The following is a 57,671-nucleotide window of genomic DNA, read 5'->3' as shown; positions in this document are numbered from 1 at the left end:
AATAGATACAGGAATGCCTGGATATATGGAAGACATAAATTTAGTTATGGCTAAAGCAAATAAATCATTGGAAGATTTAACAGACATCTTGTTAACACACCAGGATATTGATCATATTGGAAGCTTACCAGAAATATTAACAGCATGCACACAGCATTTAACCATATATGCACATAAAGAGGATATCCCTTATATAGAAGGAAATCAACCTTTATTAAAAGCAAATCCTGCTAAATTTAATGAAGAGCAATGGGAAGCATTACCAGACTCATTAAAGTTTATTTATCTACACCCACCAAAGGCCCAAGTTACCAATTCACTAGAAGATGGTCAATTACTACCTATTAATGAAGGACTTGAGATAATTCACACACCTGGCCATACACCGGGGCATATAAGCTTATTCCATAAAAAATCAGGGACCTTGGTTGCTGGTGATGCATTAACTGCTGTAAACGGAAAGCTTCACCTACCTAATCCAGTACATACGCCGGATATGAACCTTGCCATTCAATCGATTGAAAAGTTTCTAACCTATCCAATTACAAAAATTGTGTGTTATCACGGTGGAATTGTATCTGATAATGTGATGGAACAATTACATGGTCTAGTAAAGTTAAAAACAATCTAAAAAAAGATGCCTTATCTAAAATATCTCTAAAACCATAAATAATAGAGAATGGTTCAGATAGGCATCTATTTCAAATGAAAATTTTTATAAAAAGAATTGAATCCCCCGAATTCCAAAATAGCCGCCGAATAAAAGCAATATTAGACCTGAGATCTTGCTGATAAAGGTAATTAGCTGTTCGGAGACAACCGTTCGAAAGAAACTCGATAAAACCGAAACAGTGAGATCCCAGATGGCAACACCAAATAACATACAACCTGTATACAATAATAAGGTGCTTGTACTTAAATTATGTATAGTAGTGGCTAATATAGATCCATATATTCCTAGCCAGAAGATAATCGACAGCGGATTCATTATACTCATAAGCAACCCAGTTATAAACGATCGAAACATAGAGTTAGTATCCTTACTGCTTCTTGAGATTGTACTTGTTTTTGTCATGACTCCTTCTATACCTGTGTAAATGAGGACAAATGCACCAAATAGCCACAGAAAGGTTTGTACAATAGGGATATTAGCTAATTTTGCTACTCCAAAATATACGAGAATGATGAAGAAAACGTCACCCAATAGAGAACCTAGTGATAGAACCCAAGCATGACGAAAACCATATCTAAGACCTCTGTTTATAACTGCAGCATTCACAGGCCCAATCGGTGCTGCCAATGATAAACCTAAGGCAATATAATATAAAATACTATCCATTAACGATCCTCCTAATATAAACGTCTATATTAAACGTATTCAAAAAAGGAAGCCTGTACCACTTATTCAGGAAATTTTTTTACATGAGCAATTAAGGTTTCCATCGGTTTGAATCAACAATATTAAATTGTGGGGTTAATCTCTTGATTTCAAAGTATTCTTTAAAAAATAGACGAATAATGATATAATAGTTAAATAATAGAAAATACTGAAAACACCCATTTGCCTATAATTATTCTTTAGTAGGAGACTTAACGATGAATAGTATGAAAGATAACGATACACCATCTAATGATTTTTTTCGTTTGCTGGTGGAGCATGTAAACGACTGGATTTGGCAAATTAATGAACAATGGGAATTTACATATTCCAATTCCATCGTAGAAGAGACATTGGGATATTCCGCTAATGAATTACTTGGAAAATCGATGTTTTCTTTCATTAAAATAAATGAAGTAGAATCAGTTCAAGCAATTGTCTTGAGCGCTATGGAGAATAATAGTTCCTTACAAAATCTAGATTTCACGATGATTCACCGCAATGGGCATGAAGTATTTATCGAGACAAATGCGAATCCCATAATAGATAATCAAAATAATACTATCGGATATAGAGGCATAAATCGAGATATCACCTTATGGAAGAAAAATCAAGATCGTCAACAACAATTGCTAGATATTATCGAAGCTTCTCCAGACTTAATTGCAACAGCGGATAGCTTTGGAAATACCACCTATTTAAATCCTTCTGCTAGAGCTTTTCTTGGCATTCCTGAGGGAATAGAAGAATTACATTCCGTTAACGCACAGTTATGGACAAATAAAATTGTTGACATAAACGAAAACGAGCTTTCTGCTGAGAAAAGTATTTGGAGGGGAGAAAACACTCTTTCTAACTCTATGGGGAAAGAAATTCCTGTTTCGCAAATAATTGTGACCCACAAGGCTAACAATCAAAATATTCATTTCCTTTCAACGATTGCAAGAGATATTTCGGAAAGAAAGGCATATGAAAAGATTATAAAAAGACAAGCTTTATATGATACACTGACAGAACTACCGAATCGACGGCATCTATATAAAACCATTTCAAGATTAATGGATAGTAAGGATAAGGAGAAAACTTTTGCTTTGCTATTCATAGATATTGACGATTTTAAACAAATTAACGATACACTAGGTCATAAATATGGTGATCGAGCACTAAAGCTTATTGCTGCAAGGATGAAAGGTTCTGTAAGGGAGAATGATTTTCTATGCCGTTTAGGTGGAGATGAATTTATTCTCCTAGTAGAAGGTATGAACACAAAACAAGAAGTCGAGGATTATGCAAAAAGATTGATTTCGATTTTTAACCATCCACTCAGAATGGATAATAAGCTACATTCTATTACTTGTAGTATCGGCATAAGCATCTATCCTGATCATGGGAAAGATATAGAAACATTAATGCAAAACGCTGACAAAATTATGTATCATATGAAAAAACAAGGGAAAAATGGCTTTCAAATAACACAAACTAATGGAGGATGATTCAATAGCACATGCTAATGAATCGTTTTTTATGTTTAGGTATATATTACTAACTGCTCAGCAGCTCCACTTAATAATTTTCTGATTCCCTGTGCTAAACCTATTATTTTAAAGGATACTTGCTACTATTTTCATATAATAAAAGTTGCAAAATTGTCCCAACTTGTCTAACTATTGAAGGATTTTGTAGAATATGATCGAAAAATAATCAAAAAGAATGTATAATAGGTACTTAGGAAAGTAGATTCTGAAAGAGGGAGGATCATTAAAATGGAATGGACCCTAGCCATTTTGTTTATTGCAGCAGCCATTTTGCTCATTACTTCCGTTATTAAAGCAAAACAAACGTCAAAATCAGAGCAACGTGAAATAGATGTAATTCACCTTTCTGTGATGGAAGAAATAGCACAGTTGCAAAAACAAATTCGTCATCTTGAGCTGGACATAGAAATAATGGAAAAAGAATCTGGCGTTCAACTTGCTTCTAAGGACCGTACGGTTTTAAGAGAAGTACTTGACTTGCATAGACGTAAGTATTCAGTTGAAAGTATTGCAGCTCAAAAGAAGCTTACTCAAACTGAAGTAGAAGAGATGTTAGCTCCTTACTTACTTGGAAAAGAAGAAAGGAGAAGTGTTTTACAATGAAACCAACGATAATCACAAGTTTCGCAGCAGGACTACTTTTAGCAACATCTGTTAGTGGAATTGTCTATTTCTCTACAAAAGATGATTCTGTAAAGGCAGAAGAAAACAAAGTGGAAAAGGTAGACAAAGTGACGGAAGATGTAGCAAATACACCGACTGTAGAAGAAATGAAAGAAATTTTAACAAGCAGCGGATATGTTGTTCAAACTTCAGAAGAAGCGAAACAAAAGGAAGAAGAGCAAAAACAAGCATCTGAATCCAATACTTCTGAAGAAAAGAAAGAGGACAAAGAAGAAGAGCAAGAAGAGGAAGTGAAGACAGTCACTGTTACTGTTTCAAGCGGTATGACTAGCTATGATGTAGGAAGCATTTTACATGATGAAAAAATCATTAAAGAAACTGCCTTGGAATTCTCACAAAAAGTAGATAAAAAAGGCGTTGCAGAATACTTAAAGCTTGGTTCATTCAAAATAAAAAGCGATATGTCAACAGATGAAATCATTTCCAAAATTTTCAAGAAACAAAGCTAATATATAAAGGGTTGTTCAAAAAGGGTACTCTCTTTTGGACAATCCTTTTTTATGTAATAAATGGTTCAAATTATTCTGTTTCTATAGATTGATTCCCCAAACCTTGTTTTTTATGCCTCATAGACTAAAGAGAAGGGAGAATCAAAAAAATGCAAAAGAAAAAAAGGAATAAAAATCCGATAAGAATCTGTCTGCCAGGTGGTTATCGCTATTGTGGACCGGGTTGCAGCGGTCCTGGTGCGCCAATTAATTATGTAGATTCCTGTTGCCAAAGACATGATCAATGTGTTGACACATACGGTTCCTGTCGATATTGTGATGAAAGATTACTGCACTGTGTCCAATCAAGATTAAGAGAACATAGTCAAGAAGGCAAAACAGCCAGATTAATTTCTGATTTTATGCGATTTCGACTAGAAATTAACGGGGGCTGGAGAAGGAATCGATAATATCTTCTTATTTACGATAATATACTGAAAATAAACGATCACAGTATAAAGGAGTAAGGAAATAAACTAATCCCATCTTCTAGAAGAAAAAATGAATGGAAAGACAATCGGATATAAATAAATTCCATCATTATTGTCTTTTTGGTGGTTTACTTGTCGTTTCCAGTTTGTATGAAACAAGAAAAAAAATCCTGTTCTACAAAAACAATATCTCTACATGATCCCTGCATGAAACAAACAAAAAAAAGTCATCTTACTTTCCGAAGGCTCGTTAGTAAGATGAGTCTTTTTTAATGTTTCCATAATACATCTGTTATTTTACTATCAAATAGATTTGTATCTATATTACATGTTTCATCATCAATGCCATATTGCCAGCCATATGCAAGAGAACCTTCTGGAGCATCCACTTTAAATTCTGGTGCATCTTGTTCAGTAGTAATTCCAATGTTTGGAGAAGCAGACCATAGATACGTATTTTCCTTTATTTCTCCCTTATTTTCAACAGCCTCATTAAAAGCATTTGTAAGTGCCTCTCCTGAATCAAAGATACCATAGATTGCAGGTTCGTAAGAGGAATTGCTTACTTCGTCATACCACCCCTCAATAAAGGCGGCATCGACTGGATAGTTTGGCTCTATGTCAGCAAAAATCGCAACACCATCAGGAGTACTTAGGTCATTAGCTAATGCAATCGCTTTTTTCGCTTCACTAACACCATTATCATAGCCAGTTGCATCAGTGAATCCGTTATAGATTAGAAGGATATCTGCCTCATTGGAGTGAATTAAATCAATTTGTTCCCCTGTTAGACCGTGTGAAACCCCATCATTTGTACCTAAATAGCGTGCAACAATTTTTGGGGTTCCAAAGTTATCTCTCACACAAGCATAGAAATCCTCCGTTGTTTCACTAGCGGAATCAATTCCCCATAAATAGGAAGTCTCCTCATTATTATCCGTATCTCCGTTATTATCGTTGCTATTTTCCTCATTATTGCTATCGTCACTATCATTTGAATTTTCATTATCATTATTTGTGTTTTCTTGTTTTCCATTTGTATTAAGCTCATTTGTGACATTTACATCAACTGTTAAATCTAAGTCATTTAATATTTTATTTGCTAATTCCGCTTTATTATTAGAAAGAATATTGTTTGTAATCGAGTTAGTTGTTGTACCATTTACCTGCCCTTTTAACAGATTCTCTATGGCATTATTAATGGTAACAGATGCGTCATCTTCTGTTTTATTATCAATTGTATTTTCAATCGATGCATTTGTATCCTCTATATCATTCGTTACTTTATTATCAATCGTTGCTTTCGCTTCACTGCTTACAATATTTTGAATATTATTTGTTACTGATATATTAACATTTCCTTGGCCGCTTTCCGTTGTAGCAGTGCCTTGTGAATCAACCGAATTACTTGGTTCTTTGTCTGCTTCCACACTCTTTGTATGAAAAAGCAATACAGTTACAATGCCGGAAAATAGAATCAAGAAAGTAGCAGCTGCTATGAGAAGGTATTTCTTCCAATCCATTCTGTCACACCTTTCCTAATTTACTTACCATATAAAGTATGTAAACTAGGCTGTTTGGGTGTGGGCTATTTAGAAGTTATGCAATACCATCCATAGCAGATCAAGAGAGAATGGTTTATTTATTAAAATGAGGTTTTAGAATATCTTTTAATATAGTCGCACTATGATGAAATTTTTCTTGCTCATCTTCAGCTAGTTCCAATTCAACGACTTCACGTATTCCTTCTCTATTTATTACTGCAGGTACACCTATATAGACATCCTTTTCTCCATATTGGCCATCTAAATAGGCAGATACGGTTAATACACTATTTTCATTACTTAAGATTGCCTTTGTAATTCGCACAAGTCCCATAGCAATCCCATAATAAGTAGCACCTTTCCCTTCAATAATTTTGTAGGCTGCGTCACGCACATTCACAAAAATTTCGTCTAAATCCTCCATTTTATATTCAGCCGCTCTTTTCATTAGCTTATAAACAGGAATACCGGCAACATCTGCTGAACTATAGGCTGGCAGTTCACTGTCGCCATGCTCTCCAATAATATAGGCATGGACACTAGTTGGAGCAACTTTAAAGTAATCTCCAAGTAGAAAACGGAACCGAGCAGTATCCAAAATTGTCCCAGAGCCAACAACTTGATTTTTCGGAAGTCCACTATATCGCCAAGTTGCATAGGTTAAAATGTCTACTGGATTTGTTGCAACTAAGAATATTCCATGAAAGCCACTTGCCATCACTTGATCGACAATCGATTTAAATATTTTTAAATTCTTTTCCACTAAATCAAGACGTGTTTCACCAGGTTTTTGATTAGCTCCAGCACATATAACAACTAGATCCATCTCCGTGCAATCCTTATACTCTCCATATTTAATACTTATTGGGTTAGGAGCAAAGACTTTGCCATGATTCAAATCCATTACATCTCCAATTGCTTTATCTTTATTAAGATCAATTAACAATAATTCATCCACAATCCCTTGATTCATTAACGCAAATGCGTAACTAGATCCTACAAAACCTGTGCCAATTAAGGCTACACGGCTAACTTTATTACTAAGCATCCTTCATTCTCCTTTTGAACATATTTTAACTATATCATTTGTTATTTTAACGGGAATTATGTATCCACATTAATGAGAGAGGAGGAAGGCAAATATTATCTGAACGAAAAAAAAGAAGCCACTTTAAAGTAAGCTTCTCTGAAATGCCTTAGCGTTTTCTTTTTTTAGAGTCTGCTGCAACGGCTGCTTTTTTTACAATCTTTTCAAATTCTACATTTGCTTGAAATACATCCTCTTTCAATTGAATAACCGATAGTATTTTTCCTTTGCGTCCTTTAATTTTTATTTCTTGTTCAACATTTGGGATTTCTTGCCGGAGTTGAGTTAATACATTTGTGCTATTATCAAAAAAGTGAACAGTTACCAAGTTATTTCACTCCTTTATTCGAATTTTTCTCATAATAAAATAAATATGATTTATGAAATAAATTAGAACAAAAACAATATTGTCTTATGGGACAAATTTGCTCCTAGAGGAAAAAGATTACGGACCAACTTCACTTGTTTTCGCTTATAATGAAAGAAGACTATATAAAGGTGAGGGACCCACACATGAAAATTTCCTTTCAAAAAACAGGAGATCCAACAGACCAACTGATTACCAGTTTAAACAAATGGGAGAATGATCCAAAGCTAATCCCATTAATCCATCCTTGTCGGAATAAAGAGGATGTAGAAAGCTATGTACGGATAACAAAAGAAGAAATCAATAAACGGTTAACAACATACCATATGTATGAAATATATCTAGACAATATACTGGTAGGGGAAATGAATTATACAGTTGACCCAGTCCATTTGTATAAAAAAGAAAGAGGGACTGCATGGATTGCTATTACAATAGGGGAAGAAATCGCTAGAGGGAGAGGGATAGGCTCCACTTCGCTTAGATATTTAGAAGAACAGATTAAAAAGCAGGGTCTAAAAAGAATAGAATTAGGGGTATTCGAATTTAATAAAAGTGCTCAAAAATTATACAGCAAACTTGGCTACCAAGAAATCGGGAAAAACAAACAATTTACCTACTATCAAGATAGAATGTGGGACGATATCCGCATGGAAAAATACGTATAAAAAAAATAGGGAATGTAATGCAAAAAGCTAACATTCCCTATTTTTTAATATTGACGATACACGTAAGGATCATCGGGCTCATTTATTGTTTTCCAATCTGTAACTTTAAGAATCGGAATGGTTTTCTTAAATGGTTGATAGTAAATGGTTTCAAGCTTTCCAGTTACCTGTAGCCACTGGTCATTGTCTTTTTTCATATCATCTGGAATATCTAGAAGCATGCCAAATACGCCAGCATCTGCAATGCAATGTATGATGCCAAATCGCAGCAAGAACAGCTGATTATTCATTAAATCTTCTTCCTTATACGAAAAACCAGTGATGGTAATTTCCCGATCCATAAATTGTCCTGGATAATTATAAATCGTTTCTAAATCATTTAAAAAATTATCTTCTCCTAAAGTAATTTCTTTTAGATTCTTTAATTTATCCAAACCCTTATCCATTACTTCTGCATAACCTTCTTTTCCATAATAACTGCTTGTATTTGGCTGCAAAAATTGATGCTGGCTATACTCATCTCCTTCATCATATGCAGGGAAATACAAACCTTTTTTTTCTACAATATTGGAGTCAAGGGTTGCTACTGGAAGCATTAACCCCGTTAGTATTGGCAGCATTAATGCTACAATCGTTAATCCACGTTTCCAAAAGCTATTTTCTTCATGGGAATGATCGTGCCCACAATGTTCACAAGAATCATGATCATGGTTATTTTTATCCTTTTTCATATAGTTATAGACACATATAATTGTAAAGAGTACAAATATATAAATGGCTGATTCTGATATATATGAATATTTCATATTAATATATTTCGAGATATCGCCAGTAGCATGTAAATGCAAAAATAAATAAGTAAAGCCGATTAACACAAATATACGAAGCATTTTTTTTCACCTCTTTATAGAAAAATGGTTACGAGAAACACGATGATGGTAATAAGACTTGTTAGTAAGATAACAAACTTAGCTTTAAACGTACTTAAGAGCATCAATGTATTCTTAATATCTAACATTGGACCAAATACTAGGAATGCAAGAATTGATCCTTCTGAGAAGCTGTTTCTAAAGCTCGCTGCCACAAATGCATCTGCTTGGGAACAAAGACTTAGGATATAGCCGAGTCCCATCATAACAAGATGAGAGGATGCCTGCCCATGTCCTATTGATACAAGGGTAGATGTTTTCACAAATGTTTGTACAGCGGCAGCAATGAACGAACCAATCACTAAATATTTTCCTACAGAGAAAAATTCGTCTATAGAATGTTTAAACATTGCTTCGATTCGTCCTTTAAACGAATGATAGTGCATATGTTCTGGCACATGATTTTTTAATGGCGACTGTTTCACTGTTTTTTGCAAAGCAAGTCCAACTAGAATCGAACAAATAAGCGCAGCAACCGACCGAAGAATCACCATTCTCCAGCTGTTTCCAAATGCAACATAGGTGGAAAAAATAACTACCGGGTTAATAATCGGGCCAGTGAGCATAAAAGCAATACTTGCTGGCAGTGGTACACCTTTTAAGATTAGCCTTCTTGTAATTGGTATTATTCCACATTCACATGCGGGAATAATGCTTCCAACTAATGAAGCAAATAAAATCGCAAGAATTGGATTCTTCGGCATGATTTTCGCAATAAATTCTTCTGAAACAAAGATTTGTATGATTCCAGAAATAAGAACACCAATTAATATAAAGGGCAGTGCCTCAATAATGATACTTATAAAGATCGTATTTAATTGTAATAATGTTTCCACATTCATTTTTAAAAGAACACCTACTTTTTCGTTAGATTACATGAATTCATTATTATAAGGAACAATGATTAAAATCAGATGAAAACAAAAAATACCCATATCGCCGATTTTTAATTAGTTATTGCAAACGAATTCATAAACCCTTACATTAATAGTGATAGGATGAACGCCACAGAAGAGAAGGTGAACAAAACTGAAGACAAAGTATTTGCTCTATTTCCTTGTAATATTCCAGATGTTAATCATGGCTGCATGTAGTGCTCAGAAACCAAAAGAAGCAGGTGATCTTAACCAGAGTGAAACAAATCAAGAACAAAAAAATATCGATTTTCCTTCTGACTATTTAACGGATATAGTGGAAACAGCAAAAAAAGGAATGACAGATACAAGTCCCTTTAACGTATTTTCCAATACGATAGAACAGGTAGAAATGCAATGGGAAGAGCCAGTTAGAACAGACCATGTAGGGAATGGCTTTTACGCTACCTATGATAAAAAGAATACCGTGTTTGGTTTTACTGCAAAAGGAGAGATTTATGATATTCGTTCCTATAAAAAGCAATTACAGGTATTCTCCTTGTCTGATTTAAAAGAAGTAATAGGAGAACCAGCAGAAATAAGAACAGGTGAAGGGGAAAAAATAATTGTTTATAACCTTTCAAAGGAGATTCAGCTTAAATTTATCATCCTGAATGAAACAGATAAAGTGGACCATCTATCTGTTTATAATGAAGAGAGAGGGGAGCAAGCTGGCTATGTATTAGATTTAAAGGGAAACTCTGATCAGCTAACAAACAAGCAATGGCAAGCGATGCAAACTTGGAGGAGTGATATCGTGAACTTTAAAGAAAATCAGCCTAATTTATACATAAATGGACGAAATGAAAAGAAGATTTCTTTAACCTTTGATGATGGTCCTGACGAAATCGTGACACCAAAAATAATTGAAATATTACAAAACCATCATGTGAAAGGGAATTTTTTCTTTATTGGCAGTGAAGCAGAAAAGTACCCACAAGTTGTTAAAAATGCCTATGAAAACGGTAATTTAGTATTAAGTCATAGCTATCATCATGTTGATTTGACTACTTTAAGCAATGCTGAACAAGCAAATGAAATAAACAATGCAGGGCTTGCTATTCAAACAATTATTGGGAAAGAGCCCGCGATGATTAGACCACCATATGGGGAAACAAATGAAACCTTAATAGAAAATGCCAAAGATAAAGGCTACTCTGTGATAATTTGGTCAATCGATACACTTGATTGGTCACAAAAGGATGCTGAAAATATTATCAAAAATGTCACAGATAATTTGCGAAACGGCGATATTATTTTAATGCATTCAGATTCAGAAAAAACAGAAACAGCAAAGGCATTACCTACAATCATTAAAGCCGTTCAAAAAAAAGGATTTGAAATTGTTGGCTTGGATGAATTGTTGGGGGTAGAGGCATATCAGTAATTAGAAATTATGTTAGTGGTAAAGGAAAGACGGCACTCTAAACGAATGATTAATATAGTTTCTATTAATCATTCGTTTTAATAAAAGCAAACTCTGACACTTTCAATCATATAGAAGGGGACAGTATGATTACTGAAATCCTAAATGTAATAACAGAAGAGAGGCTAACGAAATGAAAGAAAAAGAAAGGCTTGCATTTATAAAAAGATATTTTCCCCATTTCGTGATTAAAGAAGTAAAAGTAAATAATAGGGGGTGGGACAACGATCTAGTTATTATTAATAATAACTTAGTCTTTAGATTTCCTAAATCGGAAGAAGTGGCAGCAAAAGTAAAAACAGAAGGCGAAATTTTAACAGCAGTAAAAGCGAGAAATCCACTGTTGGTAATACCTGAATTTGAGTATATGCATGAAGATGACAAAGTTAAAGGTGTAAAATATCCTCTGATTGAAGGGAAATCTTTATCTGAATATGCTCCTAATACCATTACTTGTCATTTTGAGAACGCCAGATTGGTTGGCGACTTTCTCACAAAATTACATAGTGTCGAAGTAGCACAATTAAACAGTAGTATGTTAACAAGCCTTCATAACCATTCTTATTGGGAGTCTTTCTACAAGAAAGTAGAACGACAAGTATTTCCATTTTTAAAGTACAAACAGCAAGAACAGATTGCCCATTTATTTGAGCGCTTTCTAGAAAGCTATGAAGACATACCCGCTAAGAAAGTTATCATTCATGGAGACTTAACGACCTCAAACATTATTTATAATGAACAGAAGGGGAGGATTAGTGGCATTATTGATTTTACAGATGCACAAATTGGAGACCCTGCTTTTGACTTTGCGGGTATCTATTGGGCATACGGTCCAGACTTCACGAAGAATGTATTATCCTGCTATCAATCTTCCGAAAAAACAGAAGCCATATTTAAAAGAGTAAGTAATTTTTACGGGCTACAGCCAGTATTTCATGAATTACTTTATGCACTGGAGAATCAGTATAATATAAATTGGGAAACTGCATTAGAGCGGTTTAATTGTCTCTATGAGTTTATTAATGCTAGATGAACTCCCTAAATTAGTAAAAATAAGATATAATAATGAAAAATGAAGAATATATGAATAACAAAAATGTTATTAACCATAGCATTTGATAGGAGGTTTACAAAAAATTGTGGAGATTAGTAAACGGTAAATTAATTCAAGAAACGGATCAATCTAGAGTCAAATTTAGAACAAACATTAGTAAAGAAATCATCGATACATTAAGCAAAATGGCTGAAGAAAATGATACGCACATAAATTATTTATTTGAAAACGGTCTAAGAAATTTACTAGCAAATAATATGATTCAATTCTCAAAAGAATCCAGACCAAAGGATCGAGTTCAATATAAAACAACTTACGATAAACAATTATTGGAGAATGCGAAACAATTTGCAAAATCAAATCATTTGTATTTGAACGATATTTTAGAATACAGCACGAAATTTATCGATTTAAATGATATTAAAGATAAACAGTATAAGAATAGAGTAGAGAGAATGTAGTCTTACTATATTCTTATACTTATTGAAACGCCCCGAACATAATATATATTATACACAGCAATTCAAATATTAATAAATCTCATCTCAAAATAAAGTATACTTTAGATAGTGAGACAAAATAAAAAAATTATCGTTTATTTCGAACATTTAATCATTCAATATGCATCCAATACAACTCAGCTATTTTATTGTAGATAATAATATTATTATACATTTACTAAAACCATTTATCTATTAGTTGTTTAAATATTTAATATAAACAATTCTTAGCTTGCTATTTAAAATCAGCAATCATTCCATTTTCGCAATACTATATATAAATTTGGCTTATAGATGCTCAGCGGAACCATTTCTATACATCTCTTCTCTCGTCAAGTTTACATAATATTAGCATTTAACCTTTGCATATAAAAAAACAGAGAACAGATTTAGTTTCTGTTCTCTGGGTATCTCCATCAACAATCGCTTAGTTAAAGCGTCTTTTTTTCTGCGATTAATTTATGATAAAAAGTTGCATTAGACGTATAGATATACGGAGTTAACCATAAGAAACCGATTCCTAGAGACAATAGACATAAGAAGCCCCATCCAATAAAGCTTAAGTTTAACAGGAAGAACTTCCATTTGTAACCAACCATTCTTCTTCTGCTTTCTGTAATTGCTTCAAAAACGGATAGCTCTGGATGATCTTTTAAAATCATAAATGTCTGTGAATATGCTAGCCCTTTGATAATTCCCGGAATTAATAATAATAAAGACCATAAGAATGTAAATATACCTATCATGATAGTCGTACCAATGGATTTTAGAGCTAACCTTGCATCCGTATATATCGTAAAAACCTGCGGAATTTCAGGACTTTTCTCTCTAACGATATCGAGATAAAACCAACTAATTGCTATAGTTAATGGGATTAAAATAATACTAATAATGGCATTTAATATGGATGCTAATGGTGGTGTATAATCTTGATTAAACCAATTTAAAATGCCTCCACTAGCATAAACTTCAACAGAGAAATTTATTACCGTACTTAAAATGAAATATAGGAATGTAAGACCTACTACTTTTCCCCATTCCCCTTTTAATGATTGTCTTGCCTCATACTTAATTGCTGAAATTTTCAATGCATATCCCCCTTTATATATATGTAAAAAGACAGATGTACTTATTTGCTGTCTATTTTATTATAGTAATTATATTGGAATACGAAAATGTTTTTTTGACAAAATACCCCAATAATTAATTTTATATCTATTGATGCGCTGGCTTCTTCCCTCCTCTTTTTCTTTTGCACACACTTTTTCCATAAACTTCTATGTATGGTCCTGCCACCTCTCCTCCTTCTTATATACTTCCTCTATTTAATACGAACATTATAGAGAAAGGTTTCATTATTTTTACACCGTATTCAAGCAACTTGTTTTTAGCTAACTAACTAATTAGATGTATCGCTATTGTTCATACCGTAATTTGTCACCATAAATGAACTATTCCTTTGGGATATAAGATTGCTTTAAGCTTTTTTCTTGTATATATACTGAAATAAAAAGATAATTAAAGAGAAAAATTATATATATTTTTTAGGAGGATCGTACGATGAACATACATATTAGCAAAGCTGCTTTAACTTGGTTTAAAGAAGAAGTAGGGTTAGATACGGGAAGTTATGTGCGCTTTTATCCAATGATTTACGGAAATAGTCCCGTTCAAGAAAACTTTTCACTTGGCTTTTCCATCGAGGCACCTGTTGATGCAATAGCAAGTAGTGAAGCAGAAGGAATTCATTTTTACGTAGAGGAAACAGATGTTTGGTACTTTAATGGGCACGACTTATATGTAGAATTTAATGAAGCAATGGATGAAGTGGAATATCAATATAAATTACCAAAAATAAAAGGTTGAAATATATATAACCGCCGATAAACTGGCGGTTATATGGAATTACATATTAGATGATACAATTTCGTTTTACTAGTTAATTTTTTTAAATTCTTCTATCAATCTATCATTTGTAATCTCGTCAGAATGATGTAAAGTGATATTTGCTCCTAGACTATTAAAAGCTGCTACTGCATTGTCGTATCCTCGTTCAATATGTTCAATCCCAGTAATCGTTGTTGTTCCTTCTGCGATAACACCTGCAAGAATAAGGCATATTCCTGCGCGGACATCGGAAGCATTAACTAATGCTCCATGTAAATTTGATTTCCCTTTAATATGTGCAACACCATTTGTTACCTCTATACTAGCTCCCATTTTGTTCAACTGATATACATGATTAAAGCGGTTCGGATATATAGTTTCCCGAAGTATACTTTTTCCAGTCGCTTGTGTTAGCAATACGGATAAAGGCTGCTGCAAATCCGTAGGAAATCCTGGAAACATAGCGGTTCTTACTCTTGTCGCTCTAATTCGACCATCTAAAAAGGATGTAATATTATTTTCTTTTATTTCAATGCCTACACCAATCTCTTTTAATTTCGTTATACAGGAAGTAAGATGTTCTGGAATAATATCTTTTACTGTAATCGTGCCTCCCGTAATCCCAGAAGAAATCAGAAATGCTCCTGCAATAAGGCGGTCAGGAATAACGCTGTAGGTACAGCCATTTAATTGCTTAACACCTTTAATTTTGATTGTATCTGTACCTGCACCGATGATTTTTGCACCCATTTGATTTAAAAATAACGCTGTATCTGTTACTTCAGGATCTCTTGCGGCATTTAATAGAATAGTTTCCCCTTCTGCTAATACGGCTGCTAGCATACTATTAATTGTCGCCCCTGATGTAATTGTATCAAAATAGATTGTTGCACCTTTTAACTTAGAAGCTTCTACTTCATAATAATCTTTATAAAAAGTGAATGATGCTCCTAGTTTTTCTAATGACTTTATATGCTGATCAATAGGTCTGCTTACAAAATCATCTCCGCCTGGATATCCTAGTGATACTTTTTTAAATTTAGCGAGTAATGCTCCAATAAAATAATAGGCTGTTCTGAATTTACCAGATTTTTCAGGTTCAATTATTGTATTATTTATTTTAGTCGGGTCAATATGGACGTCTCCTAAACTATCTCGATTCATTACACATCCAATTTCATCTCCAATTTGACGAAGCACTCCAAAATCTGCGATGTTTGGGATGTTTTTTAAAATTACGGGTTCACTAGCTAAGCATGCTGCCGCAAGAATTGCGAGTGAGCTATTTTTCGAACCAGGTACTGTTAAGGAACCTTCTAGCTTAGAAGGTCCTTCTATGTTTATCCATCTCATTATAAATCTCCTATTCCACTCATTCTAATCAATGTAAATCCGCAAAAGTGATTTGCGCTTTTTTCTTTTTTATCTCTTGAATTGTTTTTTCTGGAGCACCTAGATCTGTGATAAGAATATCTATATCCTCCATTGGTATGGATTGCATAAACATTTCAAGCCCTATTTTTTCATGGGGTGCAAGGCATACTACTTTTTGGGCAACACTTGATACTGTTTGGGCAAATGCTGCGGCTTCAGGAGTCGACGTACTAATTCCTTTCGCATTAACTCCTCCTCCTGTTAAAAAACAAATATCTAAAGAGAATTTACGCATCATTTCCATAGCAAGACAATCTATCATACTACCAGAAGAAACCTCCCTTAATTTTCCTCCGATTAGATAAGCACTTATATTTTCTTGTGTTCTAATATGTTCTGCAATCTTTAAGGAATTTGTGACGATTGTATAAGGGATATCCTTTGGCAAATACTTTAGCATTCCATAATGAATACCTGCTCCTCCAAGAAAAACAGTATCATTTTTTTTAATAAAAGAAGCTGCTAATTTTGAAATAGCATTTTCATGTGGAGCCCCTACTCCATATCTGATTGATTCTTTCTGTGGCATTGTTCGTACTTTAGGGGTTGGTCCATGAAGAATAGCACCACCATATGTTTTTTGAAGCAAGCCTTGTTCTTCCATAATAGTTAAGTCTCTTCTTATCGAATCAAGAGACATCTCAAATTGAATTGCTAAATCTTTGGCTATTACTTTGCCATCTCTTTCTATAAGTTCTAAAATTCTTTTTCTTCTTTCCTCCGCTAACATATTCTTCCCTTTCCCAATAAGATATAAATTTATATTATTCCGTTTTATTAAGCATTGTCAATTTTATTATTCATTTTTCTTCTTTTTTATTACGTATTGTTCATTTTTCCCGCACCAAGAACATATGTTCCTAACTTTATTTAACAATCATGTTTATGTATTGCTATATAAAAAAATTGCTGCATAAAAGCAGCAATTTCAATCTGTAATGTTTCCCTGAATTAAAGCTCTATATCATATTCCATTCGCTTCGCAGTTTCTGTCATCAATTTAGTACCTACCAAACGCTTTCCAAGATGAAAAGACATATTAATCCCTGCGGAAATCCCTCCTGAAGTAATAATATTCCCTTCATCTACAAATTTAACGTTTTTTACTACATTTACTTCGGGATACTCGTTTTCCAACCTGTCTAGACTTGCCCAGTGTGTTGTTGCTTTTTTTCCATCTAACAAACCTGCTTTTGCTAACAATAATGCACCAGTACAAACAGACGTCATAAATTGTACCTCTTCCATTTGCTGTGATATCCAATGAATAACACTTTCCTTCTTTATTTCGCTCTCTCTTGCCCCAAGCCCTCCTGGAATAATTAAAATATTAAAGGTTGGCATCGTTTCGAAGCTAAAATCAGGGTGCACCTTCAAGCCATTTCTCGCATGTATCATTTGTCCGTTCTCTGAAATGGTATGCACAGAAAATGGTTTCGTCCCATCTTCACTTGTCGTGACAGAGAATACTTCAAATGGACCTGCAAAGTCTAGAACCTCCACATCATTAAATAGAAAAATGCCTACTTTCCACTGTTTATTTTCCATTTTACCCTCCCTAAATCTTTTCTTTCATCATTATAGCTAATAATCCCATTAAGAGGAGTAAATTCTAATAATAAACTTGATAACCTTCTTAATTTTTGAAAAAATAAAACTATCTAAAAGGAAGGCAGGCTATAGAATGAAACAACAAAAAAGAGTGAGAGATTACGGGTTGACAGTTGGTAGACTAGAAACGGGCAGTAATAATGCCATTACAGATGTTGAGGGTGTTACTGTTGGTCATGTTACATTAAGCAATGGTGATATTCAAACAGGTGTTACAGCCATTTTGCCACATCAAGGAAATGTTTTTAAAGAAAAAGTAATCGCTGCAAGCCATGTGATTAATGGTTTCGGCAAAACGATGGGCACCATTCAAATCAATGAATTAGGGACAATTGAAACACCTATCCTCTTAACAAACACATTAAGCATTGGTACTACTGCTGATGCACTCATTGAATATATGCTAAATCAAAACGAGGAAATTGGCAGATCGACTGGAACCGTCAATCCGATTGTCTGTGAATGTAATGATATGTTCCTAAATGACGTAAGAGCACGAAACATTACAAAAGAACATGTTTTCGAGGCTATCGCTAATGCATCTATTGAATTTGAAGAAGGTTCTGTTGGTGCTGGGAGAGGAATGCTTTGTTATTCATTAAAAGGTGGAATTGGTACATCCTCTCGGTTAATGACAATGGAGCATGGGACATATACAATTGGTGTGTTCGCTCTAACTAATTTCGGGATATTAAGTGATTTAACAATAGCGGGGAATCCAATTGGGCAAGAACTAAAAGAATATCTTCTCCAGGCAAAGAATGACAAAGATCAAGGTTCTGTCATTATTATTGTTGCGACAGACCTTCCAGTGTCAGAGAGACAATTAAGCCGCATCATTAAGCGGGCTGTTTCTGGTCTTTCCCGTACTGGCTCCATCATAACAACAGGTAGTGGTGAAATCGTCATTGGTTTTTCAACAGCAACAAAAATACCTCACGAAAAGCCAGCTTCAAGCGTTCCTGTTTCGACAATCCATGAAGAAGATATTGATTTAGCTTTCAGAGCCGTTGGTGAGGCAACAGAAGAAGCAGTGCTCAACTCCTTAATCACTGCAACCCATGTAACTGGTCGAGAAGGAAATGAGCGTCCTGCCCTTAAAGATTTAATCGATAAATATGCAATTAGTCTTAACTAGTAAAAAACCAGACGCCTGTTTTCATACACCGCGTCTGGTTTTTCTTATTTATATTTTCCTTCAAAGATTGTTTCGACTAACGGACGACGATTGGAAGGTAGCTCACGTGCTTGAAAATCTTCTGGCAATGCATCCTTCTCTCCTTGATATCCAATGGCAATTGCTACTTGAACATTATACTCTTCTGGAATATTTAATACTTCTCGTGCTTTGTCCTTATCAAAGCCACCAATTGCATGTGTTTTTAATCCTTCTTTGATTGCCTGTAAGGATAAGAATCCCCATGCAGTTCCACTATCAAATGCATCCATCCGATTTTGGTTATCTGATATAAGCACCGCTAACACAGGCGCATTTTTGCACCACTCTAAGTTTCTTTCAAAAATAAATGAATGAAATAGTTCACGTTCTGCTTGGGTACGAGCAAGGATAAACCGCCATGGCTGCGAATTATTAGCAGATGGAGCCCAACGAGCAGCCTCGAAAACACGCATTAACACTTCTTCTGGCACTTCTTTTTTTAAAAAAGAACGGGGAGACCAACGATTGATAAAAATGGGATCAATCTCATGGTCTGGTTGACGTAATTGTTGTATTTCTTTTTCGTTCATTAATAATCATCCTCAAAAATTTTTTCAGTTCCCTTCCATTTTAATTTTTTCAAAATTACAAATCAACTAATTGATTTCCCTATTTAATAATTACATGCTCATTTTAAGAGGGGTTAGTCTAAATAAGCAGGTTCCTCTGGATGATGTAAATGTTTAAAAGCTAAAAAAATTTGTGATTCTGTATTTCTTGGTATGGATAGACGCGGAAGTTCATTTTCCGCAAAAAAAGCCACGGAACTTGTTTCCATTCCTTCTTTCGCCTCTCCACCTATAATCTCACATTGAATAAACATCTTATATACATGGTATGGAGAAGGTGGATGAGGATGGCACTTCTTGTCTATTACCCCAATTAACTTAACAGCTTTCACATCGAAACCTGATTCTTCCTGAACCTCTTTTACCGCAACTTCTGCCGGAGTTAACCCAATATCTCCCCATCCTCCTGGTAGCGCCCAGGACTGATCTGTTTTTTCTTTTACCATTAAAATTTTCTCGTCTTTAAAAACCACTGCTCGGATATCCACTTTTGGAGTAGCATAACCTGTTTCATTTGCAAAAAGTTCACGAATGATTGACGTATCAACTTTTGTATATTCCGACATCATTTCTATACTCATTTTTCTAATCTCTTCAAATCGTTCTAAATCATATATATCTTTTGAATACGTCAAGCCTGCTTGAGCAATCGCTTGAAGTTGCTTTGCCCACTGTAACCATTTTTGTTCCATACTATGCCTCCCTTTTTATATTTTAGACAATACCAATCATTTCCTTTAACAACCAAACAATTGTATAAAATAAGATGATGACTAATAAAGCTAGAACGAGCATAATCCATACGCCTCTTTTCCTTGCTGAAAAATAAAAATCACGATCCATATATTTATTCATTAATGGATTATACTGACAGACTTTATCCCATAGAGAAAAAAGCCATCCATACATCATAAAGCAAAAAGCGGTAAAAATTGTTAATTTTAGCCACAAGGGTGGGACGAGAATAATAGCCCATGTTGTACTATTGATTAACATAAAATAGCCATAAAAATAACTTGAATTTCGAACCACAATTTTAATAAACAATTCGATCAAGCCATTAATTGGAGTACGCTTTTTAAAAATTCGTTTGGAGTTCCGGAAAAGTAATGGTTTTTTTCTTCTTATCACCACTGGCTTTTCTATTTGCGGCGAAGCCATAAAGATAAATTGAGTAATACTCGATTTTCTTTCTTGCTCCATTTCAATATGTATGTCGAGTGAACCTTTTTTCCCTATCGCTTTCAGACTTAATAGAATCGACAAAATAAGTACTGAAATAGAAATAACATAAACTGGAAGATGATAACCACTATCTATAATACGATACATCCATTGACTGCACCAATTAAAAACCAGAAACAAACAAAGTGTGATGATACTTTTTCGAAAAGTAGAGACAACTTTTCTGATTGGATATTTCAGAAATAGGAGGCACGCTTGTAAAGAACGAAAATAAACAAATAAGACGATAATCTCCTGCCAGCTTAACAAATAATAATTAAGCAAAAAAGGTAGAAGACAACTAAACCCTGCACATATGACAAGCAATTGTTGAAGAAAAGAATAAAGATAAGCCCTTCTTTTTAAGCCACTTAGTAATTCAGGCTTTTTCACCAAAAATACTTTGTCCGCTTCCACAATAAAGGTCCGTATATTTCCGCTCCATGAAAGAAGGTAAAGGAAGAAAAACGGGATGATAAAAGGAATGTTATCAAGCCATTCAGGTAATTCCTTCCACCATGAAAGATATACTGCTGTACAAAAAATAACTGCAGGAATAAGAATATATAAGACTACCGTCCAATCAGCCACAGAACGAAAAACCTGACTTTGAAACTTCCAATTTCTTATTACACGATCATAAAATAGCTGCCTACTTTTCATTCTTAGTACCTTCAGCTAGCATATGAAAACAATCATACAAGGAGCCATCTGGCAATTGGCACTGTCTTCGTATATCCTCTAGCGTGCCTTTGGCAACGAGGTGTCCATCATGAATCATAAGAAATCGATCGCATATCTTTTCTGCTGTATCTAATACATGTGTAGACATCAGGATTCCAGCGCCACGCTTTCGTTCCGCTTCAATCGATCCTAGGAAATGCTTCATCGCATTTGGATCAAGTCCCATAAATGGTTCATCAATAATATATAATAAAGGATTCGTTATCATCGCAAGAACGAGCATTGCTTTTTGCTGCATACCTTTTGAATATTTCGTTGGGTTTTCATGTGCATGTTTAGATAGCTTGTACTTATCCAATAACGTATTTGCCTTTTCCTTATAAGCTAGTTCTTCTAAACCTTCCATTGCCGCAACAAAATCAAGATGTTCCCATAAAGTTAATTCATCATAAAAAATCGGCCTTTCTGGTAAATAAGAATAAGTGATACCATCTTTGGATGAAATCTCTCCATCTAATTGGTCCATTAAACCAAGCAGACTTTTAATCGTTGTGCTTTTGCCAGCCCCGTTTGGTCCTATTAAGCCAACCAACTCCCCTTTTTCAATTGCGAAATGAATGTCTTTGATGATGTCTTTCTTTTTTTCATAGCCAGCTGATTCTATCGCTACACGTAAAAGAGACATGTCCACACCCTCCCTCTCTTGTTACAAGTACATACGAGTGAAAAGAGGAAAAAGTTTCTATATTGAATAAGAAAGATGTATTTTTTCCCATATAGATACAACTTGCCAATAGTAATAAAGTGGAATGGTTATACAATAATATTATGCAATAGTTCGTGTTTGGAAAGAATTATATAAAAAAGTCCGTTGTTATTACCCGCGGTCTGAATACACTCATTTTCCATGGGCTATGGGCTTTGCCTGTGGGGTCTCACCTTTCTCGCTGATCCTACAGGAGTTTTTGTGTATTCAGACTGCTCAGTTCTTCCATAGAAATGAAGTTTTTCTATTTCCATAATCGTTTATAGAAAAACAATCTAAAGTTCTATTACTTCTTTTTCTGCAATATGATTCTCATAGAAAGTAGCGTTAGCAGTATATACGTAAGGAACTAACCAAAGAAAGCCAATTCCGATGGAAAGGATACAAAGTAGTCCCCAGCCAATAAAGCTTAGACCTAACAAAAAGTACTTCCACTTGTATCCATCCATTCTTCTTCTACTTTCAGTAATTGCTTCAAAGATTCCAAACTCTGGATTATCCTTTAACAGCAACATCGTTTGGGAATAAGCTAACCCTTTAATAATTCCAGGAATAAGGAACAATAAGGACCATAAAAAGGTAAAAATGCCAATCATGATATTTGTGCCAATCAGCTTCACAGATAGTGCAACATTTGTATAAATGCTAAAAATTTGAGAAACTTGTGGATTTTCAGTACGTACTAAGCCAAGATAAAACCAAATAATGCCTACAGTTAAAGGAATATACAAAAGAGAGATGATAAAATTTCCAAATTCAGAGCCGACAGGAGAGTATTCCTGATAAAGCCAATTATGTATCCCACCACTAAATAAAATATCAACGATTGTTGTGAGAACCATACTAACAAAGAAATAAATGAAAGATATGAAGACACCTTTTCCCCAATATCCTCTCAGAGCTTGCCTTGCTTCTGTTTTAATTTGTTTTATTTTCATTTCTATTCCTCCTTATTCCAAATTAATGAAACCATCCTCCTGTCATTCCTAAATATAAATATGCGTAATATTCCCATTTATGAAAAGGAAAAAGGCTATGCTTAGCAAGAGAATAAAAAAGATAGATGCAGTTAGGTACATTACCTTTCTGCATCTATCTTTTTTTCTTTCATTTATACAGCTTGACTATCCATTTTCACAATCATTTTGCTTCCGACAAGCTTGACTAAATCTACCACTCGATTTGAATAGCCCCATTCATTGTCATACCATGCTAGTATTTTCACTTTATTGTGGCCGATAACCATTGTCGATAAAGCATCAATAGTTGCAGATTCGGTCGTTGTATTAAAATCAATAGAAACTAAAGGCTCCTCCGTAATAGCAAGAATACCTTTCAAATTCCCCGTTGATTCCTTCTCAAAGGCTCGATTAACTGATTCTCTCGTCACATTTTTTTCTAAATCAACGACTAAATCTACTAAAGAGACATTCTGTGTTGGCACTCTTAATGCCATTCCATGGAGTTTCCCTTCTAAGTGTGGAAGAATCTCTTTCAAAGCCTTTGCAGCACCTGTCGAAGTTGGAATAATATTTTGCCCACAAGATCTTGCACGCCGTAAATCATTATGTGGATTATCTATATTGTTTTGATCATTTGTAAAGGAATGAATCGTTGTCATTAATCCATTCTTTATCGTAAAATGTTTATCTATAACCTTAGCAATTGGCCCTAAACAATTGGTTGTACAGGAGGCATTCGAAATAATATGGTGTTTATCCATATTTAATACCTCTTCATTCACTCCCATTACGATGGTTGCATCAGCATTTACCCCAGGAGCTGTAAGCACTACTTTTTTCGCGCCGGCATGTAAATGCATTGCTGCTTTATCTCTATTGTTAAATTTCCCCGTAGCTTCTACAACGATATCAATATCCAGTTCACTCCAAGGTAATCTTTCTGGATTGCGATTATTTACTATTAGAATCTCTTGACCATCTATTAGAATCGAATGATCCTTAGTTACTACTTTTCCAGGGAATTTCCCATGAATTGTGTCATACTTTATTAAATGTGCTATCGTTTCAGAAGGATAACTGGCATTAATAGCAGTAATATGTATATTTTCATCATTAATAGCATTCCTAAGCACCATTCTTCCGATTCTCCCAAAGCCATTAATTGCTACTGATATTGTCATATCATCCGCTCCTTTTTAAATATGTTATACTAATAATAATTAATCTTCAATAAGTATAACACATATAAAGTAAAATACATCTTATTTATTGAAATAAGATGTATCATTCTTTCTTATTTGGTTTTAAGAGTAGATAAACATTACTATCTCTTTAGTCAACAACCCACGATTGAAGTCACGAGGATTCTCGGCTAAAGCCTAAATCACTCGGTGTTGTAGCTTCTTTGGTATTTCGAACAAACCAAGATATAATAGTAGTGCTATCACGAATATTTTTATTTTTGATGTCTTTTAACAAATAATAGACACTCTCTTGATTAGAAAATGTTTCAAATCCTTTAAAAATAGATCCTATCTTATGATAATCCGTATTGGGGCATTCAATTAGTCCATCAGTTGTAAGGAAGATATGTGTTATTCCTTTTCTCAATTCTTTCACACCTAGATTATAAGTGGGCACATCTTGATGAAAGGTACTATTTTGTCCAATCCATTCATAGAAGCTTCGATGATTTTGCTGGTATTCTCCCAATTTTGAAAACTCTGGATGATTTAATGCGAGTATGCAGTCGCCAATTGATAACCACCATAAATAGTTTTTTTTTCGCACAACGATTAAACATGCAGTTTCTCCTTGAATCATTTTGCATTGCGCTAGAAATTCCTTGCTGGCGAAATGGTTTAAGAAAAAAGAAGTAATTTGTGGGAATACTTTATTTAGTGGCAATTGTAGAATTGTTTTTATCTCCTCTTTTTTTTCATCCATACTTTTTATCACTAAATCTGCGCTTTGTGCTGTATCATGTGCATCTAAAAGGGTCGCTAATTCCCAATCATCTTGTTCATTTATCCAGATTAAGCAGCCATCTTCATTTTTGTATTGACCTACAGAAGAATTTCCTCCAAATCTGCCTAATACTAGATTATTTTTCAGCTGAAGAATGTTAATTTCATCGATATAATCCTTGTCACTGCCTACCCATTTATATTCCATAATTTTCTGCCTCAAATATTAAACAGCATTTAGCCATTTTCCATTCCCCCTATGATAAAAATGGATAAAAACCAATTAATTCGCTAACAAAGTCAATAAGTCTTATGAAAAAATTTCTGATGAACAACTTTTATATCTTTAACCATGTAGAATTTCTCCTGATACTCTTGATATTTTTCTAAAAAAAGAGCCTTGCTTACCTCTTCAAACTGTTTATTCCATTGAAACATTTTAAAGAAAATCTTTAAGGTAGGCTGATAATGTGCAGTTTCAAAACCAAGCTTCTGTTTAATAAATCTTTTTATAATGCGAAAGATTCGAATAAAATAGTTCGTATCCAAGAAAATAATAATTTCGGCTTGTCGGAAGCTACTATTCACCCAATCTTCATTATGTACTCCTTCGATAATCCATTTATCTGTTTGGACAATCTCATGTAATAATTTCTCTCGTTCCTCTTCGGTTCTTCTGCTATCTCCATTTTCCTTTCGCATCCAAACGACATTATCGAGTTCATAATATGGAATTTCTAGTTTCGTTGATAATTCCTTCGCTAATGTTGTTTTTCCACTACCAACAGAACCAATGATATGAACTTTAGCTGGAGCAGTTTTCACCATTCAACACCTCCCTATGATAGCCGATTATTATGCATGAGAGGTAAGTGGAAAAAGGATTGGTTCAAGGTTTTCAATCTTTCTCGCATGTCGAATAAATAAAACATCTGAACTCTCTGCAACTATATAATTTCCTTTGCTTTTTAAATCATCTGGTATAAAATGAAATATCACTTTATTCATCGTTTCCGTAAAAAGAGAGGAGAGAAGAGCTTCCATATTTACAATAGATGCACTAATCACATCATATATATGTAATTCATCCTCTATTTTTTCATAAATAACAATAACATCTTCTTTTTCAAAATAATAAGTGATTTCATGAAAAACTTCGATTAAATAAAAGAATAGCAAATGAGTATTCTGTTGTACTCCACAAATGGTAGAAACAGGAGCCCGCTTATCAGCAAGTCTTTTCATGAGACAAAAGTCCTGGCTATTATTTACATCTAACTTTCGAATAATGGAGGGATTCTCTTCTTTCATATGGCAACCAACAGTCAAGTCCATATGAAAGCTCCTTTCCTGCAACCTACCAAATCCAAATTTCGGATAAAAATCAAGAACAGATGAATTAGCAAATAAATAGATAAAATCATACTGGTGTTCATATTTCGAAATAATATGATTGATTAATTTAGCCGATAATCCTCTATTCCGGTAGTCTGGATGTGTCATGACAGTACCAAGCTGAAGTGCCTTATACGCTTTTTTATGAAGGATGATATCCATTTTATTAATCGAAACATTGGCTATCACTTTTTCACCATCTAAAAAGGAATAACAAATATAGTCATCATTCCAGCAACCAAGCTGATCCCATCTGGAAAAGTCGATTTGAAAAACTTGTTTAGCTAATTCTATAAAACTCTTTTTATATTGTATGTTTTCTTTATAATTCGATATTATTGAATAGGGGCTCATTTACTTTCTCTCTTTTATTATTTTTCTATGCTTAAAGATACCTTTCCACTATCTCGGAAAGACGCATCTGCTACTTTTTCTACTATCATTTGTCCATCTTTCACAAGGATAACCGATACACAGCAATTGTCATGATGGGGGAATCCTTCACTATTTAAGAGGGACTTCATCAAAAAGCCAATAGTGACACCATGTGAGAAGACTGCTATATTTCCACCAGTATCTTTATGTGCAGATATGATATCCTCAACTGCAGCTTTTGTTCGATTTATTAAATCAGTAAAAGATTCTCCATCTTGCACTTTACTTTCCACATCTTTAAAGGAAAAAAGTCTATCCAGAATATCACCATGCTCCGCAATAATGTCTGCCTGTAGCATTGCTTCAAACATACCAAAATTCATTTCCTTTAATCGTACATCTTTTGTTAATTGAATTTTTCTCGTACCTAATGCATATTTAGCAGTATCTAAAACTCGCTGACTATCACTTGCATAAGCAGCTACAAAGGGAATATCTACTAAACCAGCTCCTACAGATTTCGCTTGCAGTATCCCATTTTCCGTTAAGGGAGAATCACAAAATCCTTGCATCCTTTTCTCAATATTATATTGGGTCTCTCCATGTCTTATAAAATATAATCTCAATTCGTTATCCATTCCAAACATCCTTTCTTTTTATTTTTCACAGGATAAAATCAAGAAAAGCGGAATTCTCTTCCGTCTTTCAAAATCTTTTTTTTGCTCAAAGTTCTCTTGCTTTGGCATACCTTCCCGTAAATCTGTTACTTTATAGCCTGCTTCCTTTAACAGCCGAAAATATTCTTCGATTGTCCGATGATACTTAACTACATCTTCGCCTATCCATTGCTCTGTTCTTTCTCCCATTGAAAAATAATCATCCACAATCCAATTCGTTCTTTTCTCCGAGGAAGCGGCGCTCTCAATTGTAGAAAGCAATAGTGGGTGTTGAACACTGAAGACAAATTTCCCATCTTCCTTTAACTGATTATATATACCGTGAAAAATCGTATGTAAATCTTTTATATAATGAAATACTAAACGGGATACAACTATATCGACCTTGCTATTCATAAAATCCCAATCTTCCAGCTTAGAAAGATAAACCGAAGCAGTTGTTCCATTTACATGCCGGGAAGCTTCGTCAAACATTCGCTTGGAGCCTTCCACTCCAATATAGCTTTCTGCACCTTTCCCTAAAAGCTCGAGTCCAAACTTTGCATCTCCACATCCTAAATCTAGAATAGACTTTCCTTTCATTTCTCCCAATAGCTCATAGAAAATCGGCCTTTCTATACTGTTATTGGGACTCGAATCTCGATTTCTTCTAGCTCGGTAATTTTCAAAAAATTGCACATTATCGTATACAGAAGAACCTTTATATGCCATATATCCACCTACCAAATTTCCCGAATTTTTTTACAATCAAATCTACTAAAATATCATATCCTTCTTCACCGAAATGAAGACCATCATTATGTATACCTTTTAATTTATCCTGATAATCTTTGAAAGATCTACATGTTTCTATTCTATTTTATACCATTGGAAAGGATTCGTCTTATTCTTATAAAAATAAAATAGGTCTTGTTCGGTTTGAAATAATGATAAATAAAGGGAAATATATGCTATGATTTTATAATAATAACAATAAGTCGGATAACTTATTGATGCTAGGATATTTTGAACTTTCTTGGAGGTTTGGTTTTGAAAGAATTAAGATGGGCTGTATCCCAAGATTTGCAGCACTATCCAAGTTTTTTTCATAATCATCGATGAATACTGTTTCTTTTGCAGGTAGATTCATTCCTTGAAGTGCATGCTCAAATATCAATGAACTTGGTTTGTTTACGCCAAGTTCGAAATTAAATGTCAGCTGATCAAAATATTCATATAAACCTGCGTTTTTTAAGACTCTCACAATAGATGGATCTGTATCTGATATAACGCCAATTTTATACTTTTTTTTCAATCCTTGAATTGTCTTTTTTGCATCGTCATAAAAAACATAATTGGAATCGTTATATACTAATCACAAGCAATTATTTCTGCTTGTTGTTCAGATAATTTAATTTCAGGCAGCATTTTACCAAATGTTTTATAAAAATTTATATATCTTTCAAGTTCCTCCACTTCCTTTTTGTATATTTCAGGTTTTAAACATTCATTTGCTTTTAAAAATGCTATATGAAGCTTTTCCTTTGGTATGGAATGAAGTAATTCTATATTTATAAATTCTAAAGCTTTTGCAGTTATTTTCCAATCACCAGTATAAGGACGAAAAATTGTCCAGCCAAGATCAAAAAATATCCCGCGTAACGGTTTATTTATTATCATAGACAAACTCCTTGATAAAATAATAGGATACTAACTTCCCGCAACAATTACTAGTATTCCGTTTACTTCAAACGCAAATATTCTTATCTAATTTTAGAAAAACAACAAATTTAAATATTACAATTTTAAACCTGGTGAGAACTTTCACAAAGGTTTCGAAAATCCTGTGCTCTCAGCTTTATATCCCATTTTTCTATAAAATTGGTGTGCATTTGCTCTTTCTTTACGATTTCCGCTATTTAAAACGATTCCAACTGCGCCGATTTTTTTCGCAAAACTTTCCACTTCATTTAATAATAGCTTTCCAATCCCTTTGTTTCGATAATTAGCGCCTACTACGAAGGCAATGACTCTAGCATAAATACCATCTTTATTGTATAGAATATCTGTATGAAATCCGATCATCCCAACCACTTTCATTTCATAGCAAGCTACTAAAGTATAATGATTGGGACTAGCTTCAATAGCATGTAATCGAATCCTCATTTGCTTAACGGTAGTCGGATAGCCAAGTTGATCCATCAATACAGCTAATTCCTTTATATCATTTAAAGTTGCTTCTCTTATCTCCATTTCCCTTTCCTCCTCATGATACATTTGACAGATAAAAGCATTTTCAATCCATGAAATAAATTATTTGCTATACAAAAAGAAATACCGATAATTCACTTATCCTTTTCGCTCCTCTAAACGCTTTTCTGCATGTTGAAAACCCCATTTCATAATAATAGGCACACAAAATAAGATAAATAATAAGCGAAATAACTGATAGGTTGTGATAATCGGCAAGTTAGCATGAACAGATTGTCCTAGCACTGCCATTTCCGCCATTCCACCAGGTGCTAACCCAATAAATGCAGTTAATAAGGAGATATCACTGTCTAGGCTAATTAAAATATAACCAAGTAATAATGAAAAAAGAACGAGTAAAGTGGAAGTTATCGTTACAACACTTAAAAACTTCGCCTTATTTTCGATATTTCCAAATTTAATTTGCAGTCCAAGATGAATACCTATTAATGTTTGCGCAACACAGGTTAAAGTAATAGGAATTGCTGGCACATCCATCCCAGCAATTGATATTGTCGCAATAAGGAGCATCGGACCAATCATAAACGGTGCTGGAAACTTCCACTTTTTCACTAAGCTTGCGATAAGATAGCAACAGAAGAGGAGCAGAAAAATCATCCAATGATAGCTTACACTGCCTGTTGTAGTAGCTACTGATGAAGTTGCTTGATTTCCATATAAAATCGGGCTATAAACAAGGAGTGGAACGAGAATGATAACGGATAAGATACGGCTTATTTGAATAACTGTTACAACAGTTAAATCAATTCCTTTAATTTCAGAACTGATGGCAATCATTTGGGATAAACCACCAGGAATACTACCTGCAACAGTTGATTTTAAATTGCTGTGTGTTAACTTCGAAGTGATAAACGCAAGGATTAAACTAAAAGCAATCATGATAACAGTCATTAAAAGCATCGATGGTAAATGACTACCCATTTCTACTAATGTCTGTTTCGTGAATTGCTTTCCAATGAGGTATCCAATGACAAGGAGCCCGATATCTCGAAAAGAGAAAGGTAATTTAGGAGAATTTTTGGCAAGTCGAACATAAAGAATCGTACTGAACATGGGGCCAAGTAGCCAAGCAAGGGGAAGTTGGCATACTTGAAACACCCATCCTCCAAGTACAGCACTTAAACATAATAAAAGTAATGACATGATTTCGATCCCTTCTATAAAAATAAGTACTCTCATTATACTACTTATTTTCCCTTAAAATGAAGGACTACTTTCATTTTTTGATAATCATTAGTTGCCTTTATAGCTTATTTCCTTTACTTTTACTTTTTGCAGCACCCATTCTTGCTTATTCCAAGTCCACCAAGTTTCCAAGTAGCCAATGGTATCAACAGCAGCTAATCCACTTATCCGTTGTTTTCCCTTGATAGCAGTTTGATTATTTAGTCTAGTTACCTTTAACTCAGAAAATGGAGATAAGATTAACTCGGTCGGTTCATTTAATCTTCCTTTATGGTAAAGGCCAAGCTTTTCATAATGATGTCTGCGATCATATAAATCAAAAATATACATTTTTTCTTTATTTATCTTTAATTCTGCTTTATATGCATCCTTAAACTGGCTTTCTACTGATGCTAACTCTGGTTTTTGCAATTCTACTAATTTATTTCCTTGCAACTGAAAGAAATAAAAACTCTTCTCTGTTCCTCTTTCATTCGCAGATACAGATAGCAATAATTCTTTATGGTGATCATCATTTATATCCATTATATGTAATTTAGGATCAAAGCCACCTTCAACGGCTAACGTTGCAGTCTTATCTTTTTGAATAGAAACATCAAGAAATAATTCCTTAAAAAAATTACTATTTTCAGGTTGATCTGAAGCATCTCCCTTTAATTGAATCATTTCTTCTTGCCCATCACTTGTAATATCCGTTTTTTCTTCTAGGATAAGTTTATTGGTCTTCTCATCCTTCTCCATTGCATAAACACCAGTAATAGCAGTTAAAGTCATTAAAAAGAAAGCACTCAAAGCAACAAGTAATTCCCTTCTCATGCTAAAACCTCCTAACATCATAATAATTTTAGCATGTCCTTTTTTGGAAAAATCATGTAAGTAAGGAAAAGAATTTTTAAAAAATAACGGATAGTTGATTTTTTGATGCTGGATATGTGTATTGGTTTTGGATGGAGAGGCAGGAACGCTATTTTTCGCTTAACCCTAGTTAAAAGTGGTTTTCATTCCTTTGATGAACACCATTTTTCCCTTAGCTCTTACCGAAAGTGGTTTTGATTTCCCTGTTGAACATCATTCTTACCGTATCCATCCCAACAAATTCTAGCTTTCATCACTTACTATATATCTCATAATCGCTCCCGCTCTATAATACAAGTATTTCAACAAATGAATGCCAATACACCAAACAAAAAAAGACTCCCAATCGCAAAGACACTTTGCAAATTGGGAATCTCTTTTATTAGTTATGCTTCCTCTTGACTAGCTTTTTCTTCCCACAATTCGATAATCTTTCCTGCCTCTGTTTCATCGATAACAAAGGAGCCATTCGAATAGCGATCATTAAAGCGGAGCTCTGCAATTTTCACAGATTCTATCTCCCCTTTTTCTGTTTGTATGTAAACTGTATCTTGTGCTTTGACAACAGCCATACCAACAATTCGATGTGGGTTTGCTTTTAATTCACGAAGCATAATTAACCCACGTTTTGCTCTTCCAGAGAATTCAAATTCAGAAAGCTTCATTTTCTTGATAGAACCACGCTGTGTAATAATCACGATACTTTCTGCTTGCGGATTTGTAATTACTTTTCCAGCTACCACATAATCGTTGTCTTTTAGATTAATACCTTTGACACCTGCTGCTCTTGCTCCAACTATATTGATTTCTTCTTCATGGAATCGTAAAGAATAACCTATATGTGTGGCAATTAACACTTCTTGTTTGCCATTAGTAAGGTGAACATCAACTACTTTATCATCACCTTTAAGATTAATGGCTACTAGCGGTTTTGAATAGCGTTGTGCTCTATAATTAATCAATTCTGATTTCTTAGCCATTCCATTTTTCGTAAAGAAAAGCAGATATTGAGATTGTTCAAAATCCTTAATTGGCATAGCATTTATAATTGATTCGTCTCGGTCAATTGGAATAATATTAGAAATATGCTGTCCTAGATCCTTCCAGCGTATATCCGGTAATTCATGAACAGGTAAATATAAATAGTTTCCTTTATCTGTGAATAATAATACTACTTCTGTTGTGTTCACATCAATTTTAGAAAGAATTCTATCCGTATCCTTCATTCCGAAATCCTGGCCATTGCTTGCTGCGTAAGAACGTTGACTTGTTCGTTTAATATACCCATCCTTTGTGACAGTTACAATCACATCTTCACTCGCCACTAATACTTCAAGATTAATTTTGATTTCCTCAATTTCATCTTGAATCAATGTGCGTCTTTCACTAATAAAGCGTTTTTTTACTTCTTTTAGTTCCTTTTTAATAACAGAAAGCAATTTCTTTTCACTTGCTAGAATTGCGGTCCACTCTTCAATTTTTTCTGCTAATTCTGCAGCCTCTGCTTCTAATGCAGTTATATCTGTATTCGTTAAACGATATAGCTGTAATGAAACGATTGCTTCTGCTTGTGGCTCCGTAAATTGATAAGCAGCGATTAAGTTATTTTTCGCATCTCGTTTATCTTTAGATGCACGAATCGTTGCGATTACTTCATCCAATATCGATAGCGCCTTAATTAAACCATCAACAATATGTTGACGATCCTTGGCTTTTTGTAAGTCAAATTCTGTACGTCGTTTAATTGTTTCCTTTTGATGTTCAATATAGGCATCTAATAAAGCAATGATGCCCATTAGTTTCGGACGTTTGTTATGAATGGCAACCATATTAAAGCTATAAGTGATCTGCAAATCGGTGTTTTTAAATAAGAAATTTAAAATCCCGTTTGCATCGACTTCTTTCTTCAGCTCAATGACAATACGCAAGCCTGTTCGATCGGTTTCATCTCTAACCTCTGCAATTCCTTCTACTTTTCGATCTAATCGCAATTCATCAATTTTTTTAACGAGATTGCTCTTATTTAACTCATAAGGAACCTCCGTAATAACGATTTGCTGTTTGCCGCCTCGTAATGTTTCAATTTCCGTTTTCCCGCGGACAATAATTTTCCCTTTTCCAGTTTCATAGGCTTTTTTAATGCCTTCTACTCCTTGGATAATACCGCCTGTTGGAAAATCCGGTCCTTTAATGTGCTTCATGATGTCTTCAACCGTACAATTTGGCGAATCCATTCGCTCAATCACACCATCAATTACTTCCCCTAAGTGATGGGGTGGTATATCTGTTGCATATCCAGCCGAGATACCTGTTGAACCATTCACTAATAGGTTTGGGAATTTTGCAGGCAGAACGGTCGGTTCGTTGGATGTATCATCAAAGTTTGGGATGAAATCAACGGTTCTTTTTTCAATATCACGCAGTAATTCAGCTGAAATAGCAGATAGCCTTGCCTCTGTATAACGCATTGCTGCTGGCGGATCACCGTCAATGCTTCCGTTATTTCCATGCATTTCAATTAAGACATTTCGAACCTTCCATTCTTGACTCATCCGCACCATGGCGTCATAGACAGAAGAATCTCCATGTGGATGATAGTTACCAATTACATTACCGACTGTTTTGGCTGATTTCCGAAAATGTTTATCATGTGTATTACCTTCTACATGCATGGCATAAAGGATACGGCGCTGTACAGGCTTCAACCCATCCCTCGCATCAGGAAGTGCCCTCTCTTGAATGATGTATTTACTATACCGTCCAAAACGGTCACCGATAACATCTTCTAAGGGTAGATCACGATATTGTTCTAATGAACTCATGATGGACTTCCCTCCTCTGCAACCGTAATATTTTCATTTTCTAAAATGTTCCCTTCATCTTCTAATCCGAAGGCAACATTTGATTCAATCCATTTTCTACGTGGCTCTACTTTATCTCCCATTAATGTTGTTACACGACGCTCAGCCCGTGCAAGATCATCAATTTTCACCCGGATTAACGTTCTTGTTTCTGGATTCATTGTTGTTTCCCACAGTTGATCTGCATTCATCTCGCCTAGACCTTTATAACGTTGCAGGATATATCCTTTACCAATCTTCTTAATCGCATCTTGCAGGTCATCATCACTCCATGAATATTCGATGACTTCTTTTTTTCCAGAACCTTTGCTTACCTTGTATAAAGGTGGTAAAGCGATATATACTTTCCCAGCTTCAACTAGTGGTTTCATATAGCGATAGAAAAACGTTAACAGAAGTACTTGAATATGAGCTCCATCGGTATCTGCATCCGTCATGATAATGACTTTATCATAGTTAGCATCCTCTACCTTAAAGTCCGCTCCAACCCCTGCACCGATAGCATGGATGATTGTATTAATCTCTTCATTTTTAAAAATATCTGCTAGCTTTGCTTTTTCTGTATTGATAACTTTCCCACGAAGAGGCAGTACCGCTTGGAAACGACGGTCTCTTCCTTGCTTCGCAGATCCACCAGCTGAATCCCCTTCCACTAAATAAAGTTCATTTTTCTGTGGATTTTTTGATTGCGCAGGTGTGAGCTTACCAGAAAGAACCGCTTCGCCACGCTTACGCTTTTTGCCGCTTCTTGCTTCTTCTCGCGCTTTTCGAGCTGCTTCTCTTGCTTGTGCTGCTTTAATAGACTTTTTAATCAAAAGAGAACTTACTTCAGGATTTTCTTCAAAGAAATAGGCTAGGTGTTCAGATACGACCGCATCTACAGCTGATCTTGCTTCACTTGTGCCTAATTTACCCTTTGTTTGTCCCTCGAATTGTAGTAAATCTTCTGGTACACGAACAGACACAATCGCAGACAGCCCTTCCCGAATATCAGAACCATCTAAGTTTTTGTCTTTTTCTTTTAGGAGGCTGACTTTTCGAGCATATTCATTAAACATACGTGTCATCGCTGTTTTCGCGCCAGCTTCATGGGTACCGCCGTCTTTTGTACGAACATTATTCACAAATGACAGAACATTTTCGGAATAACCATCGTTGAATTGAAAGGCATATTCTACTTCAATTCCATTGCTCTCTCCCTCTAGGCTAACAACTGGATGAAGAGAATCTTTCTCTTCATTTAAATATTCTACAAATGCTTCAATCCCATTTTCATAATGGAAAACACTTTGCTTATTGTTTCTTTCATCAATAATTTCAATTCGCAGTCCTTTTAACAAAAAGGCAGATTCTCTTAATCGCTCACAAAGTGTTTCATAATTGTACGTTGTTGTGGAAAAAATCGCTGGATCTGGCTTAAAGTGAATCGTTGTTCCAGTTTGGTTTGTTTTCCCGATTCTTTCAAGTGTCGAAACAGGTTTACCACCATTTTCAAAACGCTGTTCATAAACAAAACCATCACGCTTAATATTTACAACAACCCATTCTGATAACGCGTTAACTACAGATGCGCCTACACCATGCAGGCCACCACTTGTTTTATAACCACCTTGTCCAAATTTTCCTCCAGCATGAAGAATGGTAAAGATAACTTCAGGTGTTGGCTTTCCAATCTTATGCATTCCAGTTGGCATTCCACGTCCTTTATCCTTCACACTTATGGAATTGTCACGATGGATTTTTACAATAATCGTATCTCCAAATCCAGCCAGTGCTTCATCGACTGCGTTATCTACAATTTCATATACAAGATGATGCAAACCTCTAGAATCTGTACTCCCTATATACATCCCAGGACGCTTCCTTACAGCTTCTAATCCTTCTAACACTTGAATGGCATCATCATTATATTCGAATGCTTGCTGATTCTTTGCCACTGACATACCCCTTTCACTTCTACAAATCCGACATATTATCTTTCTATGTATCATGTCGAACAATTGTTTATGTATTCGTCTAAAAAATGAATTATCCTCTTAAATATTAAAATTTAATGGAATAACTACTTTTCTTTATTAGACGACCTTAAAAGAAGGCTTCTCTTTCCACCTTCTTTTTCGCTTTCAAATTTATTGAATTTTTAATAAACAGTTGTTGATACCAATTCCAAAACAGAACAATTGTTCTTACATCGTATTGTAGCACATAATCTCATTTTTCACGTTCATTTTTTTCATTTTATCTTTCGATTTTTTCCCGGCAAAACCAATATTATACCAATCATCAAAAAAGCAAAAGTATTTTTTTAAAAGGTTTCCCTCTATTTATCTATATTATGTTAACACAGATTCTTAGGAAAAACGAATAAGTTTATTAAATCAGTTTCCATTTTTAGCATATGATAACGTTTTATTTAATCAAATTACAGGAATGTTTTATGTATTCTTTGCATGTTGGAACAAAAAAAACAGAATGATTTTTTATAACCATTCTGCTTTTCACCCATATCTATTTTAATATAATATCCTATTTCGTCATTGCATGTTCCACTTTAATACAGCGATCCATGATCACTGTATAGCCTTTTTCTTTTAATTGATTAAATGTTTCTTCATGTACGAGACCTAATTGTGCCCAAAAAACATCTGCGTCAATTTTTTCAAACTCTTCTGCAACCTCTGGCAAATATTCAGATCTTCTAAATACATTGACAATATCAACATGTCCTTCAATGTCTGTTAATTTTTTTACAGCTTTAACGCCGAGCACTTCATCTACTGTAGGATTAACAGGGATGATTTCATAACCTGCATTCTTCATTGCTTCAGATACCATATAAGAGGTTCGTGAAGGATTATCACTTAAACCGACTACCGCAATTCTCTTTGCCTTTTTTAGAATAGCACCAATTTCTTCTCGACTCGGATTATTAATTGCCATTATATTCGCTCCTTTTCCAATCATTTTTTATACGTTTCCCCAAAAGCAGGAAGAAAAAACAATAGAATGCCATTAAAGCTTTCTTCCTTATACAATAGCAAATATTGCTATTTTCTGAAAGATTGATCCATGAATTAAATATTGGATTATCATCACCAACATGCAACTTTGGTAGCTCTTGTTGAACTGTCTAACTGTTTCTTTACTCCTTCTTTAAATAGATTAGAAGTTCCTAAAAGAATAATCATTTCACTATCATCCAACTTTTAACAATCAATTATTCTCCTGTTCAAGTCGCAGAAGAGTCTACTTCTTCAACAGAAAATATTGCAAAGCTTATCCAAATCATTCAAAATGACACGGAAACGACCATCGATACGATGAAGAAAACTTCTGAAGAAGTTCAATTCCTCTTTAGCGCTTGCTCAATTAGCAGATGAACTACAAAATATAGTGAAGTTATTTAAAATATAAAAAGACATGAAAAAAACCACTTTCCAATTTAAGAAAAAGGTTTTTTTCTGTTATTGCTCCTACTTCTCTAACGTTAATGCTGTCCAAGCTGTTTCATTGGCAAAAGTCCGCGACCAGCTTCCAAGACCAGCTAAATTATACTTTTCTACTAATTCAGCTCTTTTCGCCAAGGATAATTCATCCTCTAGCCAAATTTTGTACGTTGATTTTGTTTCTTTATCAACATATTCCCCGTAGTTTTGACCACTAACTTCGTCATATGTTGGAGTAACATTATGCTCTTTTAACCATTCCTCCACACTTGCCATGGAAAGGGATTTAGAAGAAACTTCTCCATTTTCTTTCTCCTCCCACAATCGTGCATATAACGGTACTCCTAAAACGAGCTTATCACTTGGTACAACATCAAGTAAGGTTTCTAAATTTGCTTCCACCCAAGGGAAACTCGCAACACTTCCAGAAATCGGACTTGTTGCCCAATGTTCATCATATGCCATCACAATAAGATAATCGACTATTTCTGCCAAATGGTCTCTTTGCAGGAATGCAGAATAATTTCCGTCTGCAATAAAGGTAATATCCATCGAAACCGTAATGCCTGCCTCATGTAAATAGGGCGTTGCTTCTCGAACAAACTGTGTTACATATTTCCCATCTTCTTCGCGAACATTCTCAATATCGATATTAAGACCATCTAATTTATACATTTCACTGTAGACCAAAAGCTGCCTAATAACGGTCTGTCTTTTTTGATAATCCTTTAAAACTTCATGTGTTTTATCCGGATCAAAATCATTGGAGAATAACCCCCATACTTGATAACCCTGTTTATGTGCCCAATCTACATAGGCTGTTGACCCTAAATTTGATACATTCCCATCATTTCCAGAAAGCTTAAACCATGTTGGAGACACAACATTTACTCCGCTCATTTTTGGAATGCTTGAAGTGTCTGGATTTCTTGAATATACTGCTTCCCAGGTCAATTGAATTGGTCCATCGATTTTGTTCAGCTTTGGTTCCAGCTGTTCTAATTCGACCTGAACTACTTCTGATTTTCCTTTTTTCACGTATTTCTTTTTTACGAAACCTGCGATTCCATTCTCTTTTCTGACAAAATAGAAATCTTCTACTTCATTTTCAATCGTTACCTGTTCACCAGGAACTAACTCATCCGTATAAGGAGCAGATAATGTTGCACCAGAACGCAATTTGGTGAAATCCTGCCTGACTTTTTTAGAAGTAAATGTTCCATCCGCTCTTTCTTGTCCATTCTCTTCCAAGAGTACTACTTGTTCTTTTTCTAAAATCGTATATTTAATCGGATAAAACGTAGCTAATGGATCTAATGCCACATAAATTGTCCCGTCCTCATCTTTTAAAGGCTGAAAGGAAAGCTCTGTATTCTTATCATTAACATAATAAGAAACAGAATCAGTTGGAAACTGAATAACTTTATCTTTTGTCGTCACAATAACAGAATTACTATTTTCATCATATGTGATACTTCCATCTATTTTTTCCTGCCAAATACTTAATGGTAAATATACTGTATCTTTATCAAAAATAGCATTCCCAATTTGTTCACCATTCAATAAAACTGGATTTTCTCCTTGAAAGTAATCCACTTTCTCCTTATTACCAAACGGATAGAGAAAAAGCAAAATAATGGATATAACTACTACTAAAACCGCTATAATAAGACCAACAATTACTTTTTTATTTGTTGGTTTTTTCTGAAACGAATAATTTATTTCTGTCATTTGTTCCTCCTTGGAGTTGTTCATGGAAAGTCGAGTTACTAGAATAATAGACGTATTGGGAATATCCCTAGTTTCATATTAACATATAATTCGACAAAAAAAGAACCATCCAACAGATGGCTCTCCTTTCCTACTAATCAAATTATATGTATTATACAAAATCATCTATTCCATTCAGCAAACGTTTTTCTAAATCCATAAAAAGGGCGAAAACCTTTGTTTTCATAATAGGTTTGAGAAGTACTAGAAGCAAGCATTTCTACTCTAGTAGTTGGATATAAGCTATGTACATAGTATAGGAGTTCCTGCCCCACGCCTAATCCCCTATAAGTTTGGTCAATGAGTAATTCGCAAATGAATAGAGTTATCGATTGATCGGTGATTCCTCTAATATAGCCTATTATTTTATCATCAACAGTTGCAACATAAGCAATATTCGAATGATTCCAAGCAGCTTTTGCATCATCCTTTTTCTTCACTAGATTGCTCCATGCTTCTTGTTCATTTAAGGTGTGAATCGACGAAAAGTCAGCTTCTTTATAGGAACGAATTTGAATTTCTATCCCATTTTTTAACGTAATCATCATATTGTTTTAACCTTCTTTCCTGTAGAGTCTTACTGGTTTAAGAGTGTGAAAAGCATTTTACTATCATTATTATCGATGCATTTCTTTCATCAACAGATTCTTTTTTGTAATATTATACCACAAAAAAGGCGCTCCCTCAGGAGTGCCTTTTGATACTTAATACGGACCTTATTTTTTCGCTATCCCATTTGATGGTCTATCAAGCACAATCCGTGGTGCTGAAATTAATAAAAGAACGAGGATTATAGAACATAGTATTGTTGCTCCTAAGTATGAACCACCGTTTACAATCAAGGAATTGATAAATGGTGACATTCCTTCTGGTGCATAGCTCGCCCAAATAGTCACACCTGCAATGAAATGCCAAATATAGCGAGTAAATCCACCAACAACCACTGCCAAAATAATTAAGCCAGTCGCTAATCCCTTTTGTTCCGTTTTTAAAGCATTTTGAATAGATGAAGCAAATAATCCAGCAAATCCAATACATGCAAAAGCAAATAAATATTCTAAAATTACTTGCCAAAAACTTAATGCCTGCAGATCACCGACAACTATTTGTAAAACGCCCCATAAGAAACCTGCAATAGTGCTAGCTTTAAAGCCCCAGCGAAAAGCTACGATAAAAATAGGTACCATTGCAAAAGAAATGGATGTGTTAAAAACGGGAATGGATGGCAATAAATCTAGAATAAGTGCAATGGCAGCCATGATTGCCACTTCTATCATGACAACTAATCTCATATTTTTCATAAAAAAAACTCCTTTTTTTGCAGACCAAAAGGAGAACTAACGCGCGAAATGAATTATATAGCATACTATATGAACTCTTCCCACATTCCTACGTTAGAATTAACTAACAGGTTCGAAGGGTCAGATCTATTGATCACTCTCAGCATTACGCTCCCCTTGTGGTTTGCTTATTATCAAATTATAGTTATTATAGCATAAATTTTCATTTAAATAGGCCTTTTCCTTAAATAAAGAATATTCAAACTTTAAAGTATACAACAAAAATAATAGTAGAATTTTATTAAATTATTTCTGTTATGTTCACTTGCTTTTTAGAATTAGTTTCTTTTTTAACAACATAACCCATTAATAACAACCCTACTATCCCAAATGAGAATAATCCTAAAGACATTGTTAAGGCGGATAGCTTACTGCTTATCGTAATGGCTAGTCCAGCTAAAATCATTTGTCCTTGACCAATTAATCCATTTAAAGCTAAATAAGAACTTCGGTAATTTTCATTCACTAAATCTGCAAGGATGCTTTGATTAATCGGAACATACATTAATTCACCTATTGAAATAAACAGCATGATAATAATAAGCCATACTGGTGAAGAAATATAGGTTAGAATACAATAACTAACAACAAATAAACACATGCCAATAAAATATTGCTTATAGTCAGATAGTTTTTTCATCATCCAAGTAACCATACCCACACAAAAAACTACAAATATGGTATTTTCCGCATGAAGAATCCCCACCATATTTATGCCATTAACAGGAAGAATACCGAAGAGAATAGTATCTTCCATCGTATCTCTTAAATGAATGGCGATATAATTCGTTAAATGATTCTCAAGAGAAAAGATAAGTAAACAGGAAAGTAAATAAAGCATAAAAGTTTGGTCCTTCCAAACATATTGATAATTAGACCAAATAGTAGATTTGGATGTATGAGCATTCCTTATATCATGCCTTTTCATTAGCGATTCTTTAATAAATAGATAAGTAATGAAGCTAGATATAATTGAAACAAGGCCGACTGAAAAGAAGAAATAGAAATGATAGTCCATAAAGAAAAAAGCCCCTGTAATGGTTCCAAGTGCTGTTGCTAAATTAGCTAGCCAGTACATCGCTGTAAAAACAAATTTCCGTTGCTCTGCTAATACTAAATCATGAATCATTGCAGTAGAAGCGGGGAAAAACATGCCATTAAAAAATAAATTAATCATAAATAAACCAGCACTAATATATGGAAGATTAATCCATGGTGAATTAAAGGCTGCAATGACAAGATAGGTTATACCTACCCCTAGTTCTGCAATTATCATCATTTTTCTTCTGCCGATTCTGTCTGATAAGTAGCCACCAATTAATGCGCCAATTATACCAGATAAGATGACTATGATAACAATTACTCCGGTTATCGTAGTTCCAATTAATGAACTAAAATAAACAGAAATATAAGGGATTATTGCACTAGATGTTAAAGAAGTAACAAACTGTAAATACATGCGAATACGAAGAGAAATATGCAATTGACTAAATGTTTTCATCATCACATTTCCCTTCCATTCCAAATAAGCGATAGGCTTGATTTGTAAATGCACGCGTAAACATAGGGTAGGCTTGATCTGAATAGGTTAACCTTGCCCCCATTAAGAATGCTAGGTATCCATAACCAACCTCTTCAGGATTACTTTTTGGTAAAAAGCCCTTTTCCATTCCTGTATGAACTATTTCTTGAATATAACCTAAAAAAAGTACGACAAATTCGTCTAGTGCATTAATTTCAGAGAACCTATCTGGCTGTCCAATCACATATTGGACAATGCGGAGTTCTTTTTCTGACTCCATAAATAAATCAAGATGTTTTCGAATAATATCTTTTAATTTTTCTTCGGTTAAATCGGCAAGGTCTTTCTTGGTTTCATTTATAACCTCTTTAAATAATTGCAGAGGTCTATTAACGCATTCTGTAAACAAAGCATCCTTGTTTTCATAATAAGTAAATACGGTTCCAAAACTAACACCAGCTTCTGCAGCAATATCCTTAATAGTTGTTTTACTAAAACCATTATGTGAAAACAATTTTAACGCTGCCTTAAAAATATCATCTTTCTTTTGTTCAGATCGTGGTTTGGCCATATAAATCTCCATTCTTTTTAATTGATTGATTAATCAATCATATTATATAAAAGAAAATATTGGTAGTCAATATTTTATTAAATTTTCAATCTATTTACTCCCCCTCTAAACAGAGACAAAATGAAATAGAGAAGCTGTAAAAGACGAAGAATCTTTAATGTTGCTCTTAAATAAAGCTTCATTCATCTCATCTACTGCTGAGAATTTCTTTTTTTAAATATAGTCAAGTATAATAACCTAATTCGTTTTATTACGCTACAAACACTCGATACACAGGGGAGCAACTCAAGCCTCCTTAGCCACACAGATAGTGAAGAATATTCCGGCTAAGGGGAAAAATGATACAGCATTTTTAAAAACTAATAAAAAACCAAACAATCACTTTCGTGTGATTTTTTGGTTTTAACATGGGGTGAAATACTTTTATCCAATCTTCTTTTTTTAAGGCTTTCGTTGATGCAACTTATATCACAAACAAATCCTTCAAGTCGATTTCGCCTCTTCTTAATGCTGGATACTCACCATTTGACGGTGTAGTAATATAATCTTTTTTCCATTCTTCATGATGATTTATTATCTTTTTAATAGCTCCAACAATAAAATAGATATCCTCATTGCTCATTGTTGGATGAAGGGAAATTCGCACCCAGCCTGGCTTATGCGAAAAATTTCCCTCTTGTATTTCTTTACTTATTTCTTTGGAATGTTCTTTTGTAATAGATAGTAAATAATGCCCATATGGCCCTGCACATGAACAACCACCTCTTACTTGAATACCAAAACGATCATTCAGTAACTGTGCGACTAAATCATAGTGAATATCTTCGCAAATAATGGAGATAATCCCTAATCTATCTTCGTTTTCTGCTTCAAGAATTCGTAGTTTTTTTATTTTTTTAAGTTCAGTCATTGCTAGCTGTACTAATTCTTTCTCCCTTTTCTCTATTCTTTCTATTCCCATCGCTTCTTTTAATTGAATACATAATGCTGTTTTAATAGCTTGTAGAAATCCTGGTGTTCCACCATCTTCTCTCTCTTCGTCCTCTTTTTTATAAAGAATATCTCCCCATTCATTTGTATAATCTACTGTTCCTCCGCCTGGATGATCTGGTATATTCGAATAAATGAGATTCCTTGACATGACAAGCACGCCACTCGTTCCAGGACCTCCCAGGAATTTATGAGGGGAGAAATAAACAGCATCTAATCGTTCCTCTTTATTATCAGGATGCATATTCATTGCTACATACGGAGCTGAAGCAGCAAAATCGACAAAGCAATAACCTTTATGCTGATGCATAATTTTCGCAAGCTCATGGTAATTCGTTTTCCTTCCAGTAACATTGGAACACGCTGTAAATGCCCCTATTTTTAATGGTATGTCCTTATATTGCTCTAGCAAGGATTCTAAATGCTCTCTATTTACATCTCCATTTGCATTCGGCTTTATCATGATGACTTCTGCATTTGTCTCAAGCCAGGATAAATAATTAGAATGATGTTCCATATGTGTGACAAAAACTACAGCTATTTTTTCGTTAGTAAAACAAGTATTCTTTAAACCCATTATTCTTTGCAGTTTGTTGACCACTCCTGTCATACCAAAGCCATCAAATAATATAATATCATTCTCATCTGCATGAACATGCTTTTTGATGATTCGTTTTGCATCCGTATATGCTTTTGTCATATAAGTTCCCGTTATATTTGATTCAGTATGTGTATTGGCAACATACGGGCCAAGGTTTTTTGTAATCTTATCCTCAATAGTCTTATATAATCTGCCACTTGCTGTCCAATCCGCATAGAGCAGCTTTTGATTTCCATAAGGTGTAGAAAAGGTTAAATTATTTCCAATGATATTATGCTTAATTTTTGAAAAATAGTGCTCCAATTTAGTATGATATTGGTATACAGACTCACCAACTTTAATTCTGATCAATTTAAAAATCCCCTTTCTCTCTCCTTCTTTAACCTATGTCAAAATGAGAAGAGGGGTTATTGCATTTCGAATTGTTTGAAAAAAATTCATAAGAAGGATGGAACATAACAAATGATTACCTTGCCTGATTATGCACTTGATTATATGGAGAACTTAAACCAGTCTGGACGGAGCAAACTTACATTAAAACAGTATGAATCTGACTTAAAGAAATTCTTTAGCTGGCTCGATATATACAAAGAAAACACTAAATTCGAAACAATTAAAGCTTTGCGTGCCGATGATATTCGCGCTTACTTTCATTATTTAAAGGATAAGCAATTATCACAAGCTACTATTCGCCGCCTTGCATCTGTACTAAGCCGATTAATGATTTACCATCAATGTGTTTGCGCACATGAAATTCATAAACTAGCAGAAGCGTCTCCACTACGTCCTCTAACCACAAAAGACTTTATTACAAGCGAAGAATATAATAAATTATTGCAGCATCTGTTAATAAAGGATATAGAAAGCACCAAAAAATCAGCTAGAAATTATCTGCTATCAAGAAATTGGACAATCGTGGCTATATTAAAAAACTTTGGACTAACACCTATCGATATATATCGTATCAAGATGAAAGATTTAAACTTAGCACAAGGAGAGCTTACCCTCAATAGAGAGGATGCTCCGTTAACTCTTCCACTTTCTCATGATATAATGACTAAATTACGAGATTACTATTTTTCTATACCGGAAGCGTTTCGCCCAAAATATTATTCCAATGATCCTGTATTTATAGCTTTCAACAATATCTCATATTCCTTCCAATATGATTATGATCGGCAAAAACCAAAAGCACTATCTGTCCGTGCAATTCAAGAAATGATTAAAGATGAAGTAAGAAGAGCAGGCTTACGTAAAATTTCTGCTGTCAATCTTCGAAATGCAGCTATATTAGAGGCATTAGCAACAGGAGCAAGTGATGAGAAGGTAATGCGCCAATTTCATTTAACAAGTGAAGCGGCACTAAGAAGGTATAAACAATATTTACTGAGTAAAATAAATGATTGAATGAATAAAAAAGATGGACCTCAAATTTAAGTGAAGATCCATCTTTTTTATTATTACTGCTGTGTTGCATCATTTTCTTCCCAATATACTTTGCTGAATATGTCAGCAAATGCTTCCATGCTTCGATTCAATTCTGCTTGTGTATTGTCTACTCCACCTACTTCTAAAAGAATAGCACGATCAGAGAAGTTTTGATTATATACCCCATTTCCTTCTTCTTTTCCTTTTAAGAATACACCTCTTGAAATTCCAGGATATTTTTTATCCAATTCAGCATGAAGCTTTTTCGCAAATTCCTGGTTTTTTTCATATCCTTTATTTGCATCGCCAATAATGAATAATAGTTTTGCATAGCTTTTTCCTTCAATTGTTGCTGTTGTCGTTTTTTTCCTAGCTGAATCTCGATGTATATCAATTAAATAGTTTAAATGTTTATTTTCGCTAACTGCTGTCTCAACCACTTCCTTTGATACGCTATAAGATGAAAAATAGTTCCATCCTCTATCAAGAAGTTTTTGGTTAATATTCGTTTTATCTAGTTGAACTCCAATTCCCTCATCTTGTAATAGATTACTTAGTTTATTACTTAATCCAACAACATTTGCTCGTTCATCGGAGCTTACTGCTTCATTTTCATTTGCATTCTTCAATAGTGGCAAATATGCTTCTAGATTATGCGTATTATAAACTAAAACTGTTTTATTTTTAGGCTCTGTTACTGGTGCTTTATTCTCTGAAGGCTTTTCTTCCTTCTCCACTTTTTCCTCATCTACTTCTTTAGGGTTTTTCATAAGCTCTTCAGAAGGAGTAGACTCAAATGGAAGATTAGCAAGGCTTGTCCCTTCCTCTGCAACAACAATTTCGGTATGAAAAAAAGTTAAGGCAGGAAGTTCTCTTCCTAAAAGTGTTCGCGTGTCATCTAAACGAATATTGGTGGCAATTTGGAACAGAATATTGCCTAATGAAAGTCCCTTTCCATCTGATTTTGGAAAAAGATGATTTTCACTATGAAATATTTCCGTATAAATTTCCGTAGTATTGACAGACTTTAAAATACTGGCAACATTATCTGAAGTCAATTTGAAAGAAAAAATAGAAGTTGTAATTCCAGCAATAAGGATAAACATTAGGATGATTCCTAATATTGTTGTATTCAAATATTGGATTAATGTACGCGTTTTGGAGGTTTGCATAATAGGTACATCCCCTTTCTCATACAGATATATGCCTTCTTACTAGAAAATAGTCTTGTAATCTATGAAATATTTGATAGGGAATGGTCATTATTTTAAGGAAGGATTGGAATTTTTATAAATAAGTTGGATGCGTAAAATTATTTTATACAATAAATAAAGTCACGGCCCAAATACATATGCTCTAGGACCGTGACTTCATTTTTCTATTTTATTGAAATGAAAAAAGAAACTCCGCTTCGCAGATTAATTCTCCAGCTACCGTAGCTTTGCCCTTTGCTTTCGCAAAGCTATTTTTCACCTTTTCCACGATAACTTCCATACAAAGCTCATCACCAGGAAAAACAGGCTTTCGAATTCTTGAATGATTAATGCCTGCTAACAAGGCAAATTTATTACTATGCTTTTCTTCACTATGAATGGCTACTGCTGAAACTTGAGCAATAGCTTCAATAATTAGGACTCCTGGCATGATAGGATTATTGGGGTTTTGTCCATTTGCAAATGTATCTTCCTTATTAATTTGCTTTACACCTACAGCCAATTTTCCTTCTTGCAATTCTAATATTTCATCCACTAGAGGCAGAGGATACCGATTTAATATATCCTTCACTTTCTGTAGATTCATCATTTCTTACCACCTAGTTTATTTAATTCATTTTGTAGCTCAGCCATGACATTACTTAATTCCGTTGTTATGTCTGATGGATCTTTCTTCGTTCCGTCCTCATTTTTTAACGAAATAGGATCGCCAAATATGACATGAATTTTTTTACCGCTTAACAGTCCTTTTAAATCCGTTGGTCCACTATATGCAGCTGGTACAAGTGGAACTCTTGCCAAATTAGCAATAGTAGCCGCGCCTTTTTTCAAAGGCACATCCTCTGACGATCTTGTGCCGCTTGGAAATATTCCGACTATCTTTTTTTCCTTTAATAGTTTAACTGGTGTTTTAATACTACTTGGACCAGGATTTTCTCTATCGACTGGAAAAGCATTAATGCTATGGAGGAATTTAGCTGCTTGCGGTTTAGCAAATAGCTCTTTCTTCGCCATAAAATGAATCTCATTTGGCAGTAAAGAAGTGCCAAGAGCAACAACGTCTATCCATCCAGTATGAGAACAGGAAACGACATAACCGGTGTCCTTCGGTAATTTATCCTTATTAATAACCTTTGTTCTTCCAAAGATTTTTAACACTACATTAGCAAATCGACTCGTAAATGCATACATTTTTTCTTTCTCCTTTTTGTGCAAAATAACTTAATTATCCCATCGGTTCTACTAACTAACAGCGGGTATGAAGGCCCCTCATTGCTAGAAGTTGCACTTTATGTAAAGTTTCCCTATATGAAAGTATTTTAAAAAGAGATAATACTCATTCCTCAAAAAACAGCCACTGATAAATTCAATCTTTTCAACATCTACTATTAGTAGTAGCTACTATATTTATTCACTACCAACTTATTATATCTCATTATTGCTAAAAAAAATAGTGTCTAAGTACTACAAATAGGCACTATCTATATAGTAATAATCATAAATAGAATTTTATATATCCCATTTAAAGGAAGTCACTCAAAAGGAAAATCAAACAACGCAAATGGATGATACATGTATTACCATTTACGTATTTTGCTTATTTACTTTCTAACCAATGAATTGTTCCATTTATTAATGGATGAAACTGACTAGTTGATGAAAATGTATGTTTTCCATTTTCAATAAGTAATGTTTCAACCGTTCCTTTTTCTCGCTTTAAATACTTATTTTTATACTCATCCATATAATAACAGGGGATATCCTGATCTGCTGAACCATGCGCTAATAGGACATCACCAGAAAAAATATCGGCGACTTCTAACGGACGAAAATCTGCTAATGATTCAAAATAGGTTTGATAAAAGGAATAACCATTAAAATCAACCACTTCTTTTTCTGCTAATTCGCTCAACCTTTCCGTACCAAATATTCTTCTTATATCAAAGTCTGGTTTTCCGACAGCTGCCCACTGAATTAAACGGCTAACTCGTGAATCATTAATAGCAGTAAATAAGGCAACAGCTCCACCGAGACTATGACCAAGCAAAATAAGTTCCTTTATCGAAAGCTCTGCATATGCAAATTGAATAATCGCTTCTGTTTGCTCTATTAAATCGGATAATCGATTACGACCATATTCACCACTCGATTCACCACAACCTTTATAATCAAACCGAATCACTAAATACCCTTTTTCTGTAAGCAAATTACTAGTCTTTACAAATAGCCGATCTACACCTATTCTACTGCCAATTAATCCATGACAAATAATCACCGTTTTATAGTCATTATATTTTTCTTTAGGATAATCGATAGAAAGTACGATATTGTCATCCTTCCAATTGATCGTCTTCACCTCAGTCATTTCTAGTTCCTCCTAATTACTATTTATAATTACTTATTATATATTATTCCTACCTGTTTAGTAAGTTTAAAACAAAAATTTTCTGAATTCTTTTTTCATCATCCCAAATATTCGCCTTTTTTCACCATTTATTTTATCAAAATATAATTATGATAAAATAGCTTTAGTGAAAAAAATATCTACTGACCAAAATAGACGGTCATCATAAAAGGAGATTTCTATGTATTATATTGATTATCATCATCATTCCAATCATTCATTTGATTCAAAAGCAATAATGATGGAAATTTGCGAAAATGCAATAAGCAAAGGAATAAATGAAATTTGTTATACAGAACATTTTTCAGTTAATCCAAATGCTCCAACCTTTGGGCATATGAATTGGACAAACTATCTAGCTGATATAAAAAAATGCCAGGCTGCTTATAAAGATCAACTTACAATAAAGCTAGGGATTGAATTATGCGAACCTCATTTAATGCGAGAGCAATATAAAGACGCATTATCCAGTATTCCGTTTGATTATATTCTCGGTTCTGTTCACAATCTTGATGGACTAACCCTTCGAAAATATATGAATGCACATCCTGAAGAGGATATTTATCTAGCATATTTTAAAGAAATGCTAGAATTAGTTACCTATGCGGATATCGATGTCCTTGCACATTTTGATTTAATGAAGCGCTATGCACATACGACTAGAGGACTTTATGCCTTTTCAGACTATGAAGATATCATTGCTTCCGTTTTAAAAACAGCTATTAAAAGAGGCATTGGGTTAGAAATTAATACTTCAGGCTGGAGAACAAGCTTAAATGAATCTTTGCCATTTATCGAAATATTAAAGCTTTATCGAGAACTAGGTGGAGAAATTTTAACGATTGGATCTGATTCCCATAGAAAAGAAGATGTGGGTGAAGGATTCATCCAAGCGCTTAATCTAGCAAAAAATGCAGGGTTTAGTGCTTATTATCTATTTGAAAAAAGAAACCCTGTTCGAATTGATATGTAAATAAGTGCAGAGGGATTATTTACATTAAATGACCTAACCATTAATGAGAGTTTTCCTTCACACCATAGGGATGTGTCAGTCTATCGATTACCGATAGTATTTAATGGGAAAATTTTTATCGTGTGCGCAAATTTAACAATTAATAGAAAAGAAGAGTGTCCAATGAGACACTCTTTCGGTTTAAATAAAGGAAACAATAAGCTCTGCTTTCCCCTTTAATTCAAATGCACCAAATTTATTGGGAAGCAAGAAATGATCCCCTTTTTGGAATGCGTATTCTTCTCCACTCTTCGTTAGAGAACCATCTCCCTCTATTACGCTGCATAAAAGGAAAGCTTGATTTTGCTCTTTAGTTGCCTTTCCATCGAGTGACCATTTTTCAACTGTAAAATAGTCACATTCAACAAAGCTTGTAATCTCTATATCCCCTTGTTGTTCAACAGATGGAGAAGTTGCTGCTAATTGATGTGGAACGGTCGTAACATTGATCGATTGCTCAATATGTAATTCCCGAGTATTTCCTTCTGCATCACGGCGATCATAGTCATAAACACGATATGTTGTATCCGAATTTTGTTGGGTTTCAAGAATGATAATCCCTTCCCCAATAGCATGAATTGTTCCGCTTGGCACAAAGAAGAAATCACCTTTTTTAACAGGAACTTTATTTAATAACTCATCCCATCTATTTTCAGCAATCATTGCTGCTAATTCATCTTTTGTTCTAGCATGATGGCCAAAAATAATTTCTGCCCCATCCTGACAGTCAATAATGTACCAGCACTCTGTTTTGCCAAGTTCTCCATTTTCATGAACCTTTGCATAGTCATCATTTGGATGAACCTGTACAGATAAGTCTTGATTTGCATCTAATATTTTTGTTAATAAAGGAAAACGATCGCCTTCCATATTTCCAAAAAGCGCACGATGATTTTCCCATAATTGTTCTAAATTTTTCCCTGCTAATGGTCCATTCTTGACAACACTTTGTCCATGAGGGTGTGCGGAAAATGCCCAGCATTCCCCTGTTGATTCACTCGGTATTTCATAGCCAAAGCTACGCAATGCTGTACCGCCCCAAATTCTATCTTTAAAAACCGGATTAAAAAATAATGGCTCTCTCATTCGATTACGGAACTCCTTCTTTACAATATTTACTAGACTATTCTACCATATTCTCCATTAAAACGGATTTTATTTTCAAAAATAGAAAATGAAAGAACATTAGTAAATGCCTCTAGCTATCTAAATTAAAGCATACATTATTTGTACTAATACAAAAAATAAGACTCTCCTTATAGAAACTTTACCATTTCTTTAGGAGAGTCTGATTTTTTATGCACCTGTATTGAATTGCTCTTTTTTCGGAATAATCGTTTCTTTTCTAATCGTTTTCCCATGCAAATAGTAATAAACTGCAATACCAATTAGAATATAGATACTACTAAAAGAATAAAATGCATTTAAGCCAACTGCATCCCCAATAATCCCAACTAAATAAGAACCGAAGCCAATCCCTATATCAAAAATAGATAAGAACGTTGCCGTTGCAAGTCCTCTTCTATGTGGTGCTGCTTTTTGAATGGCAATGGTTTGAAGACAAGGAAACATAGATCCGTATCCTAATCCAATTAATGCTGCTGAAAGTAAAAACATCCATTCAGATTCAGCCACGCCAAGCAAAATCATTCCAGCGGAGAATAAAACAATACAAGGATATACAATCTTATTGGCACCATAGCGGTCAAACCATTTTCCAGCAAAAGGTCTTGCCATTAGCATAAAGATTGCATATACAACAAAGAAATAACCTGAAACACTAATAAAGCCTTTATCCTCTGCATAAACAGATACAAAGGAGAGTATCGACGAATATACGATTCCGAATATTGCCGCAACGATACTAATTTTCACTGCAGTATTTTCAATAATTTGATTGAATCGAATGCCTTTCTTCTCTGTATGCTCTATTTTTGACATTTCCATTTCTGGCGCATGTTCAATTTTCATAAATCCGCCTGTTAAAATGGCAAAGAATGCAAAAATAATTGCTAAAATAAATAGAGTGGAAGTTCCCCAAGAATTAATTGCCTGAAGACCAATAAATGGACCGATAACCATTGCTAAATTCATGCTCATGGAATAATACCCCATGCCTTCTCCTCTTCTGGAGCTTGGCAGAATGTCCGCAACAATTGTTCCTGTTGCAGTTGTTGCCATCCCAAATCCAATACCATGTAAGGCACGAACAAATAGTAAACCGCTTAGAGAGTCAGTAAATAAATAAAAAACGGTGGCAATTAAGAAGATAAGTAAAGATGTTAGGAAAATGGCCTTTTTCCCAATCTTTTGCATTAAATTACCGGCTATTGGCCGGATGAGAATAGCTGTAATAATGAAAACCGTAACAATTAGGCCAGCTGAAGACTGTTTTTGATTTAATTCGCGAATTGCATAAATTGGTAATGAAACTAATAAAAAATAAAATGTCATAAATAAAAAAAAGTTACTTACCCATATTTGGATAAATCCCCTTGTCCATAATGCTTCTTTTTTCACTTATTTTCCTCCTTGATTGCTAATGAATGGGACCAGCCTGATATAATTTGATGTAAATATTCCCATGATTCAGCTGGTAATTGTGCAAGTAAGCCCTTGTTTGCTTGTAAAACAGCCTCTTCCCATTTTGGGTATTCTTGTATTGCTATATCGGTTAGAAACACTTTATTTGTGCGTCTGTCTTCTCCTTTTACTTGGAGAACATAATTTTTTTCCACGAGCTTTTTAACTGTACGAGTAACAGGTGGAGCTTCAATCGATAAATATTCAGCAATTTCTTTTTGGGCAAGTGGACCGTTCTCTTTTAATACATATAAAATTGCCCATTCTGAACTATATATATCAAATGGCTCTAACGCTATATTTAATTCCTTCGTAAATTGTCGAGCGAGCTGTTGGATAGAATGGAATAAGTCATGAGTCTTGTTCATATCTTTCTCCGATCTAAAATTAATTACCTAGGTAACTATATCATAGTATATTGGTTGTAGGCAATACTATTTTTAAACATTGGTCTTAATCAAACGTTTGATTAAGAGAGATATCGCTTTCAAAAAAAGGTGCTTTCTATCCATATTATTACATCAAAAAAACTCCTAAGTAGTTGAGCTAACTAATTAGGAGCCATTCACATGTTAGGACAGTTTGTTTTGAAATGCATTTTGTGTTATAAAATGGTCATTTGATCACCAGTATAGATGGTTCCCGTCTGAATAACACGAGCATAAATGCCGAAATGATTATTTCTTTCTTTCACTATCTGCTTTAATAGCTGAGGCTGCCTTGTTCCTGTTATAGGATCAACCGTTATGATCATACATCTTTCACAGAATTGATTAATTTCGAGAATTACTTCTGAACCAATTTTAATTTGCTTCCCCATTATATCCTGTTCTTTTATGCCCATCTCTTTTCGATCATAAATAATATTTCCCCTAAATCGTCTCTCATCAATTGGTTCACCGTATGAGGAAGATAATTCTGCAAGAGCTTCTGTTGAGATAAGAAGAATATTGTCTACTTCAATCGCTGGGATTGGAACATTGGTTGGGGAATATGTAATGGACTCTAATGTTCGATTTGTTTCTTTTTCCATTCTTTCTACTAATGCTTTTTCATTCCAATCAAACTCTGCTCCATCACTTGCTATCACTTTTAGCTTAGGAAAAACTTCTATCGACTCTTCTCCTAAAAATTGTGCTTTGTATGTAACCATTTTAGGAAATTGCGTAATGGTTAAATGCTTGTTCTTATTTGTTTTATCAATAAATGCATGACTTCTATCCCCATAAATTCCGTATGACATAATTTTTGCCTTTGAAAGATATTCCCCTGTAAAGGATTTTACCGGATACCGCATAATTTTTTGGATAGTTCCAAAGATCATATCTTCCCCTCCCTTTCTCCTTATTCCATTAAAACAAAAAAACTCTCTAAAACCAATTACTTTAGAGAGTTTTTTAAAATTATGGTTTGGTTTCTTCCATGTCGACAGATAACAAACGTTCGGTTCTTGTATCAAAGGTTAAGTTTACAAACACACCAATTTCTTTTTGATCATTTTTTACAATAAGCTTAAACTTTTCAACAGAAGTTCCCTTTTTATCTTCCTTGCCTACATGCAGATAATCAGTTACTTCACTATTAGGATATTTTTCTTGTGCTTTTGTCATGGCGATTCTTCCCCATTTAACATAGGAAGGTAGCCCTTCTGCTTCTGCATGGATTGGAATGTTTATCTGCATAAGGAATAAACCAACTAATAAAATATTTATGAATGGAAACTTTAATATTTTCATGTATGCATCTCCTTTCATTCTACATTTAGTATGAACTTTCTATAAAAAATTATGTATTTTTATATGTTAACTTTTTTAAAAAATTAGTTGACATATAAAAAGTAGAGAAGTATAGTTATTTTAGGAAATTATTAAAAGGAGTGACGACTTTGAAACCGTGGAAAGCTTTAGATATTACAATGATTGCATTATTTGTTGCTTTTATGGCAGTTGGTGCAAATGTAACCAGTTTTCTTGTTATTGGAGGAGTTCCTGTTACACTTCAAACCTTTTTTGCAATCCTTGCAGGTCTACTTCTAGGCAAAAGACTAGGAAGTTTTGCAATGGTAGTTTATATGCTTGTTGGACTTATCGGGATTCCTGTATTTGCGGAAGTATCTGGAGGACTAATTATTTTAACCAAACCATCCTTTGGATTTATTTTAGCTTTTATTCTTACTGCCTTTATTGTTGGCTTAGTTGCCGAGAAAAAACAATCGATTCCAAACTTTATTTTTAGTGCATTTATTGGCTTATTAATCAATTACATAATCGGTACAAGCTGGATGTATATGGCATATAAATTATGGTATTTGGCACCTTCTGGGTTTACTTATCAACTGCTTTGGTCCTGGATGGCTTTCCCTCTTATAAAAGATGTTATTCTTACCTTTATCGCAGGAGTAGTCGGTTATCGCTTATATAATTCAGTAATAAAGAAAAGCTCACTGCAAGTACATTTTCATTCAGATTCTACACATCAAAAATTTGACTAAAGAAAATTAAATAGATAAACTGAAAAGCCGAATATGAAAATCAATAAATTAAAAAGCCAAACAATTACGATTTTATCGTGTAATTGTTTGGCTTCGTCTATGCCTGGAATACATATGACGGACACTCATTTTACCAAAACCGATAATTTTCTATCTGTTTCGCCATTTTACGACCGTATACTCAAGAATCCTGTCTATTTCTGCGGTTTCCCGAGAAATATTCCATTATTCCATTCCCTATTTTTCCTACCATCAAACATTATCTAACTTGCATTTTAAAGGAATAATCAAGCGATTCTAATTCATCTGTTAAAACATGTATTTCTACTTCCAAATTTCCTGGCTGATTCAATAGAAGATTTTCTGCAAAGTAATGCCCCTCTTTCTCTTTTGTTAAAGGAAAGGATGTTTCATTTTCCCCATTGATTAAGCCTATCGTAATTTGTTCGATTGGATCAATCGGGTTTCGACTATTATCAAATACAAACACTTCATATTGATTTTGAACACCTGTTTTTTTAGGGGTAATAGATAAGCTAATATTCTCATTATACCCTAGTTCTGCTTCCTCATAAAATGGCAAATCAATTGGCAAGGTTGGTGTTTGGATTTGGGTAAAAACGCTTGTTACCAGTAATACCAAAATTCCAAGCGTAATCTCTATTTTAATCGATACTTTATAGAACTCTTTCTTTTTTAAAAGAAGCCTGCTAACTAAATGATAGGCTCCGAAAATTAGCATAAACACTAGTAAAGCCACCTTAATAAGCAAAACTTTCCCGTATGTCGTGCTAACTAATGAATGAAAATCTGGTATTAATAAAGAAGCGTTTATTGCTCCAGAAATACAGAGTGCAGCAACGGAGAAAAGGGCCCATAGCGAATATCTTTCCATACTAGACCAATATAAATCATGTCCTTCTCCTTCACTCGCAAAAATCCCTTCCCTTAAAAATAAAAGGATGACAAGCATCCCACCAAGCCAAATGGAAGCTGCGACCAAATGAGTAAAATCAAACAAAATCGCCACCGTTTCATATGGAGAACTAGACGGATGACCAAGAAATGCTTTTGAGAGCATTATGCCTAAAAACGCTAATCCAGGGATAGTCAGGCGCTTTCTGTCTGTGTATGTTTCCATTTTCCAAATGTAAAGATGGCTCAAATAGAGGATAACCAACAAGATTGTTTGCAGAATCCAGATGGTCCCTTCTTTCGTACTTTTCAGGGTTTCCAACAAATTACTGATGCTTAAGGATGCTAGTAAACCTCCACCAGCATAGCTTTGTGTCTGTATGATAATGGAGCTGATAATACTGATTGCTAGTAATGCTATTGCTGTAATCGAGACAGTTTGGGTCCTTTTTATTAAA

General features: G+C 34.3%; 58 protein-coding genes, 1 pseudogene and 1 riboswitch (2 of these 60 cut by a window edge). Of the genes and pseudogenes, 14 read left to right on the top strand and 45 right to left on the bottom strand.

Annotated features, from left to right (window positions below; all coding sequences use genetic code 11):
• Window positions 1–631 carry the 3' portion of an MBL fold metallo-hydrolase gene (locus ACWNMZ_RS17480; protein WP_031537734.1) on the top strand. 95 nt of this gene lie to the left of the window's left edge, so only the last 631 of its 726 coding nucleotides appear in the window; its start codon lies off the left edge, out of view; the stop codon is at window positions 629–631.
• Between the two features lie 84 nt (window positions 632–715).
• On the opposite strand, the gene ACWNMZ_RS17475 is transcribed toward ACWNMZ_RS17480, so the two are convergent.
• Window positions 716–1,339, bottom strand: a complete 624-nt coding sequence (locus tag ACWNMZ_RS17475; RefSeq protein ID WP_031537736.1) for a LysE family translocator — start codon at window positions 1,337–1,339, stop codon at window positions 716–718.
• A 257-nt stretch (window positions 1,340–1,596) separates the two neighbouring features.
• Between ACWNMZ_RS17475 and ACWNMZ_RS17470 the strand changes: the two genes are divergently transcribed.
• The 4 genes from ACWNMZ_RS17470 (at window position 1,597) to ACWNMZ_RS17455 (ending at window position 4,495) form a co-directional block, all read left to right on the top strand.
• On the top strand, window positions 1,597–2,871 hold the full coding sequence (locus ACWNMZ_RS17470) for a diguanylate cyclase domain-containing protein (protein WP_031537738.1): 1,275 nt from the start codon (window positions 1,597–1,599) through the stop codon (window positions 2,869–2,871).
• Between the two features lie 270 nt (window positions 2,872–3,141).
• The gene (locus tag ACWNMZ_RS17465) at window positions 3,142–3,516 is read left to right on the top strand and encodes a hypothetical protein (protein WP_031537739.1); all 375 of its coding nucleotides are present in this window, start codon (window positions 3,142–3,144) and stop codon (window positions 3,514–3,516) included.
• Window positions 3,513–4,046 carry a hypothetical protein gene (locus tag ACWNMZ_RS17460; protein WP_031537740.1) on the top strand — a complete coding sequence of 178 codons (534 nt, stop codon included), beginning with the start codon at window positions 3,513–3,515 and terminating at the stop codon, window positions 4,044–4,046. Before ACWNMZ_RS17465 ends, ACWNMZ_RS17460 begins: the two co-directional genes overlap by 4 nt.
• 149 nt (window positions 4,047–4,195) lie before the next feature.
• Window positions 4,196–4,495: a coat protein gene (locus ACWNMZ_RS17455; RefSeq protein ID WP_031537741.1), complete on the top strand. Its 300-nt coding sequence runs from the start codon at window positions 4,196–4,198 to the stop codon at window positions 4,493–4,495.
• Window positions 4,496–4,785: 290 nt separating this feature from the next.
• Here the strand turns inward: ACWNMZ_RS17455 and ACWNMZ_RS17450 are convergent, their stop codons facing one another.
• The 3 genes from ACWNMZ_RS17450 to ACWNMZ_RS17440 all read right to left on the bottom strand — a co-directional run bounded on the left by ACWNMZ_RS17450 (window position 4,786) and on the right by ACWNMZ_RS17440 (window position 7,475).
• On the bottom strand, window positions 4,786–6,039 hold the full coding sequence (locus ACWNMZ_RS17450; RefSeq protein ID WP_251628257.1) for a glycoside hydrolase domain-containing protein: 1,254 nt from the start codon (window positions 6,037–6,039) through the stop codon (window positions 4,786–4,788).
• Between the two features lie 115 nt (window positions 6,040–6,154).
• Window positions 6,155–7,108, bottom strand: coding sequence for an L-lactate dehydrogenase (locus ACWNMZ_RS17445; protein ID WP_251628255.1), 954 nt, complete (start codon window positions 7,106–7,108; stop codon window positions 6,155–6,157).
• A gap of 148 nt (window positions 7,109–7,256) precedes the next feature.
• The gene (locus ACWNMZ_RS17440) at window positions 7,257–7,475 is read right to left on the bottom strand and encodes a hypothetical protein (protein WP_031537746.1); all 219 of its coding nucleotides are present in this window, start codon (window positions 7,473–7,475) and stop codon (window positions 7,257–7,259) included.
• A gap of 185 nt (window positions 7,476–7,660) precedes the next feature.
• On the opposite strand from ACWNMZ_RS17440, the gene ACWNMZ_RS17435 reads away from it, so the two are divergent.
• Window positions 7,661–8,182, top strand: a complete 522-nt coding sequence (locus tag ACWNMZ_RS17435) for a GNAT family N-acetyltransferase (RefSeq protein WP_031537748.1) — start codon at window positions 7,661–7,663, stop codon at window positions 8,180–8,182.
• A gap of 44 nt (window positions 8,183–8,226) precedes the next feature.
• Here ACWNMZ_RS17435 and ACWNMZ_RS17430 read toward each other — a convergent pair whose 3' ends face one another.
• Together ACWNMZ_RS17430 and ACWNMZ_RS17425 are read right to left on the bottom strand one after the other, a co-directional pair.
• Window positions 8,227–9,072: a TIGR03943 family putative permease subunit gene (locus tag ACWNMZ_RS17430; protein ID WP_031537749.1), complete on the bottom strand. Its 846-nt coding sequence runs from the start codon at window positions 9,070–9,072 to the stop codon at window positions 8,227–8,229.
• 14 nt (window positions 9,073–9,086) lie between these two features.
• The gene (locus ACWNMZ_RS17425) at window positions 9,087–9,953 is read right to left on the bottom strand and encodes a permease (protein WP_251628253.1); all 867 of its coding nucleotides are present in this window, start codon (window positions 9,951–9,953) and stop codon (window positions 9,087–9,089) included.
• A gap of 229 nt (window positions 9,954–10,182) precedes the next feature.
• On the opposite strand from ACWNMZ_RS17425, the gene ACWNMZ_RS17420 reads away from it, so the two are divergent.
• The 3 genes from ACWNMZ_RS17420 (at window position 10,183) to ACWNMZ_RS17410 (ending at window position 12,966) form a co-directional block, all read left to right on the top strand.
• Window positions 10,183–11,412 (top strand): polysaccharide deacetylase family protein, encoded by a 1,230-nt coding sequence (locus tag ACWNMZ_RS17420; protein ID WP_251628252.1) that lies wholly within the window; start codon window positions 10,183–10,185, stop codon window positions 11,410–11,412.
• Between the two features lie 172 nt (window positions 11,413–11,584).
• Complete coding sequence (locus ACWNMZ_RS17415) at window positions 11,585–12,484, top strand: aminoglycoside phosphotransferase family protein (protein WP_251628251.1); 900 nt, start codon at window positions 11,585–11,587, stop codon at window positions 12,482–12,484.
• A 104-nt stretch (window positions 12,485–12,588) separates the two neighbouring features.
• Entirely contained in the window at window positions 12,589–12,966 is a 378-nt protein-coding gene (locus tag ACWNMZ_RS17410) for an rRNA methyltransferase (protein WP_251628250.1), read from the top strand.
• 470 nt (window positions 12,967–13,436) lie between these two features.
• Here the strand turns inward: ACWNMZ_RS17410 and ACWNMZ_RS17405 are convergent, their stop codons facing one another.
• The gene (locus tag ACWNMZ_RS17405) at window positions 13,437–14,093 is read right to left on the bottom strand and encodes a DUF975 family protein (protein ID WP_235251517.1); all 657 of its coding nucleotides are present in this window, start codon (window positions 14,091–14,093) and stop codon (window positions 13,437–13,439) included.
• 472 nt (window positions 14,094–14,565) lie between these two features.
• Between ACWNMZ_RS17405 and ACWNMZ_RS17400 the strand changes: the two genes are divergently transcribed.
• The gene (locus ACWNMZ_RS17400; protein ID WP_031537757.1) at window positions 14,566–14,871 is read left to right on the top strand and encodes a HesB/YadR/YfhF family protein; all 306 of its coding nucleotides are present in this window, start codon (window positions 14,566–14,568) and stop codon (window positions 14,869–14,871) included.
• Window positions 14,872–14,940: 69 nt separating this feature from the next.
• Here ACWNMZ_RS17400 and murA read toward each other — a convergent pair whose 3' ends face one another.
• The 3 genes from murA to ACWNMZ_RS17385 all read right to left on the bottom strand — a co-directional run bounded on the left by murA (window position 14,941) and on the right by ACWNMZ_RS17385 (window position 17,874).
• Window positions 14,941–16,245: a UDP-N-acetylglucosamine 1-carboxyvinyltransferase gene (gene murA, locus ACWNMZ_RS17395; protein ID WP_251628249.1), complete on the bottom strand. Its 1,305-nt coding sequence runs from the start codon at window positions 16,243–16,245 to the stop codon at window positions 14,941–14,943.
• Between the two features lie 28 nt (window positions 16,246–16,273).
• Window positions 16,274–17,056 carry a DeoR/GlpR family DNA-binding transcription regulator gene (locus ACWNMZ_RS17390; protein ID WP_251628248.1) on the bottom strand — a complete coding sequence of 261 codons (783 nt, stop codon included), beginning with the start codon at window positions 17,054–17,056 and terminating at the stop codon, window positions 16,274–16,276.
• A gap of 221 nt (window positions 17,057–17,277) precedes the next feature.
• Window positions 17,278–17,874 carry a DJ-1/PfpI family protein gene (locus tag ACWNMZ_RS17385; RefSeq protein WP_031537761.1) on the bottom strand — a complete coding sequence of 199 codons (597 nt, stop codon included), beginning with the start codon at window positions 17,872–17,874 and terminating at the stop codon, window positions 17,278–17,280.
• Between the two features lie 136 nt (window positions 17,875–18,010).
• Between ACWNMZ_RS17385 and ACWNMZ_RS17380 the strand changes: the two genes are divergently transcribed.
• Window positions 18,011–19,075, top strand: a complete 1,065-nt coding sequence (locus ACWNMZ_RS17380) for a DmpA family aminopeptidase (RefSeq protein ID WP_251628247.1) — start codon at window positions 18,011–18,013, stop codon at window positions 19,073–19,075.
• Window positions 19,076–19,119: 44 nt separating this feature from the next.
• On the opposite strand, the gene ACWNMZ_RS17375 is transcribed toward ACWNMZ_RS17380, so the two are convergent.
• From ACWNMZ_RS17375 to ACWNMZ_RS17255, 25 genes and pseudogenes are all read right to left on the bottom strand, one after another.
• Window positions 19,120–19,686 carry a nitroreductase family protein gene (locus ACWNMZ_RS17375; protein ID WP_235251518.1) on the bottom strand — a complete coding sequence of 189 codons (567 nt, stop codon included), beginning with the start codon at window positions 19,684–19,686 and terminating at the stop codon, window positions 19,120–19,122.
• 113 nt (window positions 19,687–19,799) lie between these two features.
• Window positions 19,800–20,417, bottom strand: a complete 618-nt coding sequence (locus ACWNMZ_RS17370) for an NUDIX hydrolase (protein ID WP_031537765.1) — start codon at window positions 20,415–20,417, stop codon at window positions 19,800–19,802.
• A 22-nt stretch (window positions 20,418–20,439) separates the two neighbouring features.
• The gene (locus ACWNMZ_RS17365) at window positions 20,440–21,612 is read right to left on the bottom strand and encodes an ABC transporter permease (protein ID WP_251628245.1); all 1,173 of its coding nucleotides are present in this window, start codon (window positions 21,610–21,612) and stop codon (window positions 20,440–20,442) included.
• Window positions 21,602–22,318, bottom strand: coding sequence for an ABC transporter ATP-binding protein (locus tag ACWNMZ_RS17360; RefSeq protein WP_251628243.1), 717 nt, complete (start codon window positions 22,316–22,318; stop codon window positions 21,602–21,604). The genes ACWNMZ_RS17365 and ACWNMZ_RS17360 overlap by 11 nt, the downstream gene beginning before the upstream one ends.
• A gap of 356 nt (window positions 22,319–22,674) precedes the next feature.
• Window positions 22,675–23,337 carry a DUF975 family protein gene (locus ACWNMZ_RS17355; RefSeq protein WP_235251522.1) on the bottom strand — a complete coding sequence of 221 codons (663 nt, stop codon included), beginning with the start codon at window positions 23,335–23,337 and terminating at the stop codon, window positions 22,675–22,677.
• A 173-nt stretch (window positions 23,338–23,510) separates the two neighbouring features.
• Complete coding sequence (locus tag ACWNMZ_RS17350; protein ID WP_235251523.1) at window positions 23,511–24,542, bottom strand: glyceraldehyde-3-phosphate dehydrogenase; 1,032 nt, start codon at window positions 24,540–24,542, stop codon at window positions 23,511–23,513.
• A gap of 175 nt (window positions 24,543–24,717) precedes the next feature.
• On the bottom strand, window positions 24,718–25,536 hold the full coding sequence (locus tag ACWNMZ_RS17345; RefSeq protein WP_251628241.1) for a protein phosphatase 2C domain-containing protein: 819 nt from the start codon (window positions 25,534–25,536) through the stop codon (window positions 24,718–24,720).
• Between the two features lie 92 nt (window positions 25,537–25,628).
• A complete protein-coding gene (locus tag ACWNMZ_RS17340) occupies window positions 25,629–26,156 on the bottom strand; it encodes an AAA family ATPase (RefSeq protein WP_251628240.1) in 528 nt (175 codons plus the stop codon).
• Between the two features lie 27 nt (window positions 26,157–26,183).
• Window positions 26,184–27,077 carry a GNAT family N-acetyltransferase gene (locus ACWNMZ_RS17335; RefSeq protein WP_031537775.1) on the bottom strand — a complete coding sequence of 298 codons (894 nt, stop codon included), beginning with the start codon at window positions 27,075–27,077 and terminating at the stop codon, window positions 26,184–26,186.
• Window positions 27,078–27,094: 17 nt separating this feature from the next.
• Window positions 27,095–27,736, bottom strand: a complete 642-nt coding sequence (locus ACWNMZ_RS17330) for a histidine phosphatase family protein (protein WP_048717473.1) — start codon at window positions 27,734–27,736, stop codon at window positions 27,095–27,097.
• 18 nt (window positions 27,737–27,754) lie between these two features.
• A complete protein-coding gene (locus ACWNMZ_RS17325) occupies window positions 27,755–28,486 on the bottom strand; it encodes a class I SAM-dependent DNA methyltransferase (protein WP_031537778.1) in 732 nt (243 codons plus the stop codon).
• Between the two features lie 247 nt (window positions 28,487–28,733).
• Window positions 28,734–29,105: pseudogene (locus tag ACWNMZ_RS17320) on the bottom strand (HAD family hydrolase); the annotation flags it as partial.
• A 20-nt stretch (window positions 29,106–29,125) separates the two neighbouring features.
• Window positions 29,126–29,434, bottom strand: a complete 309-nt coding sequence (locus ACWNMZ_RS17315; RefSeq protein ID WP_251628238.1) for a hypothetical protein — start codon at window positions 29,432–29,434, stop codon at window positions 29,126–29,128.
• Between the two features lie 144 nt (window positions 29,435–29,578).
• Window positions 29,579–30,007, bottom strand: coding sequence for a GNAT family N-acetyltransferase (locus ACWNMZ_RS17310; RefSeq protein WP_251628237.1), 429 nt, complete (start codon window positions 30,005–30,007; stop codon window positions 29,579–29,581).
• 96 nt (window positions 30,008–30,103) lie between these two features.
• Window positions 30,104–31,204 (bottom strand): AbrB family transcriptional regulator, encoded by a 1,101-nt coding sequence (locus ACWNMZ_RS17305; protein ID WP_251628236.1) that lies wholly within the window; start codon window positions 31,202–31,204, stop codon window positions 30,104–30,106.
• A 54-nt stretch (window positions 31,205–31,258) separates the two neighbouring features.
• On the bottom strand, window positions 31,259–32,026 hold the full coding sequence (locus ACWNMZ_RS17300; protein WP_031537785.1) for a hypothetical protein: 768 nt from the start codon (window positions 32,024–32,026) through the stop codon (window positions 31,259–31,261).
• Between the two features lie 425 nt (window positions 32,027–32,451).
• The gene (gene parC / locus ACWNMZ_RS17295) at window positions 32,452–34,887 is read right to left on the bottom strand and encodes a DNA topoisomerase IV subunit A (protein WP_251628235.1); all 2,436 of its coding nucleotides are present in this window, start codon (window positions 34,885–34,887) and stop codon (window positions 32,452–32,454) included.
• A complete protein-coding gene (gene parE, locus ACWNMZ_RS17290; protein ID WP_284561089.1) occupies window positions 34,884–36,863 on the bottom strand; it encodes a DNA topoisomerase IV subunit B in 1,980 nt (659 codons plus the stop codon). Before parE ends, parC begins: the two co-directional genes overlap by 4 nt.
• A gap of 589 nt (window positions 36,864–37,452) precedes the next feature.
• Window positions 37,453–37,866: a CoA-binding protein gene (locus ACWNMZ_RS17285; RefSeq protein ID WP_031538642.1), complete on the bottom strand. Its 414-nt coding sequence runs from the start codon at window positions 37,864–37,866 to the stop codon at window positions 37,453–37,455.
• 533 nt (window positions 37,867–38,399) lie between these two features.
• Window positions 38,400–40,103: a glycosyl hydrolase family 18 protein gene (locus ACWNMZ_RS17280; RefSeq protein ID WP_031538643.1), complete on the bottom strand. Its 1,704-nt coding sequence runs from the start codon at window positions 40,101–40,103 to the stop codon at window positions 38,400–38,402.
• A 161-nt stretch (window positions 40,104–40,264) separates the two neighbouring features.
• A complete protein-coding gene (locus tag ACWNMZ_RS17275) occupies window positions 40,265–40,690 on the bottom strand; it encodes a GNAT family N-acetyltransferase (protein WP_311297593.1) in 426 nt (141 codons plus the stop codon).
• 168 nt (window positions 40,691–40,858) lie between these two features.
• Complete coding sequence (thiT, locus tag ACWNMZ_RS17270; protein ID WP_031538646.1) at window positions 40,859–41,443, bottom strand: energy-coupled thiamine transporter ThiT; 585 nt, start codon at window positions 41,441–41,443, stop codon at window positions 40,859–40,861.
• Window positions 41,444–41,511: 68 nt separating this feature from the next.
• Window positions 41,512–41,610, bottom strand: a riboswitch (TPP riboswitch).
• 113 nt (window positions 41,611–41,723) lie between these two features.
• Entirely contained in the window at window positions 41,724–42,986 is a 1,263-nt protein-coding gene (locus ACWNMZ_RS17265; RefSeq protein WP_231512576.1) for an MFS transporter, read from the bottom strand.
• A complete protein-coding gene (locus ACWNMZ_RS17260) occupies window positions 42,970–43,575 on the bottom strand; it encodes a TetR/AcrR family transcriptional regulator (RefSeq protein WP_031538650.1) in 606 nt (201 codons plus the stop codon). Before ACWNMZ_RS17260 ends, ACWNMZ_RS17265 begins: the two co-directional genes overlap by 17 nt.
• 463 nt (window positions 43,576–44,038) lie before the next feature.
• Complete coding sequence (locus ACWNMZ_RS17255; protein ID WP_251628234.1) at window positions 44,039–45,517, bottom strand: aminotransferase class V-fold PLP-dependent enzyme; 1,479 nt, start codon at window positions 45,515–45,517, stop codon at window positions 44,039–44,041.
• A 111-nt stretch (window positions 45,518–45,628) separates the two neighbouring features.
• Here ACWNMZ_RS17255 and ACWNMZ_RS17250 point away from each other — a divergent pair, with 111 nt between their 5' ends.
• A complete protein-coding gene (locus tag ACWNMZ_RS17250) occupies window positions 45,629–46,573 on the top strand; it encodes a tyrosine-type recombinase/integrase (RefSeq protein WP_031538653.1) in 945 nt (314 codons plus the stop codon).
• A gap of 53 nt (window positions 46,574–46,626) precedes the next feature.
• On the opposite strand, the gene spoIIP is transcribed toward ACWNMZ_RS17250, so the two are convergent.
• The 4 genes from spoIIP to ACWNMZ_RS17230 all read right to left on the bottom strand — a co-directional run bounded on the left by spoIIP (window position 46,627) and on the right by ACWNMZ_RS17230 (window position 50,173).
• Window positions 46,627–47,766 carry a stage II sporulation protein P gene (spoIIP, locus tag ACWNMZ_RS17245; RefSeq protein WP_031538655.1) on the bottom strand — a complete coding sequence of 380 codons (1,140 nt, stop codon included), beginning with the start codon at window positions 47,764–47,766 and terminating at the stop codon, window positions 46,627–46,629.
• Between the two features lie 211 nt (window positions 47,767–47,977).
• Window positions 47,978–48,397: a 3-hydroxyacyl-ACP dehydratase FabZ gene (fabZ, locus tag ACWNMZ_RS17240; protein WP_031538657.1), complete on the bottom strand. Its 420-nt coding sequence runs from the start codon at window positions 48,395–48,397 to the stop codon at window positions 47,978–47,980.
• The gene (locus ACWNMZ_RS17235; protein ID WP_251628232.1) at window positions 48,394–48,999 is read right to left on the bottom strand and encodes a lysophospholipid acyltransferase family protein; all 606 of its coding nucleotides are present in this window, start codon (window positions 48,997–48,999) and stop codon (window positions 48,394–48,396) included. The genes fabZ and ACWNMZ_RS17235 overlap by 4 nt, the downstream gene beginning before the upstream one ends.
• 406 nt (window positions 49,000–49,405) lie before the next feature.
• The gene (locus ACWNMZ_RS17230; protein ID WP_235251541.1) at window positions 49,406–50,173 is read right to left on the bottom strand and encodes an alpha/beta hydrolase family protein; all 768 of its coding nucleotides are present in this window, start codon (window positions 50,171–50,173) and stop codon (window positions 49,406–49,408) included.
• 220 nt (window positions 50,174–50,393) lie between these two features.
• Between ACWNMZ_RS17230 and ACWNMZ_RS17225 the strand changes: the two genes are divergently transcribed.
• Window positions 50,394–51,185 carry a histidinol-phosphatase HisJ family protein gene (locus ACWNMZ_RS17225; RefSeq protein WP_349205254.1) on the top strand — a complete coding sequence of 264 codons (792 nt, stop codon included), beginning with the start codon at window positions 50,394–50,396 and terminating at the stop codon, window positions 51,183–51,185.
• Window positions 51,186–51,365: 180 nt separating this feature from the next.
• Here the strand turns inward: ACWNMZ_RS17225 and manA are convergent, their stop codons facing one another.
• The 5 genes from manA to ACWNMZ_RS17200 form a co-directional block, all read right to left on the bottom strand.
• A complete protein-coding gene (manA, locus tag ACWNMZ_RS17220) occupies window positions 51,366–52,310 on the bottom strand; it encodes a mannose-6-phosphate isomerase, class I (RefSeq protein WP_449598707.1) in 945 nt (314 codons plus the stop codon).
• A gap of 210 nt (window positions 52,311–52,520) precedes the next feature.
• Entirely contained in the window at window positions 52,521–53,744 is a 1,224-nt protein-coding gene (locus tag ACWNMZ_RS17215; RefSeq protein WP_449598706.1) for an MFS transporter, read from the bottom strand.
• Complete coding sequence (locus tag ACWNMZ_RS17210; protein WP_449598705.1) at window positions 53,741–54,175, bottom strand: MarR family winged helix-turn-helix transcriptional regulator; 435 nt, start codon at window positions 54,173–54,175, stop codon at window positions 53,741–53,743. Before ACWNMZ_RS17210 ends, ACWNMZ_RS17215 begins: the two co-directional genes overlap by 4 nt.
• 236 nt (window positions 54,176–54,411) lie before the next feature.
• Window positions 54,412–55,131, bottom strand: a complete 720-nt coding sequence (locus ACWNMZ_RS17205; RefSeq protein WP_031538668.1) for an MOSC domain-containing protein — start codon at window positions 55,129–55,131, stop codon at window positions 54,412–54,414.
• A gap of 79 nt (window positions 55,132–55,210) precedes the next feature.
• The gene (locus tag ACWNMZ_RS17200) at window positions 55,211–55,543 is read right to left on the bottom strand and encodes a DUF3889 domain-containing protein (RefSeq protein ID WP_031538670.1); all 333 of its coding nucleotides are present in this window, start codon (window positions 55,541–55,543) and stop codon (window positions 55,211–55,213) included.
• A gap of 149 nt (window positions 55,544–55,692) precedes the next feature.
• Here ACWNMZ_RS17200 and ACWNMZ_RS17195 point away from each other — a divergent pair, with 149 nt between their 5' ends.
• A complete protein-coding gene (locus ACWNMZ_RS17195; protein ID WP_235251543.1) occupies window positions 55,693–56,298 on the top strand; it encodes a biotin transporter BioY in 606 nt (201 codons plus the stop codon).
• A gap of 259 nt (window positions 56,299–56,557) precedes the next feature.
• On the opposite strand, the gene ACWNMZ_RS17190 is transcribed toward ACWNMZ_RS17195, so the two are convergent.
• A protein-coding gene (locus tag ACWNMZ_RS17190; RefSeq protein ID WP_449598704.1) for a copper resistance CopC/CopD family protein crosses the window boundary here: on the bottom strand, window positions 56,558–57,671 show its 3' portion. It continues 548 nt past the right edge of the window; 1,114 of the gene's 1,662 nt are visible here — the last part of the coding sequence; its start codon lies beyond the right edge, outside the window; the stop codon is at window positions 56,558–56,560.

Source organism: Niallia sp. Marseille-Q9988, from assembly GCF_976954375.1.
Note: the sequence above shows the minus strand (reverse complement) of the source record. Positions and strands in the feature narration are given on the sequence as shown.

Excerpts from the sequence above, each read along its gene's own strand:
- ACWNMZ_RS17475 (WP_031537736.1), bottom strand. The coding sequence starts at position 1,339 with ATGGATAGTATTTTATATTATATTGCCTTAGGTTTATCATTGGCAGCA.
- ACWNMZ_RS17470 (WP_031537738.1), top strand. The coding sequence starts at position 1,597 with ATGAATAGTATGAAAGATAACGATACACCATCTAATGATTTTTTTCGT.
- ACWNMZ_RS17465 (WP_031537739.1), top strand. The coding sequence starts at position 3,142 with ATGGAATGGACCCTAGCCATTTTGTTTATTGCAGCAGCCATTTTGCTC.
- ACWNMZ_RS17460 (WP_031537740.1), top strand. The coding sequence starts at position 3,513 with ATGAAACCAACGATAATCACAAGTTTCGCAGCAGGACTACTTTTAGCA.
- ACWNMZ_RS17455 (WP_031537741.1), top strand. The coding sequence starts at position 4,196 with ATGCAAAAGAAAAAAAGGAATAAAAATCCGATAAGAATCTGTCTGCCA.
- ACWNMZ_RS17450 (WP_251628257.1), bottom strand. The coding sequence starts at position 6,039 with ATGGATTGGAAGAAATACCTTCTCATAGCAGCTGCTACTTTCTTGATT.
- ACWNMZ_RS17445 (WP_251628255.1), bottom strand. The coding sequence starts at position 7,108 with ATGCTTAGTAATAAAGTTAGCCGTGTAGCCTTAATTGGCACAGGTTTT.
- ACWNMZ_RS17435 (WP_031537748.1), top strand. The coding sequence starts at position 7,661 with ATGAAAATTTCCTTTCAAAAAACAGGAGATCCAACAGACCAACTGATT.
- ACWNMZ_RS17430 (WP_031537749.1), bottom strand. The coding sequence starts at position 9,072 with ATGCTTCGTATATTTGTGTTAATCGGCTTTACTTATTTATTTTTGCAT.
- ACWNMZ_RS17425 (WP_251628253.1), bottom strand. The coding sequence starts at position 9,953 with ATGAATGTGGAAACATTATTACAATTAAATACGATCTTTATAAGTATC.
- ACWNMZ_RS17420 (WP_251628252.1), top strand. The coding sequence starts at position 10,183 with ATGTTAATCATGGCTGCATGTAGTGCTCAGAAACCAAAAGAAGCAGGT.
- ACWNMZ_RS17415 (WP_251628251.1), top strand. The coding sequence starts at position 11,585 with ATGAAAGAAAAAGAAAGGCTTGCATTTATAAAAAGATATTTTCCCCAT.
- ACWNMZ_RS17400 (WP_031537757.1), top strand. The coding sequence starts at position 14,566 with ATGAACATACATATTAGCAAAGCTGCTTTAACTTGGTTTAAAGAAGAA.
- murA (WP_251628249.1), bottom strand. The coding sequence starts at position 16,245 with ATGAGATGGATAAACATAGAAGGACCTTCTAAGCTAGAAGGTTCCTTA.
- ACWNMZ_RS17390 (WP_251628248.1), bottom strand. The coding sequence starts at position 17,056 with ATGTTAGCGGAGGAAAGAAGAAAAAGAATTTTAGAACTTATAGAAAGA.
- ACWNMZ_RS17385 (WP_031537761.1), bottom strand. The coding sequence starts at position 17,874 with ATGGAAAATAAACAGTGGAAAGTAGGCATTTTTCTATTTAATGATGTG.
- ACWNMZ_RS17380 (WP_251628247.1), top strand. The coding sequence starts at position 18,011 with ATGAAACAACAAAAAAGAGTGAGAGATTACGGGTTGACAGTTGGTAGA.
- ACWNMZ_RS17375 (WP_235251518.1), bottom strand. The coding sequence starts at position 19,686 with ATGAACGAAAAAGAAATACAACAATTACGTCAACCAGACCATGAGATT.
- ACWNMZ_RS17370 (WP_031537765.1), bottom strand. The coding sequence starts at position 20,417 with ATGGAACAAAAATGGTTACAGTGGGCAAAGCAACTTCAAGCGATTGCT.
- ACWNMZ_RS17365 (WP_251628245.1), bottom strand. The coding sequence starts at position 21,612 with ATGAAAAGTAGGCAGCTATTTTATGATCGTGTAATAAGAAATTGGAAG.
- ACWNMZ_RS17360 (WP_251628243.1), bottom strand. The coding sequence starts at position 22,318 with ATGTCTCTTTTACGTGTAGCGATAGAATCAGCTGGCTATGAAAAAAAG.
- ACWNMZ_RS17355 (WP_235251522.1), bottom strand. The coding sequence starts at position 23,337 with ATGAAAATAAAACAAATTAAAACAGAAGCAAGGCAAGCTCTGAGAGGA.
- ACWNMZ_RS17350 (WP_235251523.1), bottom strand. The coding sequence starts at position 24,542 with ATGACAATATCAGTAGCAATTAATGGCTTTGGGAGAATCGGAAGAATG.
- ACWNMZ_RS17345 (WP_251628241.1), bottom strand. The coding sequence starts at position 25,536 with ATGGAATATAAATGGGTAGGCAGTGACAAGGATTATATCGATGAAATT.
- ACWNMZ_RS17340 (WP_251628240.1), bottom strand. The coding sequence starts at position 26,156 with ATGGTGAAAACTGCTCCAGCTAAAGTTCATATCATTGGTTCTGTTGGT.
- ACWNMZ_RS17335 (WP_031537775.1), bottom strand. The coding sequence starts at position 27,077 with ATGAGCCCCTATTCAATAATATCGAATTATAAAGAAAACATACAATAT.
- ACWNMZ_RS17330 (WP_048717473.1), bottom strand. The coding sequence starts at position 27,736 with ATGGATAACGAATTGAGATTATATTTTATAAGACATGGAGAGACCCAA.
- ACWNMZ_RS17325 (WP_031537778.1), bottom strand. The coding sequence starts at position 28,486 with ATGGCATATAAAGGTTCTTCTGTATACGATAATGTGCAATTTTTTGAA.
- ACWNMZ_RS17315 (WP_251628238.1), bottom strand. The coding sequence starts at position 29,434 with ATGATAATAAATAAACCGTTACGCGGGATATTTTTTGATCTTGGCTGG.
- ACWNMZ_RS17310 (WP_251628237.1), bottom strand. The coding sequence starts at position 30,007 with ATGGAGATAAGAGAAGCAACTTTAAATGATATAAAGGAATTAGCTGTA.
- ACWNMZ_RS17305 (WP_251628236.1), bottom strand. The coding sequence starts at position 31,204 with ATGAGAGTACTTATTTTTATAGAAGGGATCGAAATCATGTCATTACTT.
- ACWNMZ_RS17300 (WP_031537785.1), bottom strand. The coding sequence starts at position 32,026 with ATGAGAAGGGAATTACTTGTTGCTTTGAGTGCTTTCTTTTTAATGACT.
- parC (WP_251628235.1), bottom strand. The coding sequence starts at position 34,887 with ATGAGTTCATTAGAACAATATCGTGATCTACCCTTAGAAGATGTTATC.
- ACWNMZ_RS17285 (WP_031538642.1), bottom strand. The coding sequence starts at position 37,866 with ATGGCAATTAATAATCCGAGTCGAGAAGAAATTGGTGCTATTCTAAAA.
- ACWNMZ_RS17280 (WP_031538643.1), bottom strand. The coding sequence starts at position 40,103 with ATGACAGAAATAAATTATTCGTTTCAGAAAAAACCAACAAATAAAAAA.
- ACWNMZ_RS17275 (WP_311297593.1), bottom strand. The coding sequence starts at position 40,690 with ATGATGATTACGTTAAAAAATGGGATAGAAATTCAAATTCGTTCCTAT.
- thiT (WP_031538646.1), bottom strand. The coding sequence starts at position 41,443 with ATGAAAAATATGAGATTAGTTGTCATGATAGAAGTGGCAATCATGGCT.
- ACWNMZ_RS17265 (WP_231512576.1), bottom strand. The coding sequence starts at position 42,986 with ATGATGAAAACATTTAGTCAATTGCATATTTCTCTTCGTATTCGCATG.
- ACWNMZ_RS17260 (WP_031538650.1), bottom strand. The coding sequence starts at position 43,575 with ATGGCCAAACCACGATCTGAACAAAAGAAAGATGATATTTTTAAGGCA.
- ACWNMZ_RS17250 (WP_031538653.1), top strand. The coding sequence starts at position 45,629 with ATGATTACCTTGCCTGATTATGCACTTGATTATATGGAGAACTTAAAC.
- spoIIP (WP_031538655.1), bottom strand. The coding sequence starts at position 47,766 with ATGCAAACCTCCAAAACGCGTACATTAATCCAATATTTGAATACAACA.
- fabZ (WP_031538657.1), bottom strand. The coding sequence starts at position 48,397 with ATGATGAATCTACAGAAAGTGAAGGATATATTAAATCGGTATCCTCTG.
- ACWNMZ_RS17235 (WP_251628232.1), bottom strand. The coding sequence starts at position 48,999 with ATGTATGCATTTACGAGTCGATTTGCTAATGTAGTGTTAAAAATCTTT.
- ACWNMZ_RS17230 (WP_235251541.1), bottom strand. The coding sequence starts at position 50,173 with ATGACTGAGGTGAAGACGATCAATTGGAAGGATGACAATATCGTACTT.
- ACWNMZ_RS17225 (WP_349205254.1), top strand. The coding sequence starts at position 50,394 with ATGTATTATATTGATTATCATCATCATTCCAATCATTCATTTGATTCA.
- manA (WP_449598707.1), bottom strand. The coding sequence starts at position 52,310 with ATGAGAGAGCCATTATTTTTTAATCCGGTTTTTAAAGATAGAATTTGG.
- ACWNMZ_RS17210 (WP_449598705.1), bottom strand. The coding sequence starts at position 54,175 with ATGAACAAGACTCATGACTTATTCCATTCTATCCAACAGCTCGCTCGA.
- ACWNMZ_RS17205 (WP_031538668.1), bottom strand. The coding sequence starts at position 55,131 with ATGATCTTTGGAACTATCCAAAAAATTATGCGGTATCCGGTAAAATCC.
- ACWNMZ_RS17200 (WP_031538670.1), bottom strand. The coding sequence starts at position 55,543 with ATGAAAATATTAAAGTTTCCATTCATAAATATTTTATTAGTTGGTTTA.